51 protein-coding genes (1 of these 51 running past the window's edge) are annotated in these 57,671 nt (G+C 65.7%); 25 read left to right on the forward strand and 26 right to left on the reverse strand.

What is annotated here, in order from left to right:
* Positions 1-117: 117 nt before the first annotated feature.
* The 4 genes from HK108_RS16655 to prfB form a co-directional block, all read right to left on the reverse strand.
* Positions 118-1,347 (reverse strand): M23 family metallopeptidase, encoded by a 1,230-nt coding sequence (locus HK108_RS16655; protein WP_181272332.1) that lies wholly within the window; start codon positions 1,345-1,347, stop codon positions 118-120.
* 1 nt (position 1,348) lies between these two features.
* Positions 1,349-2,263, reverse strand: a complete 915-nt coding sequence (gene ftsX, locus HK108_RS16660; protein ID WP_181272333.1) for a permease-like cell division protein FtsX — start codon at positions 2,261-2,263, stop codon at positions 1,349-1,351.
* On the reverse strand, positions 2,260-2,949 hold the full coding sequence (gene ftsE, locus HK108_RS16665; protein WP_139908579.1) for a cell division ATP-binding protein FtsE: 690 nt from the start codon (positions 2,947-2,949) through the stop codon (positions 2,260-2,262). The genes ftsX and ftsE overlap by 4 nt, the downstream gene beginning before the upstream one ends.
* Positions 2,950-3,173: 224 nt before the next feature.
* Positions 3,174-4,304, reverse strand: coding sequence for a peptide chain release factor 2 (gene prfB / locus HK108_RS16670; RefSeq protein ID WP_181272334.1), 1,131 nt, complete (start codon positions 4,302-4,304; stop codon positions 3,174-3,176).
* A gap of 394 nt (positions 4,305-4,698) precedes the next feature.
* Here prfB and HK108_RS16675 point away from each other — a divergent pair, with 394 nt between their 5' ends.
* The 8 genes from HK108_RS16675 (at position 4,699) to HK108_RS16710 (ending at position 13,494) form a co-directional block, all read left to right on the forward strand.
* Positions 4,699-5,922, forward strand: coding sequence for a TadA family conjugal transfer-associated ATPase (locus HK108_RS16675; RefSeq protein ID WP_172170906.1), 1,224 nt, complete (start codon positions 4,699-4,701; stop codon positions 5,920-5,922).
* The gene (locus HK108_RS16680) at positions 5,919-6,893 is read left to right on the forward strand and encodes a type II secretion system F family protein (protein ID WP_181272335.1); all 975 of its coding nucleotides are present in this window, start codon (positions 5,919-5,921) and stop codon (positions 6,891-6,893) included. Before HK108_RS16675 ends, HK108_RS16680 begins: the two co-directional genes overlap by 4 nt.
* Positions 6,890-7,828, forward strand: coding sequence for a type II secretion system F family protein (locus tag HK108_RS16685; protein WP_181272336.1), 939 nt, complete (start codon positions 6,890-6,892; stop codon positions 7,826-7,828). The genes HK108_RS16680 and HK108_RS16685 overlap by 4 nt, the downstream gene beginning before the upstream one ends.
* An 84-nt stretch (positions 7,829-7,912) precedes the next feature.
* Complete coding sequence (locus HK108_RS16690; RefSeq protein ID WP_219922520.1) at positions 7,913-8,191, forward strand: hypothetical protein; 279 nt, start codon at positions 7,913-7,915, stop codon at positions 8,189-8,191.
* 58 nt (positions 8,192-8,249) lie between these two features.
* Positions 8,250-8,648, forward strand: a complete 399-nt coding sequence (locus HK108_RS16695) for a TadE/TadG family type IV pilus assembly protein (protein WP_181272337.1) — start codon at positions 8,250-8,252, stop codon at positions 8,646-8,648.
* Entirely contained in the window at positions 8,641-9,090 is a 450-nt protein-coding gene (locus HK108_RS16700; RefSeq protein ID WP_181272338.1) for a hypothetical protein, read from the forward strand. The genes HK108_RS16695 and HK108_RS16700 overlap by 8 nt, the downstream gene beginning before the upstream one ends.
* Position 9,091: 1 nt before the next feature.
* Positions 9,092-9,577, forward strand: a complete 486-nt coding sequence (locus HK108_RS16705; protein WP_181272339.1) for a pilus assembly protein TadG-related protein — start codon at positions 9,092-9,094, stop codon at positions 9,575-9,577.
* Positions 9,578-9,723: 146 nt separating this feature from the next.
* A complete protein-coding gene (locus tag HK108_RS16710) occupies positions 9,724-13,494 on the forward strand; it encodes an FtsK/SpoIIIE domain-containing protein (RefSeq protein ID WP_181272340.1) in 3,771 nt (1,256 codons plus the stop codon).
* Here the strand turns inward: HK108_RS16710 and HK108_RS16715 are convergent.
* The gene (locus tag HK108_RS16715; RefSeq protein WP_181272341.1) at positions 13,468-14,508 is read right to left on the reverse strand and encodes a GNAT family N-acetyltransferase; all 1,041 of its coding nucleotides are present in this window, start codon (positions 14,506-14,508) and stop codon (positions 13,468-13,470) included. The two genes, HK108_RS16710 and HK108_RS16715, sit on opposite strands and share 27 nt — an antisense overlap.
* Positions 14,509-14,552: 44 nt before the next feature.
* Between HK108_RS16715 and HK108_RS16720 the strand changes: the two genes are divergently transcribed.
* The 3 genes from HK108_RS16720 to HK108_RS16730 all read left to right on the forward strand — a co-directional run bounded on the left by HK108_RS16720 (position 14,553) and on the right by HK108_RS16730 (position 17,746).
* Positions 14,553-15,362, forward strand: coding sequence for a purine-nucleoside phosphorylase (locus tag HK108_RS16720; RefSeq protein ID WP_139908654.1), 810 nt, complete (start codon positions 14,553-14,555; stop codon positions 15,360-15,362).
* A gap of 61 nt (positions 15,363-15,423) precedes the next feature.
* Positions 15,424-17,235: a phospho-sugar mutase gene (locus HK108_RS16725; protein ID WP_181272342.1), complete on the forward strand. Its 1,812-nt coding sequence runs from the start codon at positions 15,424-15,426 to the stop codon at positions 17,233-17,235.
* Positions 17,236-17,329: 94 nt separating this feature from the next.
* Positions 17,330-17,746 (forward strand): hypothetical protein, encoded by a 417-nt coding sequence (locus tag HK108_RS16730; protein WP_181272343.1) that lies wholly within the window; start codon positions 17,330-17,332, stop codon positions 17,744-17,746.
* 70 nt (positions 17,747-17,816) lie between these two features.
* Here HK108_RS16730 and deoC read toward each other — a convergent pair whose 3' ends face one another.
* From deoC to HK108_RS16765, 7 genes are all read right to left on the reverse strand, one after another.
* A complete protein-coding gene (gene deoC, locus HK108_RS16735; RefSeq protein ID WP_166823111.1) occupies positions 17,817-18,464 on the reverse strand; it encodes a deoxyribose-phosphate aldolase in 648 nt (215 codons plus the stop codon).
* Between the two features lie 134 nt (positions 18,465-18,598).
* Complete coding sequence (locus HK108_RS16740; RefSeq protein WP_181272344.1) at positions 18,599-19,888, reverse strand: thymidine phosphorylase; 1,290 nt, start codon at positions 19,886-19,888, stop codon at positions 18,599-18,601.
* A gap of 130 nt (positions 19,889-20,018) precedes the next feature.
* Positions 20,019-20,525 carry a cytidine deaminase gene (locus tag HK108_RS16745; RefSeq protein WP_181272345.1) on the reverse strand — a complete coding sequence of 169 codons (507 nt, stop codon included), beginning with the start codon at positions 20,523-20,525 and terminating at the stop codon, positions 20,019-20,021.
* Positions 20,526-20,599: 74 nt separating this feature from the next.
* Positions 20,600-21,883 (reverse strand): ABC transporter permease, encoded by a 1,284-nt coding sequence (locus HK108_RS16750; RefSeq protein ID WP_181272346.1) that lies wholly within the window; start codon positions 21,881-21,883, stop codon positions 20,600-20,602.
* A gap of 1 nt (position 21,884) precedes the next feature.
* Positions 21,885-23,117, reverse strand: a complete 1,233-nt coding sequence (locus HK108_RS16755) for an ABC transporter permease (protein ID WP_181272347.1) — start codon at positions 23,115-23,117, stop codon at positions 21,885-21,887.
* On the reverse strand, positions 23,114-24,673 hold the full coding sequence (locus HK108_RS16760) for an ABC transporter ATP-binding protein (protein ID WP_181272348.1): 1,560 nt from the start codon (positions 24,671-24,673) through the stop codon (positions 23,114-23,116). Before HK108_RS16760 ends, HK108_RS16755 begins: the two co-directional genes overlap by 4 nt.
* 74 nt (positions 24,674-24,747) lie before the next feature.
* The gene (locus HK108_RS16765; protein WP_229664228.1) at positions 24,748-25,809 is read right to left on the reverse strand and encodes a BMP family lipoprotein; all 1,062 of its coding nucleotides are present in this window, start codon (positions 25,807-25,809) and stop codon (positions 24,748-24,750) included.
* Between the two features lie 337 nt (positions 25,810-26,146).
* On the opposite strand from HK108_RS16765, the gene HK108_RS16770 reads away from it, so the two are divergent.
* The 4 genes from HK108_RS16770 (at position 26,147) to HK108_RS16785 (ending at position 31,115) form a co-directional block, all read left to right on the forward strand.
* The gene (locus HK108_RS16770; RefSeq protein ID WP_181272349.1) at positions 26,147-28,003 is read left to right on the forward strand and encodes an ABC-F family ATP-binding cassette domain-containing protein; all 1,857 of its coding nucleotides are present in this window, start codon (positions 26,147-26,149) and stop codon (positions 28,001-28,003) included.
* Complete coding sequence (locus HK108_RS16775) at positions 28,004-28,354, forward strand: TraR/DksA family transcriptional regulator (protein ID WP_229664229.1); 351 nt, start codon at positions 28,004-28,006, stop codon at positions 28,352-28,354.
* A 113-nt stretch (positions 28,355-28,467) separates the two neighbouring features.
* Positions 28,468-29,844: an acyltransferase family protein gene (locus tag HK108_RS16780; protein WP_181272350.1), complete on the forward strand. Its 1,377-nt coding sequence runs from the start codon at positions 28,468-28,470 to the stop codon at positions 29,842-29,844.
* 221 nt (positions 29,845-30,065) lie between these two features.
* Positions 30,066-31,115 (forward strand): homocysteine S-methyltransferase family protein, encoded by a 1,050-nt coding sequence (locus HK108_RS16785; protein ID WP_139908665.1) that lies wholly within the window; start codon positions 30,066-30,068, stop codon positions 31,113-31,115.
* Positions 31,116-31,333: 218 nt separating this feature from the next.
* Here the strand turns inward: HK108_RS16785 and HK108_RS16790 are convergent, their stop codons facing one another.
* Both HK108_RS16790 and gnd read right to left on the reverse strand, forming a co-directional pair.
* Entirely contained in the window at positions 31,334-32,476 is a 1,143-nt protein-coding gene (locus tag HK108_RS16790) for a pyridoxal-phosphate-dependent aminotransferase family protein (RefSeq protein WP_181272351.1), read from the reverse strand.
* A gap of 151 nt (positions 32,477-32,627) precedes the next feature.
* Entirely contained in the window at positions 32,628-34,070 is a 1,443-nt protein-coding gene (gnd, locus tag HK108_RS16795) for an NADP-dependent phosphogluconate dehydrogenase (protein WP_181272352.1), read from the reverse strand.
* 125 nt (positions 34,071-34,195) lie between these two features.
* On the opposite strand from gnd, the gene HK108_RS16800 reads away from it, so the two are divergent.
* Positions 34,196-34,708, forward strand: coding sequence for a gluconokinase (locus HK108_RS16800; protein WP_229664230.1), 513 nt, complete (start codon positions 34,196-34,198; stop codon positions 34,706-34,708).
* A 50-nt stretch (positions 34,709-34,758) separates the two neighbouring features.
* A complete protein-coding gene (locus tag HK108_RS16805; protein ID WP_139908669.1) occupies positions 34,759-36,162 on the forward strand; it encodes a GntP family permease in 1,404 nt (467 codons plus the stop codon).
* Positions 36,163-36,200: 38 nt separating this feature from the next.
* Here the strand turns inward: HK108_RS16805 and HK108_RS16810 are convergent, their stop codons facing one another.
* From HK108_RS16810 to rsmA, 3 genes are read right to left on the reverse strand one after another with little or no spacing between them, the layout of a single operon-like run.
* Positions 36,201-36,974, reverse strand: a complete 774-nt coding sequence (locus tag HK108_RS16810; protein ID WP_229664231.1) for a FadR/GntR family transcriptional regulator — start codon at positions 36,972-36,974, stop codon at positions 36,201-36,203.
* Between the two features lie 2 nt (positions 36,975-36,976).
* Complete coding sequence (locus HK108_RS16815; protein ID WP_229664232.1) at positions 36,977-37,924, reverse strand: 4-(cytidine 5'-diphospho)-2-C-methyl-D-erythritol kinase; 948 nt, start codon at positions 37,922-37,924, stop codon at positions 36,977-36,979.
* Complete coding sequence (gene rsmA / locus HK108_RS16820) at positions 37,921-38,871, reverse strand: 16S rRNA (adenine(1518)-N(6)/adenine(1519)-N(6))-dimethyltransferase RsmA (RefSeq protein ID WP_181272353.1); 951 nt, start codon at positions 38,869-38,871, stop codon at positions 37,921-37,923. The genes HK108_RS16815 and rsmA overlap by 4 nt, the downstream gene beginning before the upstream one ends.
* Positions 38,872-38,987: 116 nt before the next feature.
* Between rsmA and HK108_RS16825 the strand changes: the two genes are divergently transcribed.
* The 3 genes from HK108_RS16825 (at position 38,988) to HK108_RS16835 (ending at position 42,372) form a co-directional block, all read left to right on the forward strand.
* Positions 38,988-40,205, forward strand: a complete 1,218-nt coding sequence (locus tag HK108_RS16825; RefSeq protein WP_181272354.1) for a class I SAM-dependent methyltransferase — start codon at positions 38,988-38,990, stop codon at positions 40,203-40,205.
* A gap of 47 nt (positions 40,206-40,252) precedes the next feature.
* The gene (locus tag HK108_RS16830; RefSeq protein ID WP_139468449.1) at positions 40,253-41,086 is read left to right on the forward strand and encodes a sulfurtransferase; all 834 of its coding nucleotides are present in this window, start codon (positions 40,253-40,255) and stop codon (positions 41,084-41,086) included.
* Between the two features lie 383 nt (positions 41,087-41,469).
* Positions 41,470-42,372 carry a C40 family peptidase gene (locus HK108_RS16835; protein ID WP_172170858.1) on the forward strand — a complete coding sequence of 301 codons (903 nt, stop codon included), beginning with the start codon at positions 41,470-41,472 and terminating at the stop codon, positions 42,370-42,372.
* A gap of 110 nt (positions 42,373-42,482) precedes the next feature.
* On the opposite strand, the gene HK108_RS16840 is transcribed toward HK108_RS16835, so the two are convergent.
* From HK108_RS16840 to HK108_RS16860, 5 genes are all read right to left on the reverse strand, one after another.
* Positions 42,483-44,120, reverse strand: coding sequence for a glycoside hydrolase family 3 N-terminal domain-containing protein (locus tag HK108_RS16840; RefSeq protein ID WP_229664233.1), 1,638 nt, complete (start codon positions 44,118-44,120; stop codon positions 42,483-42,485).
* Between the two features lie 38 nt (positions 44,121-44,158).
* Positions 44,159-45,673, reverse strand: coding sequence for a mannitol dehydrogenase family protein (locus HK108_RS16845; RefSeq protein WP_181272355.1), 1,515 nt, complete (start codon positions 45,671-45,673; stop codon positions 44,159-44,161).
* Positions 45,670-46,623: a carbohydrate ABC transporter permease gene (locus HK108_RS16850; RefSeq protein WP_229664234.1), complete on the reverse strand. Its 954-nt coding sequence runs from the start codon at positions 46,621-46,623 to the stop codon at positions 45,670-45,672. Before HK108_RS16850 ends, HK108_RS16845 begins: the two co-directional genes overlap by 4 nt.
* Complete coding sequence (locus tag HK108_RS16855; RefSeq protein ID WP_373284096.1) at positions 46,620-47,561, reverse strand: carbohydrate ABC transporter permease; 942 nt, start codon at positions 47,559-47,561, stop codon at positions 46,620-46,622. The genes HK108_RS16850 and HK108_RS16855 overlap by 4 nt, the downstream gene beginning before the upstream one ends.
* 93 nt (positions 47,562-47,654) lie before the next feature.
* Positions 47,655-49,013: an ABC transporter substrate-binding protein gene (locus tag HK108_RS16860; protein WP_139908674.1), complete on the reverse strand. Its 1,359-nt coding sequence runs from the start codon at positions 49,011-49,013 to the stop codon at positions 47,655-47,657.
* 130 nt (positions 49,014-49,143) lie between these two features.
* On the opposite strand from HK108_RS16860, the gene HK108_RS16865 reads away from it, so the two are divergent.
* The 4 genes from HK108_RS16865 (at position 49,144) to HK108_RS16880 (ending at position 54,187) form a co-directional block, all read left to right on the forward strand.
* Positions 49,144-50,157, forward strand: a complete 1,014-nt coding sequence (locus HK108_RS16865) for a sugar-binding domain-containing protein (protein WP_181272356.1) — start codon at positions 49,144-49,146, stop codon at positions 50,155-50,157.
* Positions 50,154-51,809: a xylulokinase gene (locus tag HK108_RS16870; protein WP_181272357.1), complete on the forward strand. Its 1,656-nt coding sequence runs from the start codon at positions 50,154-50,156 to the stop codon at positions 51,807-51,809. The genes HK108_RS16865 and HK108_RS16870 overlap by 4 nt, the downstream gene beginning before the upstream one ends.
* A gap of 5 nt (positions 51,810-51,814) precedes the next feature.
* Positions 51,815-52,912: an ABC transporter ATP-binding protein gene (locus HK108_RS16875; protein WP_181272358.1), complete on the forward strand. Its 1,098-nt coding sequence runs from the start codon at positions 51,815-51,817 to the stop codon at positions 52,910-52,912.
* 147 nt (positions 52,913-53,059) lie between these two features.
* A complete protein-coding gene (locus HK108_RS16880; RefSeq protein ID WP_139908678.1) occupies positions 53,060-54,187 on the forward strand; it encodes a glutamate--cysteine ligase in 1,128 nt (375 codons plus the stop codon).
* Between the two features lie 162 nt (positions 54,188-54,349).
* Here HK108_RS16880 and HK108_RS16885 read toward each other — a convergent pair whose 3' ends face one another.
* Genes HK108_RS16885 through HK108_RS16900 form a run of 4 tightly spaced genes read right to left on the reverse strand, consistent with a single transcriptional unit; the run spans position 54,350 to position 57,438 of the window.
* Positions 54,350-54,904: an NUDIX domain-containing protein gene (locus HK108_RS16885; protein WP_229664235.1), complete on the reverse strand. Its 555-nt coding sequence runs from the start codon at positions 54,902-54,904 to the stop codon at positions 54,350-54,352.
* A complete protein-coding gene (gene tsaD, locus HK108_RS16890; protein ID WP_181272360.1) occupies positions 54,891-55,970 on the reverse strand; it encodes a tRNA (adenosine(37)-N6)-threonylcarbamoyltransferase complex transferase subunit TsaD in 1,080 nt (359 codons plus the stop codon). The genes HK108_RS16885 and tsaD overlap by 14 nt, the downstream gene beginning before the upstream one ends.
* The gene (locus HK108_RS16895; RefSeq protein ID WP_181272361.1) at positions 55,967-56,494 is read right to left on the reverse strand and encodes an SRPBCC domain-containing protein; all 528 of its coding nucleotides are present in this window, start codon (positions 56,492-56,494) and stop codon (positions 55,967-55,969) included. The genes tsaD and HK108_RS16895 overlap by 4 nt, the downstream gene beginning before the upstream one ends.
* On the reverse strand, positions 56,491-57,438 hold the full coding sequence (locus tag HK108_RS16900) for an aldo/keto reductase (protein ID WP_181272362.1): 948 nt from the start codon (positions 57,436-57,438) through the stop codon (positions 56,491-56,493). Before HK108_RS16900 ends, HK108_RS16895 begins: the two co-directional genes overlap by 4 nt.
* Positions 57,439-57,593: 155 nt before the next feature.
* Between HK108_RS16900 and HK108_RS16905 the strand changes: the two genes are divergently transcribed.
* Positions 57,594-57,671: the 5' portion of a biliverdin-producing heme oxygenase gene (locus HK108_RS16905; RefSeq protein WP_181272363.1), read on the forward strand. Its footprint extends 561 nt past the window's final position; only the first 78 of its 639 coding nucleotides appear in the window; its start codon is at positions 57,594-57,596; its stop codon lies beyond the right edge, outside the window.

Here is a 57,671-nt window from a genome sequence, read left to right on the forward strand (position 1 = left end):
GTATCGGATTCTCGAAGCGACGAACGTGAGGTGCGAGGCCGCTTGACAAGCATAGAAGGATCCCGACGGCGGCCCAGCCACCTCGCGCGAGGTTGCTGAGCCGCCGTCAGGTAGCAATTAGAAGATGAAGGGTTTGGGATCGACGTAGCCGCCGTTCTCCATGATCTCGAAGTGCAGGTGGCAGCCGGTCGACGCTCCCGTCGTACCGGAGTACGAGATGATGTCGCCCTTCTTGACCCTCTGCCCGTCATGGACCTTGAGCTTCGTGTTGTGGTTGTACGTCGACGCGATCGATTTGCCCTTGATCTTGCCGTGGGAGATGACGACACGGTTGCCATAACCGCCGGTCCAGCCGGAGGTGACGACGATTCCGTCGCCGGCCGAGCGGATCGGGGTTCCGCAGGGAACGCCGAAGTCCATTCCGGTGTGCAGCTTCCGTGCACCGGTGATCGGGTGGACCCGGTATCCGAACGGAGACGTCGTCGGGTATCCCTTGGCCGGGTTGGCCAGGACTCCGTCGCCGAAGACGAACTTGCCCTTCTTCTCCTGCTCTTTCTCCCATTCCCGGACCTTCTCGGCCAACCGGTCCTGCTCGGCCTTCTCATCGGCCAGCTGCTTCTCGGTCTTGTCCTTGTTGTCGGAGATCGTCTTCTCCGCATCGTCCTTCGCGGAGATGAGGTCGTTGAGACTGTCGGCCTTCTTCTTCGCATCGACCTGCGCGGCCTCTTTGGCCAGCACCGCCTCGGCGGCTTCGTCCTTGAGGTCGGAGATCTTCTCGGTCACGCCCGAGAGCCGCTCTTCGTTGTTCTTGTTCAGCGCCCGCTGTTCGGAGAGTTTGTCGATCGTGCGCTGCTGAGACCGCACCGCCGAGTCGACGCGACCGATGCCGCCGTCGGCGCTCGTACCCTCGGCCATCTGCAGCAGCATAGCCAGATCGGACGTGATGCCCGAGTTCTGGTAGGCCTGTCGTCCGATGCGCGCCGCCGAGGTCTTGTGCTTGTCGATCTCCTCCGTGCCGGATTCGATCGTGTCCTTGAGATCCTTCTGCGCGTTCTCCGCCGAGGTCAGGCGCGCGGCCATGTCCTCATCCTTCTCGATCGCCTCAGCAAGCGCATCGTCGGCGGCCTTCGATTCGGCTTCGGCATCCGGCAGCTTCTCCTGCGCCGCATCGCGTTCGGCGATGACGCGGGCGAGGTCCTCATCGAGACCTTCGAACTCCTGCTGGAGCTCCTTGACGCGTTCGTCGACCTCGCTCTTGTCGTCGCGAGGATCGGCCACCACCGAGGTGACCGGCATGACCACTGCCAGCGCAGCTGCCGTGAGGACGAGTCCGAGTCTGCGTCTCATCTCAGACCTTCGTGTACTTGTTCAGCGTGATCAGCGACGACGCTCCGGCCATGAGCACGCCGATGATGATGAGCACGGGGGTGATGAGGAGGACATCCCATCCGGAGATGAGGCTGAATCCCGTGGCCTGCGACTGCAGCCAACCGCTGACTCCGAAGTGGACGAGCAGTCCCAGGGCACCGGCGGACAGCGTCGCACCGACGGCCGAGGCGATGACGCCCTCGAGCAGGAACGGCATCTGGATGAAGGTATTCGACGCACCGACGAGCCTCATGATGCCGGTCTCCCGGCGTCTCGAGAACGCGGAGAGTCGAATGGTGGTGGCGATGAGCAGCATCGCGCACAGCAGCATGATGCCGGCGATCGCGATCGCCACGATGGTCGCGATATTGAGCACCCCGAACAGGCGGTCGAGCAGCTGATTCTGGTCGACGACCTCTTCCACCCCGGGAGTCGACGAGAACGTCTCCTTGATGATGTCGTACTTCTCGGCCTCCTTAAGTTTGACCCGGAAGGACTCGTTCATCTCGTCCTTGGGCACTGTGCCTTCGAGGCTGGTGCCCTTGAACTGCTCCTGGAAGTGCTCGTAGGCCTCGGCCTTGTCCTCGAAATAGACCTTGTCGACATAGGGGGCCAGATCGGAGCTTTCGAGTTCTGCCCGGATCTGATCCTTCTGGTCGCCCGTGACTTCACCGTCGACGCAGTTCGTCGCCTCCGAATCCGGCGGGCACAGGAATACGGAGACCTGCACGCGGTCGTACCAGAAGTCCTTCATCTGCCCGACCTGCATCTGCAGCAGGATCGCGGCACCGACGAAGAGCAGGGACACGAAGGTCACGAGCACGACGGAGATGACCATGGAGAAGTTCCGGCGCAGACCCGACCATACTTCGGAGAGGATGAAACCGGCCCTCATGAGGCGACTCCGTAGGTGCCTTCTTCGACGTCGCGGACGATTTCGCCTTCGCGCAGTTCGATGACTCTCCGGCGCATCCGGTTGACGATCTCTCCGTCGTGGGTGGCCATGAGCACCGTGGTGCCGTTGCGGTTGATCTTCTCGAGAACGTTCATGATGTCAGCGCTCGTCGCCGGGTCGAGGTTGCCCGTCGGCTCGTCGGCGAGCAGGATTCCGGGTTTGTTGACCACGGCGCGGGCGATGGCCACACGCTGCTGCTCGCCGCCGGAGAGCTCACTGGGGTACCGCTTCTCCTTGCCGGCCAGGCCCACGGTCTCAAGGACGTCGGGGACGAGGGTCGACATGGCCGCGCGGGACTTTCCGATCACCTGAAGGGCGAAGGCGACATTGGCGAACACGGTCTTGTTCGGCAGCAGGCGGAAGTCCTGGAACACGGTTCCGATCCCCCGCCGCAGGTAGGGCACCTTCCAGCTGGGCATCTTCACCACGGATTTTCCGGCAATGTGGATGCGACCGGAGCTGGGGACCTCTTCACGCAGGATGAGTCGGATGACCGTGGACTTTCCCGAGCCGGACGCCCCGACGAGGAACACGAATTCCCCGCGGTCAGCCTCGAAGGAGATGTCATCGAGTGCTTTGCGGGAACGCGTGTCGTAGGACTTCGAAACGGAGTCGAATCTGATCAAGTCGGTCTTCAATCATGTTGCGGGTGGCTCGGCCGATTCCACTGTACGTAACAGTTCCGTGATGTTCGCGGAGGCGGCCGGGCGTGTGTTGCGATCTGATGAAGTTCACAGTCGCCTCGGTGATGGTCGAAACCTCGCCGAGGCGGCCGACCCTCAGTCGGCCATCGACCGAGTGAGACGGTTCGCTACCGTTGCCCGAGGAATCAGGACCGTTGCCCGAAGAATCAGGATCCGGCCTCGGCCTCTTCGGCCATCTCCTGTTCCTTGCGCCAGCGAATGCCGGCCTCGATGAGTCCGTCGAGGTCACCGTCGAAGACGGCCGAGGGGTTGTTGACCTCGTAGCCGGTGCGCAGGTCCTTGACCATCTGGTACGGATGGGTGACGTAGGAGCGCATCTGATCACCCCAGCTGGCCTTGATATCGCCGGCCAGCTCCTTCTTCTGCGCGGCCTCTTCCTGGCGCTTGAGGTCGAGCAGTCGCGACTGGAGGACACGCATCGCGGCCTCACGGTTCTGGATCTGGGACTTCTCGTTCTGCATGCTCACGACCACACCGGTGGGGATGTGGGTAATGCGCACGGCCGAGTCAGTCGTGTTCACCGACTGCCCGCCGGGGCCCGAGGACCGGTAGACGTCGATGCGCAGATCGTTCTCGTCGATCTCGACATGGTCGGTCGATTCGATGAGCGGGACCACCTCGACGGCGGCAAAGGAGGTCTGGCGGCGGCCCTGGTTGTCGAAGGGGCTGATGCGCACGAGACGGTGAGTGCCGGCTTCGACCGACAACGTGCCGTAGGCGTAGGGCGCGTCGATCTGGATGGTCGCAGACTTGATGCCCGCACCTTCGGCATAGGAGGTGTCGAGCTCCTGGACCTTGTATCCGCGGTTCTCCGCCCACCGGACGTACATGCGGGTGAGCATCTGCGCCCAGTCGGTCGCGTCGTCGCCGCCGGCACCCGACCGCACGGTCACGACGGCGGAGCGCTCGTCGTATTCGTGGCTGAGCAGGGTCGAGATCTCGAGTTCGGCCAGCTGATCGCGCAGCTTTCTGATTTCGCGGTCGGCTTCTTCGAGCGAGTCCGAGTCGCCTTCATCCTGGGACATCTCGACGAGCAGCTCAGCGTCGTCGATCCGCTCACCGAACTTCTCGAGCTTCTCCAGGGTGCCCTGCTTGTGCGAGAGCTTGGCCGAGGTCTTCTGCGCCGAATCAGGGTCGTCCCAGAACGTCGGCGACGACGCCTGCTCCGTGAGTTCGGCAACCTCGTCGCGCAAGTTGTCCAGATCGGACACGTCGAGAATCGCTTTGTACGTCTGGCGGAGGTTGGCGATTTCAGAAGAGTAATCAGTGGAGGCCATAATGATCCGATTCTAGTGCATGCCCTCCCCCGAGCATGAAACGGCGCCGAGGCGGTCGACCGTTGAGATGTCGAGGGCTGATCGGTCGAGGCAAGCCCCGATCAGTCGCCCCGGCCCCAAAAAGCGCCGCCGGCGGGAGATCTGATTCATCCCGCCGGCGGCGCGGCTCACGTCGCTTCATACGAAGACTGGTGAGGAAAATATAGACCGAAACCCACCCTTGCGCAAGACGAAAACGCCCCGCAATGACAATCGTGAAACTACACCGTGAGCATTTGCAGAACTCATTCCCAGTTATCCACAGATTTCGGAATTCACTAGATTCTTCATTCGACTACAGATAGGTTAAACAGCAAATCACGCTGTCAATAGAATGATCAGGCAAGGGTTCAGAGTGGAAGCCACCGAAGTCATCACCAGCGAGGTTCACAAGCGGATCAGAGATCTCGATGTGGATCCCCGCGCCGATATTCAGCGCTCTCGCGAGCTCATTCGCACCGTCATCGCCGAATACGACGAACGCAGCCTCGTCGCCGATCTCCCCGTGCTCGAGGATAAAGAGGCGACGTTTCGGCACATCGATAATCAGCTCTCGGGTTTCGGTGCCCTGCAGGATTATTTCGATGATCCGCACGTCGAAGAGATCTGGGTCAACTCCCCGAGCGAGGTCTTCATCGCCGTCGACGGAATCCACCAGCTGACGACGACGAAGCTGAGTTCGGGCGAACTCGATGACCTCATCGAGCGGATGCTGCGCACCTCGGGCCGTCGCGTCGATCTCTCCCAGCCGTTTGTCGACGCCATTCTGCCCGACGGGTCCCGGCTGCATGTCGTGCTGCCCGATATCACTCGCACCCACCCGGCCGTGAATATCCGCAAGTTCATCGCCCGGCCGCGCAACCTCGCCAACCTCGTCGCTCACGGCTCACTGACTCCTGGGGCCGCCGAGTTCCTCGACGCGGCCGTGACGTGCGGTGCCAATATCCTCGTCTCCGGGGCTACTCAGGCCGGCAAAACCACTATGCTCAACGCCTTGGCCGGCTCGATACCGGCCCGCGAACGCACGATCTCCTGCGAAGAGGTCTTCGAACTCAATCTGCCCAGCCGCGACTGGGTTCCCATGCAGTGCCGCCAGCCGTCACTGGAAGGAACCGGCGAAGTCACCCTCCGCGCCCTGGTCAAAGAGGCGCTGCGCATGCGACCGACGCGCATCATCGTCGGCGAGGTCCGAGAAGCCGAAAGCCTGGACCTCCTGGTCGCGCTGAATTCCGGGTTGCCCGGGATGGGCACAATCCACGCGAACTCTGCTCGGGCGGCGATCACGAAGATCTGCACTCTGCCTCTATTGGCCGGGGCGAACATCTCCTCGGCGTTCGTCGTGCCCACCGTCGCAGTCAGCCTCGATGTCGTCGTCCACCTGCGCAGGGATCCGTCCGGAGTGCGTCGAATCGATGAGATCTGCGCGGTGCCAGGCGGAGTCGAAGGCGACGTCGTCGAACTCGACACGATCTTCCATTCGCCACGAGGACAGCTCGTTCGCGGTCAGGGGTTCGGCCACCTCGGCGAGCGATTTGCGGCCATCGGCCGCGATCTTCACGCCATTCTGGAGGCAGCGTGAGCTATTCCCAGTCCGCTCTGCTCATCGGTGCCTGCCTCGGGGCAGGACTGTTCCTCATCTGGATGTCACTGTGGCGGCGACCACAGAACAAGAGGACTCAGTCACGGTGGGTGCGCGAGCTCGATGACATGCTCACCGGGGCCGGATTCCCCAGGCTGCGGCCGGCCCACCTGCTGCTCATCTCCGTCGCAGCGTTCTGTGTCGTTGCGGTCGTCGCGACAGTGCTCACCGGATCGTGGGCGATCGCGCTGTGCTTCGGTCTGTTCGCCTCCTGGCTGCCGCATCGGGCGCTGCAGCATCGGGCGCGGAGCCGACAGGTGATGCGGCGGGAGCTGTGGCCAGAGACTCTCGACCATCTCAATTCCGGTGTCCGTGCGGGTCTGTCCCTGCCTGAAGCACTGAGCTCTCTGGCCCATCGCGGACCCGAACCGCTGCGCCCGCTGTTCGAAGTCTTCGCCGAGGAATATCGGGCCAGCGGTTCGTTCGCATTGGCATTGGAGCGCTTTCGGCAAGTCAGCGCCGACCCGGTGGCCGACCGCATCGTCGTCGCGCTCAGCGTCACCAGGCAGGTCGGCGGAAGCGATCTGGGCACCATGCTCAGAGCATTGGCTCAGTTCGTCCGCGACGATGCCCGCACTCGCAACGAGCTCTCCGCCCGGCAGCAATGGACGGTCAATGGTGCCCGACTGGCCGTCGCCGCACCGTGGGTGGTGCTCGCGTTCCTCTCCACGCGACCCGAAACGGCCGTGGCGTACAACTCCCGAACTGGGCTGATCCTCCTGGCGGCGGGCTTCGTCGTCTCTCTGCTGGCGTATCAGGCGATGAAGCGCATTGGTCGGCTCCCTTCCGAACCCAGAGTCATCGAAGGGTCCTCACTCAGCGCCGCCCACCGACGTTTCGCGGGCAGCCCCGGCGCGAGTGGCGGATTCTCGGCCGACGACAAAGACGCTGCGGACCGGCGGGCGGCATGAGTCCCCTCGGCGAGCCCCTGTCGGTCCTGGCCCTCGGACTCTTCAACGGCTTCGCCCTGTGTGTCTTCGTCCTCTCCCTCCCGCCGCTGCGCAGACCGACTCTGTCGTCGCGGATCGCACCCTATCTGCGGGATCAGGAATCCCTGATCGACATCTACGCTCCGCCGACCCCTCGCACCGAGGGGTTCTGGGGACTGGTGAAGTCCTGGCTGATCGGTTCGACCCTGTGGGTGACGTCGCGCATCACCACGGATGCGACTCTGCGGCTACGCATCGACCGCCTCGGCGGCAATGCCACGATCGAACGCTTCCGCATCAGCCAGGTGCTGAGCATCCTCGTCGGGATGATCGTCGCCGGCGGTCTGGCCGGTGCACTGTCGGCGCAGCGCGGCTTCTCCCCCATCGTCACCGTCGTCCTCGTCATCAGCGGCGGCATCGCCGGGCACGTCTTCAATGATTGGCGACTCAGCCAAGCCATCGCCCGCCACGAATTCCGTGTGCTCGCCGAATTCCCGACCGTCGCCGAGCTCCTCGCACTGTCCATCACCGCCGGTGAAGGGATCGTGGAGGCTCTCGAACGCGTGTGCCGCACCTGCTCCGGCGACCTCATCGACGAACTCCGCGCAGCCCTGGCCGCCACCCGCACCGGGACACCGTTGGTCGAAGCGCTCGATGGGATGGCCACGCGCATCGCCATCCCCGAGATCGTCCAGTTCGTCGACGGCCTCGCCGTGTCGATGACCCGCGGCACCCCGCTGGCCGAAGTCCTCCGCTCCCAGGCCGCTGACGTGCGCGAACAGTCTCGACGACGGCTGCTGGAACTGTCCGGTCGCAAAGAGATCGGGATGCTCATTCCGGTTGTCGTATTCGTGCTTCCCGTCACCGTGATCTTCGCCGTCTTCCCGTCCCTGACCGTCCTCGACCTCAGCCCGTAGCGACCGCGCTCCGCACCACCGACCACATCCCGCACTACCGACCACGCGGATCGAACCCTCGACCTCGCCGATGAAGGAGACACGATGTTCCGCCAGTTCACCTACCGCCTCGTCCCGCTCATGCTCGGGCTCATCCCGAGCCCTCCTCCGCGAGGAGGAACCACCATCACCGAGGCGGCCGAGACCGACATCGACTCAAACCTCACCGCCGATGCCGACCGTCCCGATCGCGGGGACGTTCCCGGCTGGGTCCTCATCACCCTGATGACTGCGGGGTTAGTGGTCGCGCTGTGGGCTCTGGCCGGCGAGGCCTTCACCTCGATGTTCCAAGACGCGATGAACAAGGTCCGCGGGGCCGGGTGACCCAGCTGTGACCAGTGGCGACGAGACACTACCGGGGAGTCGGAGGAGGGTTGCCTCGATGACGGTGGCAGGCGAGCACAGCGATTCGGGGTCCGCTGTCGCCGAGTTCGCCCTCATCGCCTCGCTGCTGGCCCTCATCCTGGCCGGCGCCCTACAGATCGGTCTCGTCATCCACGTCCGCAACACTGTCATCGACTCCGCCATCGCAGGGGCGAGGCAGGCGAGCCTGGCCGATCAGACTCCGCGCGACGGGCAGAAGCTCACCCGCGACCTCATCCGAGTGTCCGTGGGCGAGCGCTATGCCCAGAAGGTCACAGTCTCGACGTCACAGCGCGGTGCCGTCGAGATCGTCGAGGTGAGGGTGACGACCCCGCTGCCCGTCCTCGGGCTGTGGGGACCCGCCGAGGTCTGGGACCTGCGCGGACGATCCATCGTCGAGGACGTCGACCGTGACTGAACCCGCGTTCGTTCAGGGAGTCGCGACCGACGACGCAGACGAAGGAACGGCGGTCATCGAGTTCATCTTCGCCTCCATCGTCCTGCTCATCCCGGTCATCTACCTCATGCTCACCCTCTCCCAGCTGCAGGCGGCCAGCTATGCGACCACCTCGGCGGCGATGTCGGCCTCACGTATCGCCGCCCGCGACGCGAACCCCTCGGAGGCTCGCGCCCATGCCGTCGCGAAAATGCATTTCGCGGACTTCGGGCTGCGTGATGCGCCGACTTCCATCACCTACTCGTGTGCCGGACCCTGTGGACAGGCCGGCTCTCTCATCACCGCTCGAGTCGAGACGAAAGTGTCACTGCCCGGGTTCCCGCTCCTCTTCGGCTCCGCCCGGTCTCCACACATCACATTGCGCGCAAACCACACCGACGTCGTCGCCACAGGACATCAGTGATATGCCGACCGCGGGAGAGCACATTTTGGAGCGATGTGAGGATTCGACGCGCGGTCAGGAGTCGGATCATGATTCGGATGCCGGGTCGATCACGCCGCTGGCGATCGGCTTCGTCGTCATCGCCTTGCTGCTCGCCTTCCTCATCGCTGCCCTGACCGACCTGCACATGGCCCGCCGAGAGCTGCAGGGGCTGGCCGATTCTGCGGCGCTGGCGGCCTCGGACTCATTCGAACCGGCTCCCGGAGACGATCCCGGTCTCGTGTTCTCACCTCCAGCGGCCAAACGCGCCGCCGGACGGTACCTCGACGCAGTGCCGACTCCGAAGGACATGGGCAATCTGCGGTTGAGCGCCGACGCCGATGGAACGCATTCGGTGCGCATCCGCATCGAAGCCCGCTACTCGCCGGCGCTGCTCTCACCGTTCGTGCCCGGCCTCATCGACCTCCACGCCACCGCTTATGCCCGGGGCGCCCTGCGCCTCGACTGATCAACCCGAGCCGTCTCCACCTCGACGCTGATTCCTGTGGGCACAGGTTCCACTCACGCATCCTGAGGCTGTGGATGCCCAAAGCGTATCCACAGGGCGCATTCTCGCTCTTGCCCAAGCCATGCGCTCGCGGTGAGTCTGTGGGCATGAGAACCCTGGGACTCATCCACCGCATTGAGACGAACGGAGCCGTCACGAGCATGAGCATCGAAGCCGAATCAGCCCAACCGGCCCTCGAGATCTTCCGGTCTGCCCTCGGAGCGGAACTGACTTCCCAGGACTTGGCCGTCGGCAACCGGCTCGACAACTACAGAAGCGAGTCGATCAGCTGGGGTCATTGGCAGAGACTCAATCCCATCACTGTTGTTGGAGCGAATGTTCTGCGCACCACCGACGACTGTGCCGACTCCGCACAGACGAGCGTATCCGTCCTGGCAGGACCGGATGCGGGATTCACCCTGACGCTCGACCCACGGCGGGCCCACTTGTCTCGACTGCCCCACCCCGACTGTCTGACCATCATCGACTCCAGCATCTCCCGCGCCCCTCAGCCGCTGCGACTCGTTGCCACGGGGACTGGGCCCGCCGTAGCTCTGGGTGCGACTGTGCTCGCACCGGGCCCGTCATTCGGTTCTTCAGTCGGCACTTCTTCCTCGGCTGCCCGTTCGGCTCCGCCGATCCGGTCCCCGCCGCTGCACCACAGCAATGACATCCACATCGCCCCGAAGACGGTCGACGATCCTCGGCCGGCCAGACCCCCACAGTGGTGGACGTTCCTCATCCCCGTCGGCATCGGCGTGGTGCTGGCCGTGGCCACCGGAATGTGGTGGTTCCTGCTCTTCAGCGTCTCGGCCCCGCTCTCCGGGTGGGTTGCCTACGTGGTGGAGAAGAAGCGCTTCACCCGCGACAGCGCACAATGTCAACTTGACCGCGACGAGGCGTTGGCCGAGGCGCGGGCCAGGCTGAGGTGCCTGGAGAAGTCGCACCGTCAGATGATCTTCTCGTCCCCTGGTCTGTGTCTGGGCTTCGGGACGGTCTTCAGCGACCTCACCATCGACGAACGGCTGCAGCATGGAACAGACCACGTCGACGGTCGGATCGTCTGCACCGATATGCCGATCCGCATCGATCCACGTACGACCACGGTCACCGTCAGCGGAACACCCGCAGTCCTGCGCACCATGGCCTTCGCCTGGTTGGCCGACCGGCGATTCAGATGGCGACTGAGTCCCGAACTCTCATTGCTGCCGGAACTGGCAGGCACCGGGTTCTCCGCCGACCACGCATCGACCACTGTCGGGTCAGGGTCACGCCCAGACGCCGGCATCGACGATCCCATCTCGATCACCCTCGACGAGGCGGTTCACCCTGCCGTGCTCACGCTCACCGCCCCGCATGTTGGCTCTGCGGTCTCGCTGACGGTGGGCTCTCTCGCGCAGGCACGCACTACCTCGTCGACTGCACTCGGTGGCCCGGTGCCAGGACGGGCACTCGTCGCCACACTCATGCCGGCCGCGCGATTCGTCACTCTGCACTGTGGCCGCTCAGCCGAAAGCGGCCCCCGTGCCTGGCCCGACCACGGGCTCGGCGAGCTCTGCGACGATGCACCCGAGGCCATTCGACAACGGTGGCGGTCTCGTACCTCGGGGCCGGTGCCGATCGGGCGCGGAACCGACGGTGACGTCGGCATCGATCTGTTCTCCGACGGTCCTCACGCTCTCGTCGCCGGCACCACGGGCAGCGGAAAATCCCTGCTCCTGCAGACATGGCTGCTGTCGATGGCCCTGGCACAGCCGCCTCGGCGACTGCGTTTCGTCCTCATCGACTTCAAAGGCGGGGCCACGTTCTCACCACTGCAGGATCTGCCGCACACCGACAGTGTGCTCGACGATTTCGACTCCGGTCACGCCTTTCGCGCTCTCGTCTCCGTGCGCGCCGAGATCACCCATCGGGAGCGGCTGTTGGCCGACCACGGGTGTGCCGATGTCACCGATCTCGCCGACCCTCCACCACGACTCGTCGTCGTCATCGACGAGTTCCATGCGCTGATGGCCACCCATCCTCGCGCCGCCGACCTGCTCGAACACCTCACAGCTCTCGGTCGGTCCCTCGGCGTCCACCTCATTCTCGCCACTCAGCGCCCGATGGGCGTCGTGACCGGGCAGATGAAGGCGAACATCAACATTCGCGTGTGCCTGCGAGTGCGCGATGAGACCGATTCCTTCGACGTCATCGGCTCCGAGGCGGGCGCGTTCCTGCCCGCGGACAAGCCCGGCGCCGCCTGTCTGGACTCCGGGATCTGCGTCACCCGATTCCGCGTGGCGGTTCCTTTCGGAAATGACGCCCACACCGAGGCGGCCCTCCGCCCTCGCGTTCGTCCCTGGGTTCCGGGGCCGGTTCCGTCCCTGGCCAGCGGCGCCCACGGCGTTCACGTCGACAACATCATCGCCGCGGCTCACGACATCGCCAGGGCCGAGGACGCTTCGGCTCATCGACAGGTGGTGCTGCCTCCCTTGCCGGGACCTGAAGAGATGTCGGCCTGGGCGGCAGGGGCACTGGCCCATTCTGATGGTGAGCTCGCCGCTTCCTCTGCGGGACCGGTGACGGACGGTGGTGAATTCGCGCCGACAGTCACGGGGATCATCGATGTTCCCAGTCAGCAGCGGCAGCAGATGTGGACATTCGACCCGGACGTGGATGGTTCCACGATCCTCACAGGCGGCAGCCCGGACACCGTGGAATCCGTGCTTGCGACCATGGCACGAGCGGCCGCTCCGACCCGACGGATCATCGCGATCGGCAGGATCGCCGCGGTCCTCGACTGGGCCGAGATCAGCTGCGGATTGAGCTCGGGCTGGCGGATTCAGGCGGTGCTCGACCATCTCTCTGCCAGTGGGGGCCCGAGCAGATTCTCGCGCGCCGGTGAAAGCACAGATTCCCCGACCGGGTCGAGGCAGAGTCGACAGCCACCGAGCCTGATCGTCTGCAGCAACTGGGCCGAGTTCGTCGACTCGCTCGACCACTACTGGGCCGAACGGGCCGAACGTCTCCTCGGACAAGGTGCCGAATCGGATCTCGTGTTCCTGCTCGCCGGGTGCCGGAATATGACGAGCAGGAGCTCTCGATTCGCCACCCAGATCATCTTTCCGCCCGAGGCCGGCGAAGACGGAACGAGCGTCGGGCTCAGCCGGCAGCGATTCGCCGGTTCGTGGCCGGATCTCCGCGCCGTCATCCGCGGTCCCCGCGCGCAGGCCGCCGGCGGGGACGGTGCCGATGTGCAGTTCGCACCCAGTGACGGCGCACGATTCGATTCGTCGATGTCCGAGGCGGGCACGAGCATCTTCGGCGGATCACCCCATATTCCGGTGGCCCGAAAAGGTTTCGCTCCACGCTGGCGGGGGCTTGACCAGTCTGTGGGCATGGGCGAAGAAACCTGCGGCGGCATGTCGGGCTGCATCCCGGTCGGCGTTGATGCTTTCGACGACCTCGTGGTGTGGGATCCGCGGCGAGACGGTTCGGTGCTCACCGTTCGCGGTTCTCCGCAGAGCGGCAAGACCGGATTCGCGACGTACCTGGGCCGCCTCGGCGGGATCTCTGTTCACGATGATGCGCACATGGAATCGGAACCAACCGACTGGGATCTGCTCGACGGACGCTTCCATGTGCTCACTGTGCCGACACGGTTCACTCCCGGCTATGGTTCCCCTCTGGCCAAAGCTCAGAGTCTCGGACCGCTGCTCGTGCTCGGTGCACATACCAGGCAAGACCTCACCGGGCTCGGAGTGCTGCGGCAACCCCCGCTCGACGGGCTGCCGGGAACGGGCTGGTTCGTCACCGAGGACCAGGCCCGCCCCATCCGACTCTTCGCCCCGACAGGAGTCGAGCGTGAGTCAGCTGACGTCAGCAGGCGGTCCTGAGAGAGTCTCGTAGCGGTAGAGCTCGGTGGCGGTTCCGGAGTCGAGCAGTCGATCGGCGAGCGCCGAGATCACGGGCATTCCGCTCGTGACCTCGATGACGACATCGGCGTCGACCGACAGCCTGGCCAACAGGAGTTCGGCATCGGCGACGGCCGCGGCGAAGTCCTCACCCGTGGTGTCTGCGGCATCGTCGCGAGTCTCGAACATCGACCCGAGGATGAGCTCGGTCGGCGGTTCCTCGTCGACCTGGTCGACAACAGCGGTCCCGTCGCCGGCGGTCGAACCGGCACCCGGTTCACCGGCCGAGGGCAGAACACCGGCGGTCTCATCGGCCTCCCGCGCATAGGACACGGCGAAGGCGCTGAGTCCACCCGCCTCGGCGGTCCCGGCAGCGCCATTCAGCAGCGCGGCACCATGAGCTCCGGCCGCCTCGGAGAGGAAAGCGTTATTCACCTGTCCGATGGTCAGCGGGCCGACGGCATCGTCTCGGTTGACGGCGGTGTACCAGGCGAGGAATGCCTTCGTCAGCTTCACCGAACCGGTGGCAACGATCTCGAGGTCCTCGGCCCGACCGCCGCCGGCCGGAGGCAGAGCACCAGCGGGGACCCGGATCACGCGGGTCGTTGTCAGCGGAGTGAACCCGAGCGCCTGCGCGAAGCCCTCTCCCGGGCTGCCGGCGTGCACACGGGCACGCAGATCGAGGCCCTCGAGTGCGGTTCCCCGTGTCTCCGCGCACACTGCGTCGAAGAGTTCACGCCCCTGACCATGTCCCTGCTCCTCGGCGGCGACCTCGACGTGGACCCACGCCCGGTAGGGGTGAAGCGGGGATTCGGCGATCGCGGCGGCTCCGACGGGAACGTCGGGGACCACCTCGGCGACGACGGAGCGGATCAACGGCGAATCCGAGGACGGACGGAACAAGGACCTGGCCATATGACCGGCCGGGGTGGTCGCGTCGGCGAACACCTCATTCAGGCGCAGATCGTCACCGTCGGTCAGCTCTCGAATCGGCATGTGCTCGCTCCTTGGGCGGTGGGGAACTTGATAATCTTGGCGTCATGACTGACTTAAGCGATCCTACCGCCGCCGCGCACGCCGCGGCCACGACCATCAACGCGAACGCGGGCATCGAAGCCCATGACATCGCGCTCGTCCTCGGCTCCGGTTGGGGCGGGGCGGCGGACCTCCTCGGCGAGACCGTTGCCGAGATCTCCGCGGCGGAGGTCCCCGGATTCCACGCCCCCGCCGTCGAGGGCCACGGCGCGACGTTGCGCACGGTGCGCATCGAAGCCAGCGGCAAGCATGCGCTCGTCCTCGGATCGCGCACCCACTACTACGAGGGCAAGGGTGTCCGGGCGGTTGCCCACGGTGTGCGCACCGCCGCGGCTGCCGGCTGTTCCTCGCTGGTGCTGACGAACGGGTGCGGCGGGCTCAACCGCAATTGGGGGCCCGGCACTCCGGTGCTCATCTCCGATCACATCAATCTCACCGGCACCTCTCCGATCGAGGGCGCGAACTTCGTCGATCTCACCGATCTGTACTCCCCGCGGATGCGCGCCATCGCCAAGGAGATCGACCCGACGCTCGACGAGGGCGTGTACGCACAGTTCCGCGGACCTCATTACGAGACCCCCGCTGAGGTGCGCATGGCTGGGGTCCTCGGTGCCGATCTGGTGGGAATGTCGACGACGTTGGAGGCCATCGCCGCACGTCAGTCCGGGCTCGAACTCATGGGAATTTCGCTGGTGACGAACCTTGCCGCCGGCATCCAGGAGACCCCGCTCTCTCATGCAGAGGTCATCGAAGCCGGAGCCGCGGCCGCCCCGCGCATCTCCCGTCTGCTCGCCGACATCGTCGCGAAGCTCTGAGACGGCCAGCCCCACTCCGCGCTCCCCCGCCCCGCCACCGCGAATTCGCAAAGGACCTCATATGACCCGCGTAGCCGACCGCTTCACGAATGGATTCGACGCCGAGGTGGTCCGTGCCTGGATCGCCGACGACCCTGATCCGCAGACGGCCATCTCCTTGGAGCACATCCTCGCCGAGGCCGAGAGCGGCGACGAGGCGGCGGTCGCCGATCTCGAGGACCGGTTCTCCGGTCCCCTCGTCTTCGGCACGGCCGGTCTGCGCGGCGAGATCGCCGCCGGCCCTAACCGGATGAACCGAGCCGTCGTCATCCGTGCCGCCGCCGGACTGGCCGCATTCCTCGCAGACACCGTCGGTGAGGGCTTCCAAGTCGTCATCGGGTGCGATGCCCGGTACAAGTCCGCGGAGTTCGCCGCCGACACTGCCGCCGTCATCACCGCCGCCGGCGGAGTCGCGATTCAGCTGCCCGAGCAGCTGCCGACCCCGCTGCTGGCTTTCGCGCTGTCGCAGCGCGGGGCCGATGCCGGAGTCATGGTCACGGCCAGCCACAACCCACCGGCTGACAACGGCTACAAGGTCTACCTGGGACAGCGTCCGCTGCAGGCGATCGGATCCGAGGCCGACGCCGAAGCGGGTGCCGGAGCGCAGATCGTCAGCCCGGCCGATGCGCTCATCGCCGAAAAGATCTCAGCAGTCGAGTCCGTGACGTCTGTGTCACGTGCGGAGTCCGGGTGGGAACATCTCGACGAGTCGATCGTCGAGGACTATCTGTCGCGCATCGACGATCTGGGTGTCCGGGCGGAGTCGGATCTCTCGATCGTGCTGACCTCGCTGCATGGTGTCGGTGCCGGAGTCGCCGAGGCTGCTCTGACCCGCACCGGGTTCACAAACCTCCACCCGGTGGCCTCCCAGCAGGCACCGGATCCGGACTTCCCGACGGTGTCCTTCCCGAACCCGGAGGAAGCCGGGGCACTCGATGAGTCCTTTGCCCTGGCCCGTGAGGTCGGTGCCGAACTCATCATCGCCAACGATCCGGATGCAGACCGGTTCTCTGCGGCCATCCCCGATGAGTCGGCGGCTATCGGCTACCGTCAGCTCTCCGGCGACGAGGTGGGGCTGCTGTTGGGTGAGGACCTCGCGGGCCGACTCGCAAAAAGCGGTTCAGACGGCGCCGTTTTCGCGAACTCGATCGTGTCCTCCCGGGCTCTCGCGGCTGCGGTTAAGAGCCACGGTTTCGCCGCAGTGAACACACTCACTGGTTTCAAGTGGATATCTCGTGCCAGTCTCGGGCTTGTCTTCGGCTACGAAGAAGCACTCGGCTACTGCGTCGACCCTATGATCGTACGCGACAAGGACGGGATTTCGGCGGCTGTGACGTTCGCGGCACTCGCATCGCGGCTGAAGGCGGCCGGCAGCAGCATCGACGCCGAACTCGATCGCATCCGCAATCGCGACGGATACTTCGCCACCGCTCCGCTGAGTTTCCGTCTCGACGATGTCTCTCTCATCGGCACGGCCATGGCGAAGCTGCGTGAGAACCCTCCGGCCGCTCTTGCCGGCTCCCCGGTCGCCGCGGTCCACGACCTGTCGGCAGGGTATGAGGGGCTGCCGCCGACCGATGGAATCCTGCTCCTCTCGGAGTCGAACTCGCGGGTCATCGTGCGTCCTTCGGGTACCGAGCCGAAACTGAAATGCTATCTTGAGGTCGTCGCCGAACCCTCGGAAATCCAGGCTGCGGCCGAGGCCGATGCACGTGCTGCGGCCAGCGCCGGAGTGCGCCTGCCGACCTCCTCGGCCAGCGCCTCGCTGAAACCGGCCCTAACGGAGCGCCTGAACACGATCACCACCGAGCTCAAAACCTTCTTCGCCCTCTAATTACTACCTCACGGCGGCCCAGCAACCTCGCGCGAGGTTGCTGGGCCGCCGTCACGTAGTATTTAGGGCCCGTAGAAATAAGAAGGAGGTAACGATGGACGTTCCCCACGATCCAGAGGCCGACGCGGTTCTGACCAGCCTGCTGGGATCACTGGGCGAAAGCAGCAGCGTCTTCGGTGCCGGTCGCCTCGGTGCCGAGTGGTCGGCGAAGCGGCTGAAGACCGAAACCCATCACGCCGTCATCGAAGTTCCACCGGATGAGACCGAACGCGTTCTCAATCAGGTGACTCAGCTGGTGTCCGCACACACTCCTGCGACCGACGACCCTGTCGTCACCATCCGCGGTGTCATCGGATCAGGCTTCGCGTCGATGAATCCGACCTACGTCATCGTCGTACTCGACCGGAGAGAGTCGACCCTGGGGATCGCGGCCCATGCAAAAGAGGGCCTCATCAAACAGCGAACGGCGCAGAAGGCCGTCACTAAGATCCGGGAAGCCATCGCCCTCTGACACTCCCAGAACTACCTGACGGCGGCCCAGCAACCTCGCGCGAGGTAGCTGGGCCGCCGTCAGGTAGCAATTAGAGGGAGTTGAGGATTGCGGCACTGCCGGAGAGGCCCAAACGGGACGCGCCGGCAGCGATCATCTCTTCGGCGGCTTCGGCGGTGCGGATTCCGCCGGAGGCCTTCACCCCGAGGCGGTCGCCCACGGTCTCGCGCATGAGAGACACAGCATGAGCGCTGGCGCCTCCGGCCGGGTGGAAACCGGTCGACGTCTTGACGAATCCGGCTCCGGCGGCCTCCGAGCGGCGGCAGGCCTCGACGATCTGCTCGTCGTTGAGCGCAGCCGATTCGATGATGACCTTGACGAGGGCGTCCCCGCTGGCCTCGACGACGCCGCGGATATCGGCCTCGAGTCCGTCGAAGTCCCCGGCGACGGCCTGTCCGATGTTGATGACCATGTCGACTTCGGCAGCACCGTCGGCGACGGCCTGAGCAGCCTCGGCGGCTTTGATCTCCGGCTTCACCTGGCCGGAGGGGAACCCGACGACGGTCGCCACGACGAGCTCACCCGGATCGGTGATCGGCAGCATGGACGGTGACACGCAGATCGCGAGCACGCCCAGCTCCTTCGCCTCCGCCACGAGGGCATCGACGTCGGCGCGGGTCGCTTCGGGCTTGAGCAGGGTGTGGTCGATGATGTTCGCGACATCGGTGCGGCTGGTCATTCGGTCCTCCAGAAGTGGTCGTGCAAGGTTGCGTGGTCGTGCATGGTTGCGCGTGCAGGTGCCGCGCAGAGTCATCAGGTCCAGCGTAGCGAGGCCAGCGGCCGCGCGGCAGTGCTGAGAGTGTGCGATTCGGCTCAGGTGATCGTGTCGAAGACGATCGATTCCGGCACCGAGGCGGCATCCCCGCCGATCTCGACCGCGGACTCCAAAGCCTCGATGGCGCGCTCGAACCGTTCCGGGGTCGCCGTGTGCAGTGTCATGAGCGGCTGACCGGCCGTGACCGTGTCCCCTGGTTTGGCGTGCAGTTCGATTCCGGCCACGTCCTGGACCGGGTCTTCCTTCCGTGCCCGTCCGGCGCCGAGACGCCACGATGCCACCCCGACGCCCAGCGCGTCGAGCTTCGTAAGCACCCCGGAGTCGGTCGCTGTGACGACCTCAGTGTGCTCGGCGACCGGCAGAGCGGCGTCCGGGTCGCCGTGCTGGGCGCGGATCATCTGCTTCCACTTGTCCATGGCCCGACCGTCGGCCAGCGCGGCTCGAACATCGACATCGGTCTTGCCTGCCAGGCGCAGCATCTCCTCCGCCAGAGCCACGGTGAGATCGACGACGTCGGCGGGTCCGCCGCCGGCGAGGACCTCGACGGATTCGCGGACCTCGAGGGCATTGCCGACGGTCAGGCCCAAGGGCGTGGACATATCGGTGAGCAGCGCCGAGGTGTTGACGCCTGCGGCCTTACCGAGTTCGACCATCGTCTGCGCGAGTGTGCGAGCCTTCGCCAGGTCCTTCATGAACGCACCGGAGCCGACCTTGACGTCGAGGACGAGACCGGAGGTGCCCTCGGCGATCTTCTTCGACATGATCGAGGAGGCGATGAGCGGAATGCAGTCGACCGTCGAGGTGATGTCGCGCAGGGCGTAGAGCTTCTTATCGGCCGGCGCCAATCCGGATCCGGCGGCGCAGATGACGGCGCCGACGTCCTCGAGCTGGTCGACGATCGCCTCGTTGCTCAGTCCCGCCAGCCAGCCGGGAATCGATTCGAGCTTGTCCAGGGTGCCTCCGGTGTGGCCGAGGCCGCGGCCGGAGAGCTGTGGGACGGCCACGTCGAAGACGGCGACGAGCGGGGCCAGGGGCAGGGTGATCTTATCGCCGACTCCCCCGGTCGAATGTTTGTCCGAGGTGGGCCGGGACAGGGACGAGAAGTCCATGCGCTCACCGGAGTCGATCATCGCCTGCGTCCAGTGCGCGATCTCAACCGGTGCCATGTCGTTGATGAAGATCGCCATGGCCAGGGCCGCCATCTGCTCTTCGGCGACAGCACCCCGAGTGTAGGCGTCGATGACCCAGTCGATCTGCTCCTTGCTCAGGGCTCGGCCATCTCGCTTCGCGGCGATGACGTCGACGGTGTCGAATGCTTCTACGCTCACGGTCTCAATCCTTCGTTCTCGTCGAAATCTGTGTTGTCGACGATGCGTGCGTTGTCGTCGAAATCTTCGCTGTCATCAATCCCTGCGGGGACATTCCGGGCCACAGCCGCCTCGTCGAGGAACAGGCTCGTCAGTGTTTGGCCTCATGGCCGTCGTGCGCCCCGGCCAGGTGGTCGGGGCCGAAGGCTTCGGGCAGGACCACGGACATCGGGGCGCGTCCGCTGGGCATGTTGATGACGAGGTCGTTGCCCCCGTGTTCGAACAGCAACTGTCGGCATCGCCCGCAGGGAACGAGGGTGTTGCCCTCTCCGTCCACGCAGTCGAAGGCGACGAGGCGGCCCCCGCCGGTCATGAACAGCTCGGAGACCAGCGAGCATTCCGCGCACAGCGTCACCCCGAACGAGGCATTCTCGATATTGCAGCCGCCGACGATGCGACCGTCGTCGACGAGACCGGCGGCTCCGACAGGGTAGTTCGAGTACGGCACATAGGCCTTCGTCATCGCCCGTGTCGCCTCTGCTCGCAGCAGCTCCCAGGTGCCTTCGCTGAGGTCTTCGGGGCTGACCGGGGTGGGTTCCTCGCTCCAGACCGGGTCGGTCGACTCAGGTGCGGAAGCGCGGGGTTCGGGGGCAGTCATGGGGATATCTCTTCCTTCGGGTGGTGACTGTGGGGTGATCGAGGGGAAATGCCGATCCATCGCCGAGGCGGGGCTCACTTCACGTAGGGCACACCTTCCGCGGCCGGCGGGCGGACCCGACCGACGAATCCGGCGACAGCGAAGACGGTGACGATGTAGGGCAGCATGAGCAGCAGCTCGTTGGCCACCGGGGTGCCGATGGACTGCAGAGTGTTGCCGAGGCTCTTGGAGAATCCGAACAGCAGGGCCGCGAACAACGCACCCTTCGGGTTCCACTTGCCCAGGGTCATCGCGGCCAGGGCGATATAGCCCTGTCCTGCCGACATCTCCTTGCCGAACGCCAATCCGGAGCCGACGGTGAAGAAGGCACCGCCGAGGCCTGCGATGGCACCGGCGAGCAGCGTATTGCGCACACGAGTGAAGTTGACCTTGATGCCGACGGTGTCCGCCGCCTTCGGGTGCTCACCGACGGCGCGCATCCGCAGACCCCATTTCGAGCGGAACACGAAGATCTGCAGCGCGATGACGACGACGTACATGATGTAGACGAGGATGTTCTGGTCGAACAGCACCCGTCCGAGCACCGGAATGTCCGAGAGCAGCGGGATCGGCAGGTTCGGCAGCTTCTGGCGGGAGTTCCACAGTCCCGGGTCCTGGGTGAGAACCGTCGAGTAGAGGAAGCTCGTGATGCCGACGACGAGGACGTTGAGGACCACGCCGATGATGATCTGGTTGACCCAGTACTTCACCGCGAAGAAGGTGAGCACCACGGCGACCAGGGCACCGGCGATGGGAGCTGCGAGAAGTCCCGCGTAGGGGTTCTTCACCACCGAGGCGACCACCGCGGCGAGGAACGCACCGGCCAGCAGCTGGCCCTCGATGGCGATGTTGATGATGCCCGAACGTTCTCCCACGAGACCGCACATGGCGCCGAAGATCAGCGGCACGGACAGTGCCAGGGCACCGGCGAGCAGCGTCGTCAGCGGGATGACGCCTCCGGATCCGCCGCCGGCCCAGGCGAGGAAGGAGAGAACGAAGATGACGCCGAAGAGCATCGGGAACCACGAGCCGAGGTCGATGCGCCTGATCGCCACATAGATGGACACGGCGGCCATGATGATGAGCAGGATGCCCAGCGTCAGCCCCGCCGCGGTCGAGGACACGGCGAAGTCGGGGATGGCGAAGAAGTCTCCGCCGGTGGCCACCCGGAAGGTCGTCTCCCCGTCACGGCCGATGAGGCCGAAGAAGATGAGCGAGACGAGGGCGAGGATCGTATAGACGATCGGGAACTTCCAGGCGATAGGCGCAAGCGCCTTGACCTGGGTCGAAGGTGTCTTATCCATGGTCTGAGCAGTCATCTCAGTCCTCCTTCCGCTTGAGCACCGGTGTGGGCAACCGGAAGATCGACCTCACCAGGGGCGGGGCCGCGATGAGCAGCACGATGACGGACTGGACGACGAGGACGATGTCGATCGGCGTACCGGTCTGGGACTGCATGAGGTAGCCGCCGGCCTTGAACGCGCCGAAGAGCAGGCCCGCAAGGAACGTCCCCAGCGGTTTCGACCTTCCCAGCAGGGCGACGGTGATGGCGTCGAAGCCGATCGATCCGCTGATTCCGCCGGTGAGTTTGTATTCGGTGCCGAGCACCTGAGCGGCACCGCCGAGTCCGGCCAGGGCACCGGCGACGATCATGACGAGGATAGTCACCTTCGACACGGAGATGCCTGCGGTCCGGGCCGCGTGCGGGTTCGCGCCGACGGCCTTGAACTCGAAGCCGATCGTCGAACGCTCGAGCAGCCACCACACGAAGATCGTGGCGAGGATGGCGATGACGAACCCGAAGTGGAGACGGAACGGCGGTGGCAGCAGCAGGAACATCTGCGCGGAGTCGTCGATGACGCGGGACTGCGGGTTCGCCGAGGTCGTGTGCGTGAACCAGTTCTGCTTGAGCAGGTAGCCCAGTGCGTAGCCGGCGATCGAGTTGAGCATGATCGTCACGATCACCTCGTTGGCACCGGTGCGTGCCTTGAGGACACCGGCGATTCCGGCCCAGATCGCACCGCCGATGATTCCGCCGATCGCGGCCACGAGCATGTGGACGACGGGAGGCAGCGGCAGCGCGTAGCCGAGGAATCCGGCGATGGTCGCGCCGAGGATGACCTGGCCCTGACCGCCGATGTTGAACAGACCGCAGCGGAAGGCCAAGGCGATGCCGAGACCGGTGAGGATGAGCGAGGTGCCCGAGACCATCGATTCGGTCAGGGGGCGGATGGCGCGTTCGGTGGTGCGTGCGTCCCAGTCGAAGACCGCTCCGCGGAACAGCGCCGAATAGGCGTTGCCGACGGTCTGGAAGAGCGTGGCGAAGAACTCGCCGGGAGCGGCGAAGAAGTTCTCGGCCGCCGCGACGACCTCCGCGTTCGACACGGCGATGAGGACACCGCCGAACAGAAGGGCGAGAACGATCGCCAGCAGCGAGACCAGCCAGGATCCCGACATGATCTGCTGGAGCAGAGTCTGTTCCTTGCCGTCCTCGGTCTCGGACTCCGGCGGCGGTGCCGCGGAAGGAGCCGCCGGTGAGATATCAGTCGTCATTTGGTCTCCTCCGCCGAGGTGGTGGCTGAGTCGTCGTCCGTTGCTTCGAGGGCTTCGTCGGCGGGAACGCCGGCCATCATCAGGCCCAGTGCTTCGCGGGAGGTCTCGGGTCCCACGATGCCGACGATGCGCCCGGCGTACATCACGGCGATTCGGTCGGCGAGGCCGTAGACCTCGTCGAGTTCGGTCGAGACGATGATGCAGGGGGTGCCGGAATCGCGTTCGGCGATGACGCGCTTGTGCACGAATTCGATCGATCCGACGTCGAGTCCGCGGGTGGGCTGGCTGGCGATGAACAGTCGCAGATCGCGGCCGAGCTCGCGGGAGAGCACCACTTTCTGCTGGTTTCCGCCGGAGAGGGTCGAGATCGGGTCGGAGACGCTGCCGAGGCGGATGTCGAACTCCTCGACCTTCTTCTTCGCCTCTTCGCTGATGACCTTCGATCGCATGTTCAGTCCCTTGGCATAGGGCTCACGGTCGTAGACGTCGAGGATCATGTTCTCGCGGATCGCGAATTCCGCGATGATGCCGTCGGTCGACCGGTCTTCGGGAACGAATCCGATACCGGCACCGAGGCGGTCCTTGACCGAATCCCCGACGAGCTTCTTCCCGTCGAGGGTGATCGTGCCCAACCGCGGTTCGGTGAGACCGATGATCGTCTCGGCCAATTCGGTCTGCCCGTTGCCCTGGACACCGGCGACGGCGAGGATCTCGCCGCGACGGACGTCGAAGGACACGTCGTCGACGACGACGTTCTCGGCCTTGTCGACGACGGTGAGTCCGCGCACCTGGAAGGTGGCATCGCCGGGATCGGCGGCATCCTTCTCGGTCGTCAGAGACACGGCACGGCCGACCATCTGGCTGGCCAGCTCGGTCTCGGTCGACTCCGGCGAGGCCTCTCCGACGATCTTTCCGCGGCGGATGACAGTGATCGAATCAGCGATCGCGCGGACCTCACGGAGTTTGTGGGTGATGAAGACGATCGACGTGCCCTGCTCCTTGAGCTGGCGCATGATCGAGATCAGCTCGTCGGTCTCCTGCGGAGTGAGCACAGCCGTGGGCTCGTCGAGGATGAGGATCTCGGCATCCCGGGACAGGGCCTTGATGATCTCCACTCGCTGCTGGGCGCCGACCGGCAGATCCTCGATGAGGGCATCGGGATCGATGTTGAAATTGAAGCGCGAAGAGATCTCCTTGACCTTCTTGCGCGCCTCGCTGATGTCGAGGAGCCCGAGGCTCTTCGTCGGTTCGTAGCCCAGCGCCACGGATTCGGCGACGGTGAACACGGGCACGAGCATGAAATGCTGGTGGACCATGCCGATGCCCGCAGCGACGGCGTCGCCCGGCCCGGAGAACTTCACCGGCTTGTCGTCGATGAGGATCTCTCCCCCATCGGCGTCGTAGAGTCCGTAGAGGACATTCATCATGGTGGATTTGCCGGCGCCGTTCTCACCCAACAGGGCGTGGATCTCGCCCGGTTCGATGGTGAGATCGATGTGGTCGTTGGCCACGAACGATCCGAACACCTTGGTCATCCCGCGAAGCTCGAGTTTCACTGCTTCCGGTTCTCCTCACAAACTTGAAAACTGCAGGGCCGAAAGAACTCGGCCCTGCAGTTTAACCGACGAGCTTACTTCGGTGTGCTCTCAGACTCGACGACCAGGCTGCCGTCGACGATCTGCTTCTTCAGATCCTCGACCTTCTTCTTCACGTCCTCGGGAACCTTGTCTTCGAAGTCGTGGTACGGAGCGAGGCCCACGCCTTCGTTCTCGAGCGTACCGACGTAGGGCTCATTCGAGAACTTGTCCTCCGAGCCTTCCTTGATGGTGTCTTCGACGGCCTGCGAGATCTGCTTGACCACCGAGGTGAGGATGATGTCGCCGTATTCGGTCGACTCGTAGCCGTCGGAGTCGACCCACACGAGGTTGACGTCGCCGGCTTCCTTCGCGGCGGCCGCGGCACCGAGGCCGACGGGTCCGGCCACGGGCATGATCACGTCGGCGCCCTGCGAAATGAGCTGCTTGGTCAGCTCCTGGCCCTGGCCCTGGTTCTCGAAGTCACCGGAGAACGATCCGTCCTGCTTCTTCTTGTTCCAGCCGAGCAGCTTGACGTCTTTCTTGTTGTCCTTATTGAACTTGTCCACGCCGTCGGCGAATCCGTCCATGAAGATCGTCACCGACGGAATCTGGATGCCGCCGAAGGTGCCGACCTTGCCCGACTTCGAAGTCGCGGCCGCAACATAGCCGGCGAGGTACGCGGCCTCGGCGGTGTTGAAGACGACGGCCTTGGCGTTGTCGATCGTCACCGGCTTGCCGTCGGCGTCGGAGAACGTGGAGTCGATGAGTGCGAAGTTGAGGTCGGGGTTCGCTTCTGCGGCTTCCTGGATCGTGTCCTCGAGGAGGAATCCGACACCGAAGGTGAGGTTGCAGCCCTGCTGCACCATGTTGTCGACGTTCGGCTTGAAGTCCGCGTCGCCCTGCGACTCGGCGAGCTTCTCTTCGATGCCGAGGTTCTTCTTCGCGTTCTCCATGCCCTCGCGGCCGGACTGGTTGAAGGACTGGTCGTCCCAACCGCCGGAGTCGGAGACCATGCAGGCCATGTAGTCGGAGCCGGATTCTCCACCTGAGCCGCAAGCCGAGAGGACGAGGGCAGATGCGGCGATCATCGACACCGCTGAAGCGAGCTTCTTCACGTTTTCTCTTTTCTGATACAGACAGCGCACACGGATGAGGGCCCTGTCTGCCCTTACCGAAAATGTGAAACCACTGGACGAACTGTCATATTTTGATGAGTTTCGGTCAGTCTAATGCACTGAGGTCATTTGGAAAGGTCCGTTAGCACCTCAATCGCGGACACCGATATGAAAAAGAAATAATCCGTCATGCGGTGGGGTTATCGGTCCGAAATGCGAACAGAAAACGCCTTGTGTTTGAGACAGAAAGATGCGGCAAACGATGCGGCCGGCGGCCGGCCGGACTGGCCCATCCGGTCAATCGGGCGAACCGCGGTGAACTAGGCTAGAGACTGCTATGGCACATCTCCTCGGGGCAGAAGCCCTCCACCTCGAATACCCCACGCGAGTCGTCTTCGACTCGGTCACTCTCGGCGTCGAGTCCGGCGACATGATCGGCATCGTCGGCCGCAACGGCGACGGCAAGTCGAGCCTGCTCGGCATGCTCGCAGGCACCATCGAACCCGATTCCGGACGCGTGACGTATCGCGGCGGGCTGCGTCTGGGCATGCTCGGCCAGCGCGATGACCTCGATGACGAGGCGACCGTCGGCTTCTCCGTCGTCGGCGATGCCGCCGATCACGAATGGGCCGCCGATCCGCGGGCCCGTGACATCATCTCCGGTCTCATCGCCGATCTCGATTGGGATGCGCAGATCTCCTCGCTCTCCGGCGGTCAGCGCCGCCGAGTGGCCCTGGCGGCTCTGCTCATCGGCGATTGGGACATGCTCATCCTCGACGAGCCGACGAACCACCTCGATGTCGACGGCATCGCGTGGCTGGCGAAGCATATTCGCGGCCGGTGGCCGAAGAATTCCGGAGCCCTGCTGCTGGTCACCCACGACCGGTGGTTCCTCGACGAGGTGTGCACGAAGACCTGGGAGGTCCACGACCGCATTGTCGAGCCTTTCGAAGGCGGTTATGCCGCCTATGTCCTCCAGCGCGTCGAGCGCGATCGGATCGCCGCCGCCACCGAGGCGAAGCGACAGAATCTCATGCGCAAGGAACTCGCATGGCTGCGACGCGGTGCTCCCGCCCGGACGTCGAAGCCGAAGTTCCGCATTGAAGCCGCCAACCAGCTCATCGCCGATGTGCCGGAGGTGCGCAATCCGATCGAGCTGAAGAAGATGGCCACGGCCCGCCTGGGCAAGGACGTCGTCGATCTGCTCGACGTGTCCAAGCACTTCGCCGAGACCACGATTCTGGAGGATGTCACGTGGCGCATCGGTCCCGGTGAGCGCACCGGGATCCTCGGTCCGAATGGTGCTGGGAAGTCGACTCTGCTCGGTCTGGTCTCGGGAGAGATCGAACCCGATGCGGGTCGGGTCAAGCGCGGCAAGACCGTGCAGATCGGTGTGCTCGATCAGCAGTTCAGGGATCTGGCCCGCATCGCCGAATCCCGTGTGCGCGAGGTTCTCGCCGAGTCGAAGACCTCGTTCAACATCGAAGGCAAGGACTTCACTCCGGCCCAGCTGCTCGAACGGCTCGGCTTCGCGAAGGAGCATCTGTCCGCCAGGGTCAAGGAGCTCTCCGGCGGGCAGAAGCGCCGACTCCAGCTTCTGCTGCTGCTCATGGCCGAACCCAATGTCATCATCCTCGACGAGCCGACGAACGACGTCGACTCGGACATGCTCGCGGCGATGGAGGATCTCCTCGATTCCTGGCCGGGCACCCTCATCGTCGTCTCCCACGACCGGTACCTGTTGGAGCGGGTCACCGATCAGCAGTACGCGATCCTCGACAACGGTCTGCGCCATGTGCCCGGCGGTGTCGAAGAGTACTTGCGGCTGCGAGCCGAACAGGAACCTCGCGGCGCTGCCGGTTCGAACAGGGCTTCCGGCGGTTCGAACGGGGCCTCAGCGGGAACCGACGGAAACGGTGACGGTGGGGCCGCCTCGGCGAGCGGAGGATCCGCATCGGTTCCGAAGCTGTCCGGCGCGGAAGCCCGGGCGGCGAAGAAGGAACTGTCGTCGATCGAGCGGCGGATGGAAAAGCTGAACACTCAGATCGCGAAGAAGCACGAGGAGATGGCCGCCCACGACCAGACCGATTTCGAGGGACTGGCCAAGCTCACGGCCGCGATCCGCGAGTCTCAGGACGAACTCGACGAACTCGAGCTGCGCTGGCTCGAAGCGTCCGAAGCTCTCGAGGCCTGAGTGGTCGACGAAGCGACGATGCGAGACCTGCTCGAGGCGGAACGAGCGGAGACGCAGGCGCTCATCGACCGCCTGACTCAGGGAATCGATGAGGTCTCGGCCGCTCGTGAGGGCGACAACAGCGACGACGAGCACGATCCGGAAGGGGCGACGCTCGCCTTCGAACGGTCGCAGGCCGCGACCTTGCTCGAACAGTCCGAGAATCGCCTCGAGGAGATCGCCGAGGCGGTCGACCGCCTGAACGCGGGCACGTTCGGGACCTGCATCGACTGCGGCAGACCCATCGCCGAGGCGCGGCTGGAGGCCCGCCCCTACGCGGCCAAATGCGTGAACTGCGCCGCCCGCGGCTAGTCGTTTCCATTCCCGTTCGCACGCACGAGTGCACCGTCGCACGCGACCGGGCGACCGCCTCGGCGACGGTCTGAACTTTCCCCAAAGCCTGCCGGGTGCGGTAGTGTATCGGCGTGTCATCACGGGACTATCGCATCGACCGCGCCAAGGGAATACTCATCTTCCTGGTGGTTCTGGGCCACCTCCTCGCCAGGACCTCCCCATGGGAGTCGCCGATCCTGGGCGCACCGATGTACTTCATCTACATGTTCCACATGCCGGCGTTCGTCTTCCTTGCCGGCATCACGGCGAAGTCGAACAAACTGGCCGAACGGGTTCTGACCTACTTCGTCCTCCTCGCCACGGTGCTGCCGCTCATGTGGGGGTGGATGTGGCTCTTCGGGCTCAATCCCGACTACGACTTCCTCCGACCGTTCTGGTACACGTGGTTCCTGCTGTCGATGGCGTGGTGGATGATCACGGTCCCCTTCATCGAGCGATTCCCGCGCACGATGCTCGTCGCTTCTCTGGTCGTCGGGCTCTTCGGCGGATTGCTGCCGGTCCTCGACACCGAACTCTCCGCGGCTCGGACGATGGCGTTCTGGCCGTTCTTCGTCATCGGCAAGCTCTACGGCAAGCAGATCATCGACTGGGCGGGCAGCCTCGCGATCTGGCAGAAACTCTGTCTCAGTGCCGCTGCCCTCGCGGCCGTCGGATATTTCTTCCTCGACCAGGTCGACTACAACTGGCTCTACGGCAGCCTCAACTTCGCCCACTTCGACGTCAGCGTTCCCGAAGGCGTGGGACTGCGACTCATCGTCGACATCGGAGCGGTGCTGCTGACGCTGGCCCTTCTGTCCTGGTTGAGCAATACCAAGGACACGATCGCGACGATCGGCAAGAACAGCCTCGCCGTCTACATCCTCCACGGATTCGTCGTCCGCGCCCTGCAGCCGGTCCTCGACGACAGCCGCAACGTCCTCCACGACGCCGTCGTCCTGCTCATCTGTGTGGCCCTGGCCGTCGTCTGGACGGGCTTGCTCGCCTGGTCGCCCTTCGAACGCGCCCTGCGCTGGTGGTCCTCGACCGTCACCGGCCTGCTGCTCAAACCGTTCCCCTTCCTCCGGCCGGAGGCCTCCGACCGTCGCAGCGGGCGAGGTCGCGGAGAGCGAGGTCGTCGTGGAGATGCCGTCAGTCCCGGCGACACCTATCACCCCGGCGACACCTACAGCGAGGGCGACGGACCGGACCGGCAGGGACTCGGCCTGCAGCCCATGCCCGGAGTCGGCTACCAGCACTCCCCCGGCTACGAACAGCACCCGGGTCAGCAGCAGTCCTTCGCCTCCCCCGCGCCGGTTGCGGGCGAGCCGTATCCGCTGCCGGGTTCGCACGAGGTTCCGCAGAACAACGCCACCTACGAAACCACCCAGGAAGTTCCCGCCGGCGCCGCCCAGCGAGCAGTGCGCTACCGTCGGCTGCCGGTCTATCTCAGCGGCGACGAGCACCGCTGACGATCGGACCGCCTCGGCGGTCACTGTCCTTACCGGGCCGCAGCGGAACCCTGCGATGCAGGCTGACGATCGGGCCGCCTCGGCGTGGGCCGTGTCCTTTCGTGGCAATCAGCGTCGATTTATGTCGATGTGACGGACCTCGCTGCGCCATTTGATGGTGAGATACCCAGGGTCGGGCCGCTCCCCCGGGCTCGACCACATCATCGAATCGGAGAGCATCCATGACCGCGACCAACGCCCTGACCCAACGCCTCGACGCCGGCCCCGTGATCTGCGCGGAAGGCTTTTTGTTCGAGCTCGAGAAGCGCGGATATCTGTCCGCCGGCGAGTTCGTCCCCGAGGTGGCCCTCGAGTTCCCCGACGCCCTGCGCTCCCTCCACGTCGACTTCCAGCGGGCCGGCTCCGACATCGTCGAGGCCTTCACCTACAACGGGCACCGCGAGAAGATGCGCGTTATCGGCAAGGAAGATCTGCTCGAACCGCTCAACCGCGCCGCCCTCCAGATCGCCCGGTCGGTAGCCGACGCCAAGCCCGGGAACTTCATGGCCGGCAACATTTCGAACTCGAACATCTGGGACCCCGCCGACGAGTCCAAGCAGTCCGAGGTGCGAGCCATGTTCGCCGAAATGGTCGCCTGGGCGGTCGAGGAAGGTGCCGACCTCATCATCGGCGAGACCTTCTACTTCGCTGGTGAGGCCATCGCCGCCGCCGAGATCGCCAAGGCCAGCGGACTGCCCGTCGTCCTCACCCTCGCCCCGATGGCCTTCCAGGAGATGGCCGACGGGGTCGGGATCGTCGAGACCGCGCAGCGGCTCGAACAGCTCGGCGTCGACGTCGTCGGCCTCAACTGCTTCCGCGGTCCCGCGACCATGTTGCCGTGGCTGGGGGAGATCCGCGCGGCCGTGTCCTGTCACGTCGGCGCCCTGCCGATCCCCTACCGCACCACTGAGGAGGAGCCGACGTTCTTCAACCTCTCCGACCCCCGCGCCGAGGTGGCCTCCCCGCACGGACGCACGTTCCCCACCGCTCTTGATCCCCTGCAGACCAACCGCTACGAGATCGGCGCGTTCGCCAAGGAAGCCTACGACCTGGGCGTCAACTACATCGGAGTGTGCTGCGGCGCGACCCCGATGCACATCCGCGAGGTCGCCGAGGCGGTCGGACTGACCACCGATGCGAGCCGCTTCTCCGAGAACATGGCCAACCACTTCATGTACGGCAGCAACGAACGGCTCGCCGACAACGTCGTGGCCCTCGGAGACACTGCCTGAGGCTCGGGAGAATCGCTCACAGCTAGGCGAACGAGCGTTCTGAGCACCCCTCACTGTCAGGGCCACCACATACAGTCAGCGCCATAACCCCTCGTTGCAACGGGAGGTTATGGCGCTGACTGTATGTGCTCCGACTACCGGTAGGCAGTGGCATTGGCGGTGCGTGATGCTTCCCGGCGTTCTGCCTGTAGGCAGTGCCGGTTACGGCGCGTGTGTGCTCAGGCTTCTGCGGTCACGCCGATCGAGTCGAGAGCGGCCTCGAGCCGCGCGATCGTGCCGTCGATGTCGCCGAGCTTGTCGAGACCGAACAGGCCGATGCGGAAACTCGAGAAGTCCTCGGGCTCATCGCACTGCAGCGGCACGCCGGCAGCGATCTGCACACCGACTTCTTTGAAGCTGGCACCGGTCGCGAGCTTCGGATTGTCGGTGTGGACGACGACCACGCTCGGCGAGGCGAACTCGTCCGAAGCCACCGAGGGCAGTCCGCGTTCGGCGAAGACCGCGCGCACGCGCTGTCCGAGTTCGGCCTGCGCGGCGGCGAGCTTATCGAAGCCGCGCTCCTCGCTTTCGACCATGAGCTTGGCATTGTGCGCCAGAGCATCGGTGGGCATCGTCGCATGGTAGGGCGCACGGCCTTCTTCGTATTCGTCGGCGATGAACAGCCACTTCTTCAGGTCCATCGCGAAGCTCGTCGAGGTGGACGCCTCCACGGCAGCGCGGCCGGCCTTGCTGAGCATGACGTAGCCGGCGCACGGCGATCCGCTCCACCCCTTCTGCGGAGCGGAGATGAGCACATCGACCCCGAGATCGGTCATCGATGCCCACACCGCGCCCGAGGCGATGCAGTCGAGAACGAAGATTCCGCCGACCGAGTGCACGGCCTCGGAAACCTGGCGGACGTAGTCATCGGGCAGGAGCATCCCCGAGGCGGTCTCGACGTGGGGAGCGAACACGACAGCGGGCTTCTCGCGCTCGATGGCGGCGACCACCTCGGCGACGGGGGCCGGCGACCACGGCGACTGGTGCTCGGCACTGTCCGCGGAGGCCTTGAGCACGGTCGTCTCCGAGGCGATGGCTCCGGCGTCGAGGATCTGCGACCAGCGGAAGGAGAACAGACCGTTGCGCACGATCAGCGCCTTCTTGCCGGTGGCGACCTGACGGGCAACGGATTCCATGGCGTAACTGCCGCCGCCGGGGACGATGGCAGCGGAATCGGCGTCGTAGGCCGAGCGCAGGATCCGGTTGATCTCCTGCATCACGGACACGAACCGCTGCGACATGTGGTTGAGCGATCGGTCGGTGAAGACCACCGAGTATTCGAGCAGTCCGTCCGGGTCAACATCTTCGTGTGGCAAAGTCATGGCTCTAACATATCGACAGTCCGCCATCCGGGCCACCGGAGTCGATCAGTGAGACCGCAGCGACCCTCGCCGAGGCGGCCGAACGTCAGTTTCACCCCGCACCGAGGCGGCCCCGTCGTTCCGGTCGACCATCACCGAGGCGGCCCGACGATCAGACTTCGACTTCGCCCCGATCCCCCGACCACAGGGTATGGAAAGTCCCGGGACGGTCGGTGCGTGCGTAGGTGTGCGAACCGAAGCGATCGCGTTGGGCTTGGATGAGGGCGGCACTGCCCGCCTCGGTGCGCAGTCCGTCGAAGTAGGCCAGCGTCGAGGACAGTCCAGGCACGGCGATTCCGTGACCGATGGCCTCGACCACGGTCGTCCGCAGGGATTCCTGGCAGCGGTCGGCGACCTCGCGGACGAAGTCGGCGGCCAGCAGGTTCTCGGGCGGAGTCGGTACGTCGAAGGCCTCGACGATTCGATCGAGCAGGCGGGCCCTGATGATGCACCCGGCCCGCCAGATTCCGGCGAGCGCCCCGAGGTCGATGTCCCATCCGTGTTCGGCTGCCCCGACCGCGATCTCGTGGAAGCCCTGGACGTAGGCCATCACCTTGCCCAGCAGCAGGGCCTCGCCGATCTCCTCGATGCGAGCCGCACGCTCGTCCGGAGACAACGACGACGATTCAGCGACGGGACGGGGACCGGCCAAGCGGAGTCCCTGAGCGCGCAGATCGACCGCGGATGACAGCGAACGGGAGAAGACCGCCTCGGCGATGGTGGGCACCGAAACCCCGAGATCGAGTCCGACCTGCGCCGTCCACGCACCCGTGCCCTTGGCCTTCGCGGCGTCGGCGACGATGTCGACGAACGGCCGGCCCGTCGCCTCATCGACGTGGTCGAGGACGTCGGCGGTGATCTCGATGAGGTAGGACTCGAGCTCTCCGGTGTTCCAGTCGGCGAAGACTTCTGCGATCTCGGGCGGTGTCATGCCCAGGCCGTCGCGCAGGAGGGTGAAGGCCTCGCTGATGAGCTGCATATCGGCGTATTCGATGCCGTTGTGGACCATCTTGACGAAGTGCCCGGCCCCGTCGGTGCCGATGTGATCGACGCAGACCTCGTCTCCGACTTTCGCAGCAATGGGGTCGAGCAGGGGACGCAGGCGCTGCCATGCGGTCTCCGATCCGCCGACCATGAGGGAGGGTCCGAGCAGGGCGCCGACCTCTCCCCCGGAGATGCCGACCCCGGCAAACTCGATGCCGGTGCCCTCGAGTCGGGTCCCGCGGGCGATCGTGTCCCGGAAGTGGGAGTTGCCGCCGTCGACGATGATGTCTCCGGGGGCGAACGCCTCGGCGAGATCGCCGATCGCCGCATCCGTGGCGCCTCCGGCATTGACCATGAGGATCGCCACTCGTGGTTGGTTGAGCTTCCCGGCCAGGTCGGTCGGGTCGGCGGCGACGAGGAAGTCCGCCTCCGGGAAGTCCTGCGCCAGGTTCTGGGCGCGCTCGACGTCGCGGTCGTAGACGGCCACTCGGCGGCCCGACTCACGGGCGAGGTTGCGGGCGAGATTCGACCCCATCACGCCGGTTCCGATCACCGCGACATCGGCCTTCATGAGCATCCTTCTTCCCTGTGATCAGCAGTGTTGACAGTCGCTTCCCACCAGCACTACGGTGCAATAAATCTGTTTTAATAACTGATTATAGATATTTCTTCATATTTTATCGAGAGGTTTCGGTTATGGGTCACAGCCCTTTCCTTCCACCGCTCGTCATCATGGGTGTCTCGGGAACCGGCAAAACCGTCCTCGGCGCGCAGGTGGCGCACGCCCTCGACCGTCGATTCGTCGACGCCGACGATCTGCACTCCGCGGCGAACAAAGCGAAGATGAGTTCCGGGGTGCCGCTCACGGATGAGGATCGCTCCCCCTGGCTCAACAGCGTCGCCGTCGAGGCCGCCCGCACCCCGGCCCCGGTCATCGCGTGCTCCGCGCTCAAGCGCACCTACCGTGACCTGCTGCGCAGGTCGGCACCCTCACTCGTCTTCATCCACCTCGACGGTCCTCGCGAGGTCATCGCCGACCATCTGGCCCGCCGCGACCACGAGTTCATGTCTCCCGATCTGCTCGATTCGCAGCTGGCCACCCTCGAACCGCTCGCTGCCGAGGAAGCTCACGCCACCGTCGACGTCGACCGGTCGATTCCCGAGGTTCTGAATGCGATCCTCGAATCCGTAAAGCGGCTGAACGCATGATCTTCCCGTCCACCGTCCGCCCATCCATCTGACCTCAAGGAAGAGGAACAATGACCGAACTCGAATTGGCCTGGACCCTGCCGACTCCGGCCCTGCTGGGAATCGCAGCCGCGGCGATCGCCGTGCTGCTCCTGCTCATCATCAAGGCACGCGTCCACGCCTTCATCGCCCTCGTCATCGTCTCAGTGATCACAGCACTGGCCGCCGGCATCATGCCCGGCGACCTCATCGACGTCCTCTACGACGGCTTCGGATCCACCCTGGCCAGTGTGGCTCTGCTCGTCGGACTCGGTGCGATGCTCGGGCGGATGCTCGAACTCTCCGGCGGCGCCGAGGTGCTCACCGACGCCCTCATCCGCCTCTTCGGTGAGAAGCGCGCACCCTTCGCCCTCGGCGTGACCTCGCTGCTCTTCGGCTTCCCGATCTTCTTCGACGCCGGCCTCGTCGTCATGCTGCCGATCATCTTCACGATCGCGCGCCGCCTCGGCGGGTCTCTGCTGCTCTACGCGATGCCTGCGGCCATGGCATTCTCCGCCATGCACATCTTCGTACCCCCGCACCCCGGCCCTGTCGCAGCCTCCGGACTGCTCGGCGCGAACGTCGGCCTCGTCCTCATCTGCGGAATCATCATCGCCATCCCCTCCTGGTACCTCACCGGGTATCTGTTCGGGCTCATCATCGGCAAACGCATCGACGTCCCGGTCCCGACGGTCCTTTCGGCCGGGAAGGACGACAACTTCAAAGATTTCGCCTCGCGCCCGAAGCTCGGCCACGTCATCTTCCTCCTCGTCCTGCCTCTCGTGCTCATCTTCCTCAACACCGGGCTGAACTTCGCCGGTGAAGCAGGGTGGGTCGATATCGAATCGGTGGGCATCAGCTCCCTGCGACTGCTCGGAGAGACGCCGATCGCCCTGCTCATCACCGTCGTCATCGCCATGTGGCTGCTCGGCTGGAAGCAGAAGAAGGACCAGTCGCTCATCGAGACCGTCGTCGACTCCGCGCTCGGCCCGGTGTGCTCGATCATCCTCATCACCGGTGCCGGCGGCATGTTCGGCGGAGTGCTGCGTGCCAGCGGCATCGGCGATTCCCTGGCCGATTCGCTGGCTGCCCTCGGCCTGCCCGTCATCGTCGCCGGCTTCGTCATCGCCGCGATCGTGCGTATCGCACAGGGTTCGGCGACGGTGGCGCTGACGACCGCGGCGGCACTGGTCCAGCCGATCGTCGTCGGCAATCCGGACTTCTCGAGCCTGCAGGTCGTGGCGATCGTGCTGTCGCTGGCCGCCGGTTCGGTCTTCGCCAGCCACGTCAACGACTCCGGCTTCTGGCTGGTGTCCCGCTTCTTCGGGATGGATACGAAGACGACGCTGAAGACCTGGACCGTCGCCGAGACGCTGCTCGGCACCGTCGGATTCCTGCTCAGCCTCGCCCTCTACGGAGTCGTCAGCCTGTTCTGAGGCCGGTGCTCAGCCGCCCGGGCGCCTCGGCACCTTCGTCAATTGCTGGGGTGCCGGGGTTCGTCGGCCCAGACGCTGCCCATCTCCGCATCGGCTTTGGCCACGATCTTCGCCATCGCGTCCTTCGCCCGGGCCGGGTCCTGCCCGCCGATGGCATCGGCGACGTCGAAGTGCCATTGCAGGGCATCCGGGTGCGGAAACTTCGGCATCAGTCCCGCTCCGGTGCGGCCGGCGAGGATCTCGCCGATGACGGTGTCGAAGGCGGCGAAGAGCTCGTTGCCTCCGGCGCCGAGCACTGCCCGGTGGAATTCCACATCGGCTTCGAGGAACGCCTCGACATCGCCCTGCCTGCCCGAGGCTCGCATCCGAGCGGCCAGACCCATGATCTCCTCGGCGGCTTCTGCAGGGGCATACTGTGCGGCCAGTCCGGCCGCTTCGGGTTCGATGGCCACTCGCAGTTCCGTCAACGACCGCAGCTGCCGCGCCGGCGCCTCGGTCATCCTCCAGCGGATGACGAGCGGGTCGAGCAGCATCCATTCGCTCATCGCGAGCACGACGAGGCCGACCCGACGGATCGGCTGCAGCATGCCCAATGATTCGAGGACTCGGACGACTTCGCGCACCACCGACAGCGACACATCGTAGCGGGCACGCAGATCTTCGGCCTTGATGATCGTCCCGGCGGCCAGCCGCCCGGAGACGATGTCCTGTCCGACCTGATCGCGCAGCGTTTCATGGAGGTTGCCGCGATTCTCCAGGCTCGATTTCGGACTGTCGGCCGCCTCGGCGGGGATCTGGTTCTCCTCCCCCACGGTCAGCCGCCGTCCACGATATGCGCTCCGGGGGCGGGACCGGTGGTGCGCAGTGCTTCGTTGACGCCGCGCGTAGCCTGCAGGAGCACAGCGAGGTCGAGGGCGTGGTGGGCGTCGCGGGCGAGGAAGCCGATCGTCGGCCCTGACCCGCTGAGCAGGGGCAGGACGGCGCCGGCGTCCCGGCCGGCCTCCATCACCTCGGCGATTTCGGGCATGAAGGACACGGCCGCCTCGGTGAGATCGTTCGCCGCGAATTCCGCGAGCGAGTCCGGTTCGCCGGCGGCGAGCGCCGTGAGCACCTGATCGGGGACGGTCACGGGTGCCGGGTCGGGGTTGAGTTCGTCGAAGCGGGCGTAGACGTCCGGGGTGGGCAGGGGCGACGCCGAGGTGGCCATCACCCAGTGGAAGGTTCCGCGGGTGAGCACGGGGCTCAGCTTCTCCCCGCGACCGTGGCCGATGGCCGTGCCTCCGCGCAGGAGGAAAGCGACGTCGGCCCCGACGGCGACCGCGCATTGGTGGAGGATCGCCTCATCGACTCCGCCGACGAGGTGAGCGGCTCCGACGAGCGCGGCGGCCGCGTCGGCCGATCCCCCGCCCATTCCGCCGGCCACGGGCACCTGTTTGTCGATGACGATGTCGAGGTCGCGCAGCACATCGACATCCCGGTCGCCCTCGAGCGCGGCGATGAGGAGGTCGACGGCGCGTCTGGCGAAGTTCGATTCATCGCGTGGGACCTCGGCATCCGCGTAGCGGCCCTGGACGATGATCGTTCGTGTTCCGCCCGGAATGAGAGTGAGGGTCTCGCCGAGGTTGAGCGCTTGGAATACGGTCGCGAGTTCGTGATACCCGTTGTTCGCCGCACCCACACCGAGGTGGATGTTGATCTTCCCCGGCGCCTGCACTTTCACCGGGGCCGGGATCGTCATGCGCGGATGCAGCGGGACGGTCATGGTGAGGGATCCTCGGCGGGCGGGGCCGGTGCAGCGGCATCTCCGTTGGAGGCGCCACCGTCGTCGACGGCAACGGCGGCGAGGCGTTGGAAGTCGGCGACGGTGAGGGCCTCGCCGCGGGTCTTCGGGTCGATTCCGGCGGCCGCCAGCAGGTCTTCGGACTGCTGGGGGCTGCCGGCCCATCCGGACAGGGCTGCGCGCAGGGTCTTGCGGCGCTGGGCGAAAGCGGCGTCGATGAGGGTGAAGAGGCGGCTGCGCACGGCCGGGTCGCGGTCGGTGCGGGTGACGTCGATGCGGACTAGTCCGGAGTCGATGTTCGGGGCCGGCCAGAACACGTTCTTGCCGATCTTGCCCGCCAGCTGCACGTCCCCGTACCACTGGGCTTTGACGCTGGGGACTCCGTAGGTGCGGGAGCCGGGGGCGGCGGCGAGCCGTTCGGCGACTTCGAGCTGGACCATGACGAGGACGGTTGTCAGGCTCGGGAAGGTCTCGAGGAAGTGCAGCAGCACGGGCACGGCCACGTTGTAGGGCAGGTTCGCCACGAGCGCATCGGGCTGGTTCTCACCGGCGTCAGGCGTGTCGGTCGCGGCTTTGGTGGTGTGCTGCGGCGTGGTCAGCGTCGTGACGCGGAGTGCATCGGCGTTGACCAGCTGGAACGGTGCGTCACTGCCGGCGAACCTGTCGACGGTGCTCGGCAGCTTCTGTGCGAGCAGTTCGTCAATCTCGACCGCGGTGACCCTGTGACCGGCTTCGAGCAGGCCGAGGGTGAGCGAACCAAGTCCCGGACCGATCTCGACGACGTTCGAGTTCCCATCGAGCCCTGCGGCGGTGACGATCGAGCGCACGGTGTTGGGGTCGATGACGAAGTTCTGGCCCTTCTGCTTCGTCGGGCGCAGACCGATGTCAGCGGCTAATTCGCGGATATCGCGGGCGGTCAATAACGTCACAGCCAACAACTTACCGCAACGGTCGGCTCGCACAATCACCTCGGCGGCCCGGCGGTTCGGGTGGACCTCCTCGGCGCAGGGAATGACCTCACCGCGCAGACGATAGGGTGAAGCCTATGGATCCGCAGACACTGACCGAACTGCTCGACGTCGCCGTCCTCGAACGTCTTGACCGCCTCGACGCCCTCGAGGGCGATGAGCTCGCCCGGTCCACGGCCCTGCGCAAGGAGGGCTACTCCGCCGAGGTAACTGCGGCCCTGCTCACTCAGGCCCGGCTGCGTCAGGAGGCGGCAGCGAAGCTCGGCCCCTTCGCGGAGGACATGCTCTTCACCCGCGACGGACTGGCCCAGGCCACGCGGCTGCCGGTCGCCGCTCATCATGCGCGTCGCCTCATCGGCGACGTGGCCGAGGGTGAGTCCTTCCGCATCGCCGATCTCGGATGCGGGATCGGCGCGGACTCGGTCGCCTTCGCCGGAATGGGCGCGCAGGTCTCGGCTGTCGATGCCGACGAGGTCACCGCTGCCATCGCCGCCTTCAACCTCCGCCACCTGCCCGATGCGGCCGTCGAACATACTCGCGCCGAGGATGTCGACCTGGATGGATTCGATGCCCTCTGGTTCGATCCGGCCCGGCGGACCATCGGCAAGGCCGACAAACGCGGATCGACCTCCCGCATCACCGATCCCGAGGCCTTCTCCCCTTCTCTGTCATGGGTGATCGATAAGGCGAGTACGGCGAAGGCAGCCGGAGTGAAGCTCGGCCCGGCACTCGACCACGACCTCGTCCCCGACGACGCCGAAGCCCAGTGGGTCTCCCATAACGGCGAGGTCGTCGAGGTCTGCCTCTACTTCGGTGCAGCCAGGCAGCACCCCGGCCGCGGAGCCCTCGTCATGGGCGAACGCACCCTCCTCGTCCATGAACACAATCTCCCTCGTGAGGACGAGTCGGGCATCGGGGAGCTCGGGAAGTATCTGCTCGAACCCGACGGGGCGATCGTGCGCGCCGGACTCGTCGCCGCATTGTGTGCACCGCTGCAGGCGCGCCGACTCCACCCGAAGATCGCGTATCTGACCACCGACGTCGAACCGAGCGGCCCGGCCGCCGCAGGCGTCACCTCCTACGAAGTCGTCGACGTGCTGCCCGCGAAGGTCCCGAGTCTGCGCAAGGAGCTCGTCTCCCGCGGAATCGGCTCGGTCGTGATCAAGAAACGCGGTGCCGACATCGTGCCCGACCAGGTCCGACGCCAACTCAAACTGCCCAAGGGCGACAAAGCCACGATCGTATTCACCCGGCTCGGCGATAAGCACGTCGTGCTCCTCACCCAACCTGTGTGACCCCTTCAACCTGCCCATGAAGATATCTGCCCGTGAAGGAGATCGAATTGTCCCGCTCCGACGTTCTCATCAGCGCCGATGAACTGCTCACCCGAATGGCCGACTCCGCAGCGCCGAGGCTGCTCGACGTCCGTTGGACCCTGCCGAAGCCCGATGGCCGCGAGGACTTCGCCGCCGGGCACATCCCCGGTGCCGTCTATGTCGACCTCGACACGGAGCTCGCCGACCACGGCACCACCGATCCGACGGCCGGTCGCCACCCGCTGCCGAGCCCCGAAGCCTTTCAGGAGACGGTGCGCTCCTGGGGCATCGACGAAGGCACCGAGGTCGTGGTCTATGACGACAACTCCTCCCTCGGAGCGGCCCGGGCCTGGTGGCTGCTGCGCTGGGCGGGATTGAGCGCGCGAGTCCTCGACGGCGGGCTCGCAGCGTTCCGTGACGCCGGCGGGACGCTCGAGACCGGCGACTCCCCCGAGGTCGCACCGAGTGCCGTGGAGATCAGCCCGGGTCGACTGCCCGTCATCGATGCCGAGGCGGCAGCCGGTTTCGATGGAGTCCTGCTCGATGCCCGTGCCGGTGAGCGCTTCCGCGGAGAGACCGAACCGCTCGATCCGCAGGCCGGTCACATTCCCGGAGCGAAGAGCGCCCCGGCCACGGACAACGTCCCCGCGGGGACGTTCCTGCCCGAGGCGCTGCTGCGCGAACGCTTCGATGAACTGGGCGCCCTCGATGGTCCCGTCGGCGTGTACTGCGGTTCGGGAGTCACCGCCTGCCACAACGCTCTGGCGCTGGCGACCCTCGGCGTCGAGGCCAGCCTCTACCCCGCGAGCTGGTCCGGTTGGTCATCCGATCCCAACCGACCGGTCGAAACCGGCTCCTGACGCTCAGTCACCACCGGAGCCTGACGCTCAGTCATCACCGCACGTGCGCGCCACCGCGTCCGCGCGCGATAAAACGTCGACGGCATTCTTGGGTCGATCCACGGTGGTTTGGCCGCGAATAACGCCGCGGATCGACCCAAGAATCGCGGCTCGCGAATGTCACGAAACGTTATTCAAGACTGAGACTGAGCGCTGAATCACAGTCGCAATCAGGCGGAATCACAGCCCACCACCAGCCATTCTTGTCCATACTGCCCCTTTGACCTGGGATTATGCCTTCGAACCTGCCCGAGAATCCTTTTGTAACAAAAACGTGACAGAAGATCACGAATTCGTTACAGTGGAGGACATCGTCACACTCAGACAGGCAACGAGAGGAAATCGTGGCATCTAAGCAGCACGGCCGCCGCGCCGCGAACGCCAAGGCCAAGACACCACTGACCGAGCTGAGCGAACTGCTCGCAGCAAACTCCGGCGCATTCGGCCGCCGTGCCGCAGTCGTCGCCGCCAGCGGCGGACTGCTCACCGCAGCAGTCCTCCCCGCCGCCGGGCAGGGAGCCGACGACGAGGCGAAGGTCGCAGCCGAGTCCGAGAAGCAGGCGCCGGTCGAGTTCAAGAACCAGACACCGACCATCGATGCCGGCGGCGCGTCGAAGAAGGGTGATCAGGAAGCTGAAGTCACCGTCGACACGGACGTCGTCACCGCCGAGGCCGCGCCCAAGCCAAAGCCCAAACCGAAGCCGAAGCCCGAGCCGAAGGAAGAGCCGGAGACGACCGTCGCCGAGCCGGCTCCCGCTGAGGAGCCCGAAGATGAGCCGAGCGAGTCCTCGGACGATGACTCCGCCGGCACCAGCGATGAGGGTCCGGCCGATTCGGGCGAAGACAAAAGCAAGGACGACGGCGCGGACTCGGGCTCCGGCGACGTCAAGGTCCCGGACGGGTCGAAGGCCGAGCAGGTCATCGCCATCGCGAAGCAGTACGTCGGCACGCCGTACGTGCTGGGCGGGACTTCGACCAGCGGCTGGGACTGCTCCGGCTACACCTCATTCGTCTACGGCAAGGTGGGCGTGAACCTGCCGCGCACGTCCGATGCGCAGAAGGGCGCCGGGCAGATCGTCTCGGCTTCCGAGGCGAAGGCCGGAGATATCATCTGGTCACCGGGCCACGTCGGCATCTACGCCGGTGACGGCATGATGTACGACGCTGGCAACACTCGAGTGAACACCAGCTACCGCAGCGTGGACTGGATGACCCAGCAGGGTGCTCAGTTCATCCGCGTGCTCTGAGCCCCACCCCGGAACCGAACACACAGAGTTCCCCTCGTCGGCACAGTGCTGGCGAGGGGATCTCTTATGTTCGCCGCTCGTTCACGACCATGATCGCAGCTGACTAGTTGTCACCCGCATTCGGGAGCTTTGTCGCTGCCGTCGTATTCGGCAGGCAGCTGACCCGATGCCTCGAGGTCGCCTTTCAGCCACTTCGCCACGGCCCGCAGAGCATACGGGTTCGAGTCGTACGCGGTCACGGCGGACTTCGCCGCGGTGCTGCGCATCGTCCACGGAGCAGCGGTGCCCACGGCCACCTCGGCGGAGGTCGACGGGCTCAGACTCACGGAGGTTCCACCGGATCCGACGGTGAGGTCCTCGGCCTCGGCTGCTTCCTTCAGTGCTGCTTTCTCCTTGTCGCTGCCGCCGACGATCGAGATCGAATCGGTCCCGGTGAAGGAGCATTCGCCCTTGAGCACGGTCAGCGACTTGTCGGCGACTTCGGTGAGGACCTTCTTCGGATCCTTCGCATCCGAGTCCCCGGCCTGCACGCTCTTCTGAGCCTCGGCGGTGGCCAGCTGTGCGGCGACGACGCGTTCGGACTTCTCGACGAGGTCCTTCTTCTCAAGCGTCCCGTCCCCCATCGCCTTGACGATCGCCTTCTGCGCGGCCGCCGAATCCGGGGGCATGAGCGCGATATCGGCTCCAGCGGCGAGCGCCTTGACCGTCTCTCCGCCCTTGAGGTTCTGCGGCACGGCCTTCATGTTCAGCGCATCCGTGGTGATGACGCCGTCATAGTCGAGAGTCTCCCGCAACGCCGAGTAGGCCTTCTTGTTCAGCGTCGCGGGCGTCGTCTTCGCATCGGGCAGACCGATATGGCCCATCATCACCATCGGCACCCCGGCCTTGACCGCGGACTTGAACGGCAGGAGGTCCGTGTCCTCCATCTCCTCGATCGACTTCTCCGACACCGGCAGGCTCTCGTGCGAATCCACGCCGAGCCGGCCGTGCCCCGGGAAATGCTTCGCCGAGCTCGACACTCCACCGGACCGGTATCCCTCGACGGCGTCGGCGACGACCTCGGCGACATCCTCGTGGTCGGTGCCGCCCGAGCGGACGTTGATCGTTTTGTCCTTCGGCCCGACCGTGACGTCGGAGTCCGGAGCGAAGTCGATGGTGAAGCCCAGATCGGTGAGGTTCTGCCCCTGCACGGTCGTGGCGTCGGTGATGAGATCGGAATCATCGGTCGCGGCCAGGCCCATGAGCGGCGGGAACGGCAGCGCGGCGGTGCCGAGGCGTGACACCGGGCCGCCTTCCTGGTCGACGCCGATCGATACGGGCTGCCCCTTCGTCCGTGCCCCGGAGATCTGATCAGTCAGTTCCGTGACCTGGTCCTTCGTCGGGTTCTCGGCCAGGTTGTAGCCCATGACGATGACCCCGCCGAGGTGGTTCTGCTTGACCATGTCCACCGGGGTCTGCGTATCCGTGCCTTCCCAGGTGCCGATGATGAGGGACCCGGCGAGTTCCTCGTCGGAGAAGTCTCCGACGATGTCCGCGGCCTCGTCCTTGAAGTCGGCCGGATCGGCGTCGGCGGGGTTGTCCAGGGAAGATTCGGTCTGGTTGTCAGACTGCGCTTGGGTCTGAGAACCCGAATCGGTGGAGGACTTCTGTCCGGCCGTGGAGGATTCGGGGGCTGACGCTCCGCCGGAACAGCCGACGAGCGCGAGAGTCGTGGTCAGGGCCAGGAGGCTCAGGCGAGAACGCAACATGTCTCCATGCTAGACGTTCCCGCCTGCTCAACGCCTGTTCAGAGTTCTTCGTGAGCGGCCAGACGGCGGGCGGTCTCCTTCGCTCCCCGTTCGTGCAGCGATGTCAGTGCCTTGAGATACGGTTCGGTGAACCTCGGCTCCTCGGCGAGGCAACCAAAGAACTGTTCCTGCCGGACGAAGGCCAGCGGGTCCTCGCCCTGTGTCGAGGCAACCGACTGCAGTTCGTCGGCATAGCGGTCGACGATGGTGAACCGACCGCCGGATTCGTCGTGCCCTTCGGCATACCGGGCCCACGAGGCGCAGATCGCCGCGGCCACCTCGATCGGGTGGCCCGAGGCGAGGTTGTCCTTGACGACCGGCAGCAGCCATTTGGGGATCCGGTCGGACGACTCTGCGCCGAGGCGGGCGAGGGTGTCGCGGATCTCCGGGTTGCTGAACCGTTCGATGAGTGAGTCCTTGTAGGCGTCCAGGTCGATTCCGGGCAGCGGTGCCAGGCTCGGTGTGCCTTCCTCGTCCATGTATCGGCGCAGGTAGACGGGGATGTCCGGGTTCGCCATCGCCTCATGGGCGAAGGTGTATCCGCCGAGGAGGCCGAAGTACGCGAGCCCCTGATGCCCGGAGTTGAGCAGGCGCAGCTTCATATGCTCATAGGGCTGAACGTCGTCGACGACCTGTACTCGAGCCTCTTCATAGGGAGGACGGCCAGAGGTGAAATCGTCCTCGAGCACCCACTGGAAGAAGGGCTCGGCGACGACCGGCCAGGCATCGGTGACGCCCGTGTCGGTGAGCAGATCGGCACGGTCGTCGTCAGTGGTGGCCGGGGTGATGCGGTCGACCATCGAGTTCGGGAACGCCACTGACTCGGCGATCCACTCGGCGAGTTCGGCATCGACGAGGCGAGCGAAGGCAGAGAACATCTTCGCCGCCACATCGCCATTCTCCGAGATGTTGTCGCACGACTGCACGGTGAACGGTGCGATTCCGGCCTCACGTCGTGCTCGCAGAGCGGAGACGACATAGCCGAAGACGGTGGCCGGCAGCTCACCGGCCCGCAGCGCCTCGACATCGGCGACGATCGTCGGCTCATCGGTGATGAACTCTCCGGTGACGGGGTTGACGTTGTATCCGCCCTCAGTGACGGTCAGGGAGACGATCCGGATCGTCTCATCGGTGAGCAGGTTAAGCAGTCCGGCAGGGTCATCGGGCCCGAATCGGTAGTCGATGATCGACCCGATCACCCGACGTTCCTTGGCCCCGTCGGCGTGTTTGAGAGTCAGCGTGTACAGGTGGTCCTGGTCGGCGAGCGCATCGCGCATGGCCACGTCGTGGGGCAGAACTCCGGCTCCGACGATCCCCCAGTCGGCGGCGAGCCCAGCCCCGAGCAGGTCGTCGAGGACCATCGCCATGTGCGCGCGGTGGAATCCGCCGACTCCGAAGTGGACGATGCCGGGGCTCACGGCCGACCGATCATAGGTGGGGACGGCGATGCCGCGGTCGGCCACCTCGGCGAGGTTCTGGGTGTTGAGGGAAAGCGCGGTGGTCGGTGCGGTCATTTGACGGCTCCCATGGACAGGCCCTGGACGAGTTTGTCCTGGGCGGCGATTCCGGCCACGAGCACGGGCACGGAGATGATGAGCGAGGCCGCGCACACCTGCGACAGGAACAGACCCTGGGAGGTGACGAAGCTGGTGAGGAACACGGGTGCCGTCGATGCCGCCGTGGAGGTGAGCACGGTGGCGAAGAGGAGTTCGTTCCACGAGAAGATGAAGCAGATCAGGGCGGTCGCGGCCAGTCCGGGTGCGGTCAGCGGCAGCAGGATCTGCAGAAAGACGCGCGGCAGGCGGGCGCCGTCGAGTTCGGCGGCTTCGAGGACTTCGACGGGCACCTCGGCGAGGAAGGAGCGCATCATCCACACCGCGATCGGCATGTTCATCGCCGAGTAGATGATGATGAGCAGCAGCCAGGTGTCGAGGATGCCGAAGGATTTCGCGACGAGGTAGACGGGCAGGAGGCCCGCAACCATCGGCAGCATCTTCGTCGACAGGAGGAAGAACAGCACGTCCGACCAGCGTTCGATACGGCGGATCGCCAGTGAGTACGCGGCCATCGTGGAGAGGACGAGGACGATGAGCGTCGAGACGATCGCGGCGACCGCTGAGTTGATGAGGAACGGCCACGGGTTCGCGCCGTTGCCGCCGCCGAAGAAGTTGACGAAGGACTCCAACGTCAGCGGAGCGAAGTAGCTCGGCGGGTTCGTCGAGGCGTCGGTCTCCGCGTGCAGGCTGGTCAGCAGCATCCACAGCAGAGGTGAGACGAACAGGAGTCCGACGAACCAGGCCAACAGGCCGAGCAGGATCTTGCCCGCCCGCCCCTGGCCGGGCCGCCTCGGTGCATTCGCCTTTCGCCGAGGCGGCTCTGCGGAACCGGGTCCGCCCGGTTCGGTCGGGGTGGGGGTCACCCCGGGTGCGGGGTGGTTATCCACGGTGAGGTCGGGGGTGCTCATGAGTTCTCCTCCTTGAGCAGGGTCGATGCGGTGCGCAGGGCGAAGGTCGCAGTGATGAGTGAGGCGATGACGACGATGACGCCGACGGCGGAGGCGACTCCGTAGTCCTGGGCGACGAAGAACTCCTGGTAGATGACGTACGGCAGGGTGGCGGTGCCGAGCCCTCCGGAGGTCATGGTGAAGACCATGTCGAAGTTCTGGACGATGTAGATGGTGCCCAGCAGTGCGGCGAGTTCGATGTATCGGCGCAGGTGGGGCAGGGTGATGAAGCGGAAGGTCTGCCAGGGTCCGGCGCCGTCGACGAGGGCCGCCTCGTAGACGTCCATGGGTCGTGACTGCAGTCCGGCGAGCATGATGAGCATCATGAACGGCGTCCACTGCCAGACGAGGACGATCCCGATGCCCAGCAGCGGGTTCGAGGTCATGAGATCCGGTTGCGGGGCGTTCTCTCCGAACATGGTGGTCAGCAGCCCGTTGATGAGGCCGTACGAGGGGTTGAAGATCGCATGTTTGAACAGCAGCGCGGCGGCGACGGGGACGACGAGGAACGGGGTGATCATCAGGGTGCGGACGAATCCGCGGCCGATGAACTTCCGATCGAGCAGCAGCGCGATGCCCAGGCCCAGCAGAGCCGAGGCCAGCACGACGCCGACCGTGAGCCCGACGGTGACGATGACGGCCTTGAGCAGGTTCGCATCGGTGAAGACGGTGACGTAGTTCTGGACGGTGCCGAAGCTGATGTCATCGGGGTAGGCGGCGTTCCAGTTCATGAACGAGATGATGATCGTGATCGCGAACGGGATCTGGGTGACGAGGATGACGAAGATCAGCGCCGGCAGCATGGGCGCGCGCTTGAGCCATCGGTCCTTGGCACGGGGTTTCGGCGGCATGATCGGCTGCGATGCACGCTCGGCGGCTGGAGCTGACACTTCGAACATCCTTCGTCAGGTGGTGGTGCGGTCGGGCGGTGGTGCGGATGGGGCCGGGGCCGCCTCGGGGAGGGTGATCGTCACCCGCCCCGAGGCGCTCGGTCACTTCTTGTACTTGTCTCCGACCTTCTCGGCTTCCTTCTGGCCCTTCTTCAGGGCCGCATCGGCCGACGTCCGACCGGCGATGGCGGAGCTGACGTCCTCGGAGATGCCCGTGGCGAGGTCGGCGAATTCGGGGATCGTCACGAACTGGACTCCCAGCGTCGGTCGCGGCTGGACTCCGGGGCTGACCGGATCGGCCGAGTTGATGGCGTCCTCGGTCTGCTGGTAGAAGGGCTTCGCGGCCTTCTGGTACTCGGGGTTCTCATAGGTCGAGGTCCGCTTGCCGGCAGGCACGTGCTGCCAGCCGAGCTCCTCGGCGACGGTCTCCTCGTAGTCCTTCGACGAGGCCCAGGCGACGAACTGCTTCGCCGCGTCCTGGTTCTTGCCTGCGGCCTGGATGCCCCATGCCCAGGTGTAGAGCCAGGAGCTCGACTCCGTTTCCTTCACCGGTGCCGCGACGTAGCCGATCTTGCCCTTGACGGGAGAGTCATCGGCCTCGAGGGTTCCGGTGGCGGCCGTCGAGTCGTACCACATGGCGACCTTGCCCTGCTGCAGGTTCGTCAGGCACTCGGTGTAGCCGGCCTGCGGGGCTCCGGATTCGCCGTGGTCCTTGATGAGGTCGACGTAGAAGTTCGTGGCTTCCTTGAATTCCTTGGAATCGACCTGCGCGTTCCAGTTCTCGTCGAACCAGGTTCCGCCGAAGGTGTTGACCACGGTCGTCAGCGGAGCGAACATCTCGCCCCAGCCGGGCAGTCCGCGCAGGCAGATGCCCTTCGTGCCCTTCTCCGCACCGTCGACCTTCGCAGCGAGCTTAGCGACTTCGTCCCAGGTCGGATTCTCCGGCATCTCCACGCCGGCCTTGTCGAAGATGTCCGTGCGGTACATGAGGAACGAGCCCTCACCGTAGAACGGCTCACCGTAGACCTGGTCGTCGACCGTCATCGACTCGGCCATTGGGGCGAGGATGTCGTCTTGGTCGAAGCCCTCGGCATCGACGACGCCTTCGTCCATGGGGGTGAGCCATTTGTTCTTCGCGTAGGTCGGGATCTCGTAGTTCGACATCGAGGCGACGTCGTAGTTGCCGGCCTGAGCGGCGAACTCCTGGCCGATCTTCGCCCGCACCTCGTTCTCCGGCAGCACGGTGTAGTTGACCTTGATGCCCGTGTCCTTGGTGAAATGATCGGCCGTGAGCTTCTGCAGGTCCTGCATCTGCGGGTTGTTGACCATGAGGACGTTGACTTCGTCGCCGCCGCCGCCGGCCGAGCTGCCGCCGGCACCACCACAGCCGGACAATGCCAGTGCTCCGACCATGCCGATGGCCGCCCAGGTGGCTCTCCGGCCTGTGATCAGGTGTTTCATCGTTGCGCCTTCCCTCGTCCTTGCGGGATCGCAGCCCGCCGTCGGTTCGCTGCGAGAAAATCATATGAGCATCCGTGCTCATATGTGCAATACTGTGTCACGAACCAATCAGATGTGCAACACTTCACATATGAGCGAACACACAGTCGTCGACGCCGAAGGGAGGCCCATGTCCACGGTGCCCACCGCCCGCCACCGCCGCTTCCTCGCCCAGCTGGCCCGCGATCACTACCTTGAGGGGCGGTCCAAGGTCGAGATCGGCAAGTCGAACGGACTCAGCCGGTTTCAGGTCGCCCGCCTCCTCCAGGAGGCCGTCGACACCGGGGTCGTGACGATCACCATCGAAGCCGATGCCGGTGAAGCCGACGGTCTGGCCGAGCAGGTCGCCGCAGTTCTCGGCCTCGACTCGGTCGTCATCGTCGACATCCCCGACGAGACTCAGGCCTCCCAGCAGATGGGTCGGGCCGCGCTATCGCTGGTCGGCCGCCACGCCCATGCGGGGATGCGCATCGGCCTGTCCTGGTCGCGCACCTTGGATTCCGCGGCCGCGTTCACTCCGGCCCTGCCCCGCTGCACGATCGTCCAGCTCGCCGGTGCCCTCCGCTTGGAATCGCATCGTCCCAGCTCGGAGATCTTCACCCGGCTGGGCCAGGATCCGGCGGTGAGCATGGTCCGTCTGCCCGCCCCGCTGCTCGTCACCGAGGCGGGAACCGCCGCTGACCTGCGGGCACTGCCCGAGATCTCCGGGACCCTGGCCGCCGCCGATGACCTCGATCTTGCCGTGGTCTCTGTGGCTTCCTGGGCCGAGGGCCTGTCCTCGGTGTGGGAGAAGTGCTCCCCCGCCCAGCGTCAGGCGGGCATCGACGACGGCGCCATCGCCGAGGTGTCCGGACGTCTCTTCGCCGCCGACGGATCGGATGTCACCACGATCGACGACCGCGTCATCGCCGTCACCCTCGATCAGCTCCGCCGAGCTTCGACGACCGTGGGAGTCGCCCGTAGAGCCGAGCGCGCCCGCGCGGTCCGTGCCGCCTGTGCCGCCGGGATCCTCGATATCGCGATCATCGACCGCTCCTTGGCCGATGAGATCCTCACCGAGGCGGCCGACCCCGGTGCTGCACCAGCTGAGGAGGAGTTCCGATGAGTGCGAATCGCAGGTTCGTCGCCGGTGTCGACTCCTCGACCCAGAGCTGCAAGGTCGTCATCGCCGATCCGGACTCCGGTGACATCATCCGCACCGGTTCGGCCCCGCACCCTCCCGGCACCGAGGTCGACCCCGAAGCGTGGTGGACGGCTCTGCAGGAGGCGATCGCGGCAGCCGGCGGACTCGACGATGTCGCGGGTCTGAGCATCAGCGGTCAGCAGCATGGACTCGTCGCCCTCGACGCCGAGGGCCGGGTCATCCGCGATGCCCTGCTGTGGAACGATCTGCGCAGCAAGGCCGCGGCCAGAGACCTCATCGCCGAGGTCGGAGCCGCCGACTATGTCGCACGCACCGGGGTCCTGCCCGTCGCCTCCTTCACCGCCGCCAAACTGCGGTGGCTGCGCGATGCCGAACCGGACAATGCCGTCCGGGTCGCCGCCGTCGCCCTGCCGCACGACTGGCTGAGCTGGCGCTTCCTCGGATACGGCCCCACCGACGCATCCGTCCGCGGTCCCGTGCTCGAGGCCTTGGTCACCGACGCGTCCGACGCCAGCGGCACCGCCTACTTCGACCCCTCCGCTTCTCGCTACGATCTCGATCTCTTCCGCATCGCCTTCGGTGCGTCCGCCCGTGAGGCAGCGGGCTTGCCGTGCGCCGCGGATACGGACGTGGAGGCGGATTCACCGAACGTGGGCGGGAACGGGCAAGCCGCCTCGGCGATCATCCTTCCCCGCGTCCTCGCCCCCGACGAGGCGGCCGGGCACAGCCCGGACGGAATCGTCGTGGGCCCCGGGGCCGGGGACAATGCGGCCGCGGCGCTGGGACTCGGGGTCACCTCGGGGGATCTCGTCATCTCGATCGGAACGTCCGGTACGGTCTTCGGCACCACCGACCTGCCCATCGCCGATTCGTCCGGCACGGTCGCCGGGTTCGCCTCGGCCGACGGCGGGCGCCTGCCGCTGGTCGCCACGCTCAATGCCGCCCGCGTCCTCGATTCGGCGGCGAAGCTGCTGCGGGTCAGCCACGACGAACTCGCGGCCCTGGCGCTGGCGTCCCGGCCGGGAGCGGACGGGCTCACGCTCGTCCCGTATTTCGAGGGCGAGCGCACCCCGAACCTGCCCGATGCCACCGCTCGCCTCGAGGGGATGACCCTGGCGAACTCCTCGGCGCAGAACGTCGCCCGCGCCTTCGTCGAAGGAATGCTGTGCGGTCTGGCGGACGGGCTCGACGCGGTGCAGGCTCAGGGCCTGGAGGCCGGACGGCTGCTGCTCATCGGCGGGGCGGCACGCAATCCTGCCGTCCGGGAGGTCGCCCGCGATATCTTCACCGTGCCCATCGACGTGCCCGAACAGGCCGAATACGTCGCCATCGGGGCGGCTCGGCAGGCGGCGTGGACACTCTCGGGAACCCTGCCGGACTGGACAGTCGAGCTCGTCGCCACTCTGCATCCGCGTCCATCGCGGGTGCGGCAGCAGTACCGGTCCTGTGCAGCGCAGACGGCTGCACAGCAGACGGCCAGTCTCGTCTCGCCGGGCCACACAACGCCGGAACCGACTTCGTCAGAACCCTCTCTGTCCGAACGCTCATCGTCCGATCAATCACTGACCGATCACCGTGGATCTTCGGGTGCGCACGCATCCGCGAAAGGTTGAGAACAATGGCCACAGTCACCTTCGACAAAGCACTTCGTCAATACCCCGAGGCACTCAAACCCTCCGTCGACGAGGTCAGCCTCGACATCGCCGACGGGGAGTTCCTCGTCCTCGTCGGCCCCTCGGGCTGCGGGAAGTCGACGACCCTGCGCATGCTCGCCGGGCTCGAACCCGTCGACTCCGGTCACATCCGCATCGGCGACCACGATGTCACAGACCTCTCCCCCAGGGAACGCGATATTGCGATGGTGTTCCAGAACTATGCGCTCTACCCGCATATGAGCGTGCGCGAGAACATGGCCTTTGCACTGAAGATCGCGGGAGTCGCCAAGCAGGAACGCGATCAGCGCGTCGAGGAAGCCGCCCGGCTGCTCGACCTGGAACCGTACCTCGACCGCAAGCCGAAGGCGCTGTCCGGTGGGCAGCGACAGCGAGTGGCGATGGGGCGTGCCATCGTCCGGTCCCCGCAGGTCTTCCTCATGGACGAGCCGCTGTCGAACCTCGATGCGAAGCTGCGGGTGCAGACCCGCGCACAGATCGCCTCGCTGACCCGCCGCCTCGGCGTCACCACCGTCTACGTCACCCACGATCAGGTCGAAGCGATGACGATGGGCGACCGGGTCGCGGTCCTCGCCGATGGCCGGCTGCAGCAGGTGGACACTCCCGCGAACCTCTACGATCGACCGGCGAACCTCTTCGTCGCGGGCTTCATGGGCTCGCCGGCGATGAACCTCGTCGACGTGCCGGTCGAGGGCACGTCGCTGCGCCTCGGCGATGTCGAACTCTCACTGACCGCGGAACAGCGTGAGCAGGTCACCGGTGAGACGGTCACCGTCGGCATCCGTCCGGAGGATCTGCAGGTCACCGAGACGCAAGGCCTCGAGGTCACCGTCGATCTCGTCGAGGAGCTCGGCGCCGATGCCTACGTCCACGGTCGAGCGGTCCTGGCCTCGGGCGAGAAGACAGTGGTGGCTCGCGTCGCCGGTCGGTCGACGATCCGCCGCGGGGACACCGTGCGCGTCGCTCCCGATACCGCGCGCCTGCACCTCTTCGACACCGATTCGGGCAGCCGATTGGCCGAGGACACACGCCGCGCCGCGTGACCGGCGGACCTCGTGACCGGCGCGCCGACGGAGGCGAGCGCACCGCGGGACGGCGGCGCCGCCTCGGCGGGGGAATGCGGGGCATCACACAGCTCGAAAGTCGCCGCTGAGTCAGGGGAATCGGGCGTGCGCGATTATGATCGGATCATGGTCGATTTCGCACGCTCTCCCCGCTCCACCCTCGGTGTCGAGTGGGAACTGGCTCTGCTGGATTCTCGCAGCCTGGATCTGACCCCGGCTGCCGAGACTCTGTTGGCCGATGTGGCCGAGCATGCGCCCGAGTACGAGAAGCACATCGTCGGAGAGATGCTGACGAACACCATCGAGCTCGTCACCGGCGTGCACAAACAGGTGTCGACCGTCGCCGAGGATCTGGCCACTTCGATCGGGGCGCTGCGGAAGCTGACCGAGGCACGCGGTGTCGAACTGATGTCGGCGGGCACCCACCCGTTCGCGCAGTGGCAGTCGCAGGAGGTCCGCGCGAAGGACCGTTATCTCGAACTCGTCGATCGCACCCAGTGGTGGGGCCGGAACATGCTGATCTTCGGCGTCCACGTCCACGTCGGCATCGACTCGCGCGACAAGGTGCTGCCGATCGTCAACGCACTGCTCGCCTATGTCCCGCACCTGCAGGCACTGTCCGCATCGTCTCCGTTCTGGGGCGGCACGGACACCGGCTATGCCTCGAACCGAGCGATGATGTTCCAGCAGCTGCCGACGGCCGGTCTGCCGTTCCAGTTCGATCAGTGGGCGGACTACGAGAAGTACGTCGACGATATGCTCACCACCGGGATCATCGACAACATCAACGAGATCCGCTGGGACATCCGGCCGGCCCCGCACTGGGGCACCGTCGAGGTCCGTGTCTGCGACGGACTGCCGACCCTCGAGGAGATCCTCGCGGTCACCGCGTTCATCCAGTGCCTCGTCGATGACATGTCCGAACGCCTCGACGCCGGTGAGACCCTGCCGACGATGCCCGATTGGTTCCACAACGAGAACAAATGGCGCGCCGCCCGCTACGGCATGGACGCGATCATCATCGAGAACGCCGCGGCCGACGAGCGTCTCGTCACCGAATGTCTCGCCGATGAGATCGAACGACTCTCGCCCGTCGCTGAACGCCTCGGCTGTGTCGACGAGCTGCACTCGATCACCTCGATCATCGAACGAGGCGTGCCCTACCAGCGCCTGCAGAAGGTCTTCGGCACCACGGGTTCGCTCACCGAGGTGACCCGCTCGCTCATCGGCGACCTCCGCAACTCCTACAGCTGAGGCGGCTCTTCCGGGTTCGATTGCGCCCACCCGCGGCCGCATCAGCCCCTCATGCGTCCTAGGGGTGGATCCACCACGATTCGCAAGGAGATTTCGAGACGGATCCACCCACAGGAGACACGTGGGCCCGCAGGCACAGCCCCAACGGCGAGCGAGCCGAGCTCACAGATGGGGTCGGAGCAGCTCCAAGAGCGTCGGCAGCGCGGAGGCGACTCCCGGGTGCAGTTCGTAGTCGTTGAGCTCGTCCAGCGGCACCCACGACAGCTGGATGCTCTCGGGGTCATTGATGACAGCGTCGAAGCGGCGCAGGGTCTTCGCGATCACCGTCGTGTACGACCAGGTGTCCAGGTCGAGGATGTGCGTCTCGAGGATCTCGATGCCCGATCCATCCTGGTCGGGCACCCCGGCCTCTTCCCAGGACTCCCGGACCGCGGCCTCGACCGCCGACTCGCCCATATCGCGGGCGCCGCCGGGGAATCCCCAGGTCCCACCTTCGACCGACCACAGCGCCCGGTGCTGCATGAGCACCCCGCGCTCGGGATCGACGAGCATGAGCCCCGCGGCCCCGTTGAGACCCCAATGCTTCTTCCCATCGGACCCATACGTCCACCCGTCACCCGATCGCCGAGGCGGCCGACCGGCAGGCAGGCGCGTTGACTTCGCCGCCTGTGCGTTCCGTTCGGCGGCGCTGTTCGGGTCGCTCTCAGACGAGGACATGATCGACATCCAAAGAGGAGACGGCGGCGAAGGACAGGTCACTCGGTCCGATTCCGCGGGAGACGAGCTCCGCACCGAGAGCTGCGACCATGGCTCCATTGTCCGTGCACAGTGTCAATGGCGGCACGCGCAGAGTCACGCCCGCCTCGGCGCAGCGAGCCGAGAGCACTTCACGCAGGTGCGAGTTCGCGGCCACTCCCCCACCGAGGACGACATGGTTGATGCCGGTGTCAGCCGCAGCGAGCAGAGTCTTGGTCACGAGCACGTCGACGACAGCGTCTTCGAACCCGGCGGCGATATCGGCCACCCTTAGGTCCGCGCCCAGAGTCTCGGCCTTCGTCACCTCACGCAGGGCTGCGGTCTTCAGCCCGGAGAACGAGAAGTTATACCGACGCTCGGGGTCGCGCAGGTCCTGCTTCTTCGCGAGTCCGCGCGGGAATCTCACTGCCTTCCGGTCGCCGGGGATCCCGGTGCCGTCGAGCAGGCCGAGAGCAGCCTTCGAGATGTTCGGTCCGCCGGGATAATTAAGCCCGAGCAGGCGCGCGGTCTTGTCGAAGGCCTCACCTGCGGCGTCATCGATCGTAGCGCCGAGGAGTTCGATGTCCTCGACGAGGTCGCCGATGCGCAGAATCTCGGTGTGCCCACCGGAGACGAGCAGGGCGATGGTGGGAGTGGTCAATCCGTCGACGTCCTCGGCGACGAGGTCGACGGCCACGTGAGCGGCCAGATGGTTGACTCCGTAGAGCGGTTTGCCCAGCGCCGCGGCAAGTCCTTTGGCCGCGCCGACCCCGACCATGAGCGCACCGGAGAGACCCGGTCCGGCGGTCACCGCGACGGCGTCGATTTCGGACAGCTCCACCTCGGCGGTCTCACAGGCAGAGGCGATGGCCGGGCCGATGGCCTGCACATGGGCGCGGGAGGCGACTTCGGGCACGACCCCGCCGAAGCGCACATGCTCGTCCATCGACGAGGAGACGGTGTTCGTCAGCAGCGTGCGCCCGCGGACGATGCCGACCCCGGTTTCGTCGCACGAGGATTCGATGCCGAGGACGAGTGGGTCGCTCATGATCCGTCCTCCGGGGCGTCGGCAGACTCCGCGGTTTCGAGGTCGAGGTCGGAGTAGATGGCCACGAGTTCGGGTTCGGTCACCTCGGCGATGTCCATACCGAGGGTGCGGGCGAAGAGGCGCAGATGCGTGTCCCACATCGGCCCCACTTCGGCGGCCTGACCGCGGGCGGTCTCGGCATCGGGCGCGGTATGGGTGAGCACGAGCAGGGTCTCGTGACCGGTCTCCCCCTCGATCGGCAGCACGCGGAGGCCGAGCACTCCGAAGTCGTCGAGTTCGAGCAGCACGTGGTCGAAGTCCTCGCAGCTGAGGACGGATCCGTTCAGGTCGATGTCCTCGAGCGCGAACGTGATCGTGCGCGTCTCTCCATCCTCGCCGAGGCGGAACGGCGCGAACCAGGCCCGTGCACTCTCGGCATCGGTCAGTGCGTTCCACACCGTTTCGACGTCACGCTCGAGGAGCAGCTCGATGACGAGGTCGGTGCCGTTCTCCCAGGTGACCAGGCGCGGGCTGGTCCCACTCATGCTTCCTCCCAAGCGCCGTCGAGGGCCGCCTTCTCATCAGGACTCAGCTGCATCTCCGTTCCGGCGAGCAGCTCGGTGAGCTGTTCGGGCACGCGCGCCGAGGCGATCGTCGAGGGGATGAAATCGTGGGTGAGCTGCCACGCGATGGCCGTGGCCGTCATCGTTACTCCGTGGTTGGCGGCGACATCGTGGAGGATTTCGAGGGCGCCGAGGGCTTTCTGGTCGTCGACGAAATCGGCGACTCGGTCACCGCGGACGCTGCCGGTGGCGTCGCCGCCGGTGTGCTTGCCGGTGAGGAAACCGGAGGCCAGTGAGTGGAAGGGCAGTTCGGCGATGCCCTCAGATCGCAGGTACGCCTGCTTCTGCGGATCGACGGCGGCGCGGGAGACGAGGTTGAACCGGTCTTGGACGACTCGATAGCAGGCAAGCGAGAACTTCGTCGAGATCTTCCGGGCTTTCTGCAGTCGCTCGAGGCTGAAGTTCGATGCCCCGAGGTAGCTGACCTTGCCGGAGCGGACGAGCGCGTCGAAGGTCTCGGCGACGGCGACCTGGTCGACGTCATCATCGTCTCTGTGGGCATAGTAGACGTCGATGTGGTCGGTGCCGAGCCGGCGCAGCGAGTCGTCGACGCAGTTGCGGATGTTCGCCGGATCGAGGCCATGCCCCTTCGGGTGCATGCCGACTTTGGTGGCGATGACCATCTCGTCGCGATTGCCGCGAGCCTTCATCCATTCGCCGATGATCGTCTCAGACTCTCCGCCCGAGTTCCCCTCGACCCAGGCCGAATACGCGTCGGCGGTGTCGATGAAGTTTCCGCCGGCCTCGGCATAGGCGTCGAGAACAGCGAAGCTCTGATCCCGATCCGCACCCCAACCGAAGGGGTTTCCGCCCAGCTGAAGAGGGTGAACGAAGAGATCGGTATCTGCCAATTGCACACGTGTCATACCCTCCAGACTACCCGTTTGACCTCCACTGCTTCGGGGCAGGACCGTCTCCCGGAACTCAGGTTAGGCTAAGCTATAGATACGCAATGATGCCGATCACGCCGCCTCGGCGGCAGACCAGCATTCGGTTGGCCGCACTCCCCCAAGGAAACATCATGTCTGAACCGTTCTCCGCTCGCCTCAAGGCCAGCACCGCCACCATCCACGACGAGGTCGAACACACCACGTTCATG

The organism is Brevibacterium sediminis, from assembly GCF_013623905.1.
Classification (GTDB): domain Bacteria; phylum Actinomycetota; class Actinomycetes; order Actinomycetales; family Brevibacteriaceae; genus Brevibacterium; species Brevibacterium sediminis.

Excerpts from the sequence above, each read along its gene's own strand:
- HK108_RS16825 (WP_181272354.1), top strand. The coding sequence starts at position 38,988 with ATGGATCCGCAGACACTGACCGAACTGCTCGACGTCGCCGTCCTCGAA.
- prfB (WP_181272334.1), bottom strand. The coding sequence starts at position 4,304 with ATGGCCTCCACTGATTACTCTTCTGAAATCGCCAACCTCCGCCAGACG.
- HK108_RS16850 (WP_229664234.1), bottom strand. The coding sequence starts at position 46,623 with ATGAGCACCCCCGACCTCACCGTGGATAACCACCCCGCACCCGGGGTG.
- ftsX (WP_181272333.1), bottom strand. The coding sequence starts at position 2,263 with ATGAGGGCCGGTTTCATCCTCTCCGAAGTATGGTCGGGTCTGCGCCGG.
- HK108_RS16730 (WP_181272343.1), top strand. The coding sequence starts at position 17,330 with ATGGACGTTCCCCACGATCCAGAGGCCGACGCGGTTCTGACCAGCCTG.
- HK108_RS16695 (WP_181272337.1), top strand. The coding sequence starts at position 8,250 with ATGACGGTGGCAGGCGAGCACAGCGATTCGGGGTCCGCTGTCGCCGAG.
- HK108_RS16860 (WP_139908674.1), bottom strand. The coding sequence starts at position 49,013 with ATGAAACACCTGATCACAGGCCGGAGAGCCACCTGGGCGGCCATCGGC.
- HK108_RS16745 (WP_181272345.1), bottom strand. The coding sequence starts at position 20,525 with ATGACTGCCCCCGAACCCCGCGCTTCCGCACCTGAGTCGACCGACCCG.
- HK108_RS16790 (WP_181272351.1), bottom strand. The coding sequence starts at position 32,476 with ATGACTTTGCCACACGAAGATGTTGACCCGGACGGACTGCTCGAATAC.
- HK108_RS16885 (WP_229664235.1), bottom strand. The coding sequence starts at position 54,904 with ATGTCCTCGTCTGAGAGCGACCCGAACAGCGCCGCCGAACGGAACGCA.
- tsaD (WP_181272360.1), bottom strand. The coding sequence starts at position 55,970 with ATGAGCGACCCACTCGTCCTCGGCATCGAATCCTCGTGCGACGAAACC.
- HK108_RS16845 (WP_181272355.1), bottom strand. The coding sequence starts at position 45,673 with ATGACCGCACCGACCACCGCGCTTTCCCTCAACACCCAGAACCTCGCC.
- HK108_RS16875 (WP_181272358.1), top strand. The coding sequence starts at position 51,815 with ATGGCCACAGTCACCTTCGACAAAGCACTTCGTCAATACCCCGAGGCA.
- HK108_RS16785 (WP_139908665.1), top strand. The coding sequence starts at position 30,066 with ATGACCGCGACCAACGCCCTGACCCAACGCCTCGACGCCGGCCCCGTG.
- HK108_RS16880 (WP_139908678.1), top strand. The coding sequence starts at position 53,060 with ATGGTCGATTTCGCACGCTCTCCCCGCTCCACCCTCGGTGTCGAGTGG.
- HK108_RS16770 (WP_181272349.1), top strand. The coding sequence starts at position 26,147 with ATGGCACATCTCCTCGGGGCAGAAGCCCTCCACCTCGAATACCCCACG.
- HK108_RS16840 (WP_229664233.1), bottom strand. The coding sequence starts at position 44,120 with ATGTTGCGTTCTCGCCTGAGCCTCCTGGCCCTGACCACGACTCTCGCG.
- HK108_RS16705 (WP_181272339.1), top strand. The coding sequence starts at position 9,092 with ATGCCGACCGCGGGAGAGCACATTTTGGAGCGATGTGAGGATTCGACG.
- HK108_RS16870 (WP_181272357.1), top strand. The coding sequence starts at position 50,154 with ATGAGTGCGAATCGCAGGTTCGTCGCCGGTGTCGACTCCTCGACCCAG.
- HK108_RS16815 (WP_229664232.1), bottom strand. The coding sequence starts at position 37,924 with ATGACCGTCCCGCTGCATCCGCGCATGACGATCCCGGCCCCGGTGAAA.
- deoC (WP_166823111.1), bottom strand. The coding sequence starts at position 18,464 with ATGACCAGCCGCACCGATGTCGCGAACATCATCGACCACACCCTGCTC.
- HK108_RS16720 (WP_139908654.1), top strand. The coding sequence starts at position 14,553 with ATGACTGACTTAAGCGATCCTACCGCCGCCGCGCACGCCGCGGCCACG.
- HK108_RS16895 (WP_181272361.1), bottom strand. The coding sequence starts at position 56,494 with ATGAGTGGGACCAGCCCGCGCCTGGTCACCTGGGAGAACGGCACCGAC.
- HK108_RS16865 (WP_181272356.1), top strand. The coding sequence starts at position 49,144 with ATGAGCGAACACACAGTCGTCGACGCCGAAGGGAGGCCCATGTCCACG.
- gnd (WP_181272352.1), bottom strand. The coding sequence starts at position 34,070 with ATGAAGGCCGATGTCGCGGTGATCGGAACCGGCGTGATGGGGTCGAAT.
- HK108_RS16855 (WP_373284096.1), bottom strand. The coding sequence starts at position 47,561 with ATGTTCGAAGTGTCAGCTCCAGCCGCCGAGCGTGCATCGCAGCCGATC.
- HK108_RS16685 (WP_181272336.1), top strand. The coding sequence starts at position 6,890 with ATGAGTCCCCTCGGCGAGCCCCTGTCGGTCCTGGCCCTCGGACTCTTC.
- HK108_RS16755 (WP_181272347.1), bottom strand. The coding sequence starts at position 23,117 with ATGACGACTGATATCTCACCGGCGGCTCCTTCCGCGGCACCGCCGCCG.
- HK108_RS16900 (WP_181272362.1), bottom strand. The coding sequence starts at position 57,438 with ATGACACGTGTGCAATTGGCAGATACCGATCTCTTCGTTCACCCTCTT.
- HK108_RS16710 (WP_181272340.1), top strand. The coding sequence starts at position 9,724 with ATGAGAACCCTGGGACTCATCCACCGCATTGAGACGAACGGAGCCGTC.
- HK108_RS16655 (WP_181272332.1), bottom strand. The coding sequence starts at position 1,347 with ATGAGACGCAGACTCGGACTCGTCCTCACGGCAGCTGCGCTGGCAGTG.
- HK108_RS16690 (WP_219922520.1), top strand. The coding sequence starts at position 7,913 with ATGTTCCGCCAGTTCACCTACCGCCTCGTCCCGCTCATGCTCGGGCTC.
- HK108_RS16715 (WP_181272341.1), bottom strand. The coding sequence starts at position 14,508 with ATGCCGATTCGAGAGCTGACCGACGGTGACGATCTGCGCCTGAATGAG.
- HK108_RS16725 (WP_181272342.1), top strand. The coding sequence starts at position 15,424 with ATGACCCGCGTAGCCGACCGCTTCACGAATGGATTCGACGCCGAGGTG.
- HK108_RS16800 (WP_229664230.1), top strand. The coding sequence starts at position 34,196 with ATGGGTCACAGCCCTTTCCTTCCACCGCTCGTCATCATGGGTGTCTCG.
- HK108_RS16750 (WP_181272346.1), bottom strand. The coding sequence starts at position 21,883 with ATGACTGCTCAGACCATGGATAAGACACCTTCGACCCAGGTCAAGGCG.
- HK108_RS16805 (WP_139908669.1), top strand. The coding sequence starts at position 34,759 with ATGACCGAACTCGAATTGGCCTGGACCCTGCCGACTCCGGCCCTGCTG.